The 57,671-nt window shown below is 64.9% G+C and carries 47 protein-coding genes and 1 pseudogene; 34 read left to right on the plus strand and 14 right to left on the minus strand.

Annotated features, from left to right (window positions below; genetic code table 11):
- Nucleotides 1–187: transposase (locus F7R02_RS09865; RefSeq protein WP_151210039.1), on the minus strand; the 187-nt coding region annotated here is incomplete at its 3' end.
- 348 nt (nt 188–535) lie between these two features.
- Here F7R02_RS09865 and F7R02_RS09875 point away from each other — a divergent pair.
- Both F7R02_RS09875 and hpaM read left to right on the plus strand, forming a co-directional pair.
- Complete coding sequence (locus F7R02_RS09875; RefSeq protein ID WP_078589809.1) at nt 536–2,674, plus strand: TonB-dependent siderophore receptor; 2,139 nt, start codon at nt 536–538, stop codon at nt 2,672–2,674.
- 445 nt (nt 2,675–3,119) lie between these two features.
- On the plus strand, nt 3,120–4,172 hold the full coding sequence (hpaM, locus tag F7R02_RS09880) for a type III secretion-associated outer membrane-bound protein HpaM (RefSeq protein ID WP_005911745.1): 1,053 nt from the start codon (nt 3,120–3,122) through the stop codon (nt 4,170–4,172).
- Nucleotides 4,173–4,239: 67 nt separating this feature from the next.
- Here the strand turns inward: hpaM and asnB are convergent, their stop codons facing one another.
- From asnB to map, 6 genes are all read right to left on the minus strand, one after another.
- Nucleotides 4,240–5,934, minus strand: coding sequence for an asparagine synthase B (gene asnB, locus F7R02_RS09885; RefSeq protein ID WP_078589810.1), 1,695 nt, complete (start codon nt 5,932–5,934; stop codon nt 4,240–4,242).
- Between the two features lie 293 nt (nt 5,935–6,227).
- On the minus strand, nt 6,228–7,358 hold the full coding sequence (gene dapE, locus F7R02_RS09890) for a succinyl-diaminopimelate desuccinylase (RefSeq protein ID WP_078589811.1): 1,131 nt from the start codon (nt 7,356–7,358) through the stop codon (nt 6,228–6,230).
- Nucleotides 7,359–7,604: 246 nt separating this feature from the next.
- Nucleotides 7,605–7,961, minus strand: coding sequence for an arsenate reductase (locus tag F7R02_RS09895; protein ID WP_078589812.1), 357 nt, complete (start codon nt 7,959–7,961; stop codon nt 7,605–7,607).
- A 189-nt stretch (nt 7,962–8,150) separates the two neighbouring features.
- Complete coding sequence (dapD, locus tag F7R02_RS09900) at nt 8,151–9,350, minus strand: 2,3,4,5-tetrahydropyridine-2,6-dicarboxylate N-succinyltransferase (RefSeq protein WP_139370925.1); 1,200 nt, start codon at nt 9,348–9,350, stop codon at nt 8,151–8,153.
- Nucleotides 9,351–9,370: 20 nt separating this feature from the next.
- Entirely contained in the window at nt 9,371–11,980 is a 2,610-nt protein-coding gene (locus F7R02_RS09905) for a [protein-PII] uridylyltransferase (protein WP_078589813.1), read from the minus strand.
- Nucleotides 11,977–12,753 carry a type I methionyl aminopeptidase gene (gene map / locus F7R02_RS09910; protein ID WP_008576697.1) on the minus strand — a complete coding sequence of 259 codons (777 nt, stop codon included), beginning with the start codon at nt 12,751–12,753 and terminating at the stop codon, nt 11,977–11,979. Before map ends, F7R02_RS09905 begins: the two co-directional genes overlap by 4 nt.
- A 317-nt stretch (nt 12,754–13,070) precedes the next feature.
- Here map and F7R02_RS09915 point away from each other — a divergent pair, with 317 nt between their 5' ends.
- From F7R02_RS09915 to bamA, 16 genes are all read left to right on the plus strand, one after another.
- Nucleotides 13,071–13,595, plus strand: coding sequence for a Csu type fimbrial protein (locus F7R02_RS09915; RefSeq protein WP_005911736.1), 525 nt, complete (start codon nt 13,071–13,073; stop codon nt 13,593–13,595).
- 8 nt (nt 13,596–13,603) lie between these two features.
- On the plus strand, nt 13,604–14,374 hold the full coding sequence (locus F7R02_RS09920) for a fimbrial biogenesis chaperone (protein WP_139370926.1): 771 nt from the start codon (nt 13,604–13,606) through the stop codon (nt 14,372–14,374).
- 16 nt (nt 14,375–14,390) lie between these two features.
- A complete protein-coding gene (locus tag F7R02_RS09925; RefSeq protein ID WP_078589814.1) occupies nt 14,391–16,742 on the plus strand; it encodes a fimbria/pilus outer membrane usher protein in 2,352 nt (783 codons plus the stop codon).
- On the plus strand, nt 16,739–17,773 hold the full coding sequence (locus F7R02_RS09930; protein ID WP_033484160.1) for a Csu type fimbrial protein: 1,035 nt from the start codon (nt 16,739–16,741) through the stop codon (nt 17,771–17,773). Before F7R02_RS09925 ends, F7R02_RS09930 begins: the two co-directional genes overlap by 4 nt.
- Before the next feature lie 48 nt (nt 17,774–17,821).
- Nucleotides 17,822–18,154 carry a hypothetical protein gene (locus F7R02_RS09935; protein WP_016849735.1) on the plus strand — a complete coding sequence of 111 codons (333 nt, stop codon included), beginning with the start codon at nt 17,822–17,824 and terminating at the stop codon, nt 18,152–18,154.
- A 2-nt stretch (nt 18,155–18,156) separates the two neighbouring features.
- The gene (locus tag F7R02_RS09940) at nt 18,157–18,876 is read left to right on the plus strand and encodes a fimbrial biogenesis chaperone (protein ID WP_078589815.1); all 720 of its coding nucleotides are present in this window, start codon (nt 18,157–18,159) and stop codon (nt 18,874–18,876) included.
- A gap of 381 nt (nt 18,877–19,257) precedes the next feature.
- Nucleotides 19,258–20,055, plus strand: coding sequence for a 30S ribosomal protein S2 (gene rpsB, locus F7R02_RS09945; protein WP_005911732.1), 798 nt, complete (start codon nt 19,258–19,260; stop codon nt 20,053–20,055).
- 169 nt (nt 20,056–20,224) lie between these two features.
- Nucleotides 20,225–21,103, plus strand: a complete 879-nt coding sequence (gene tsf / locus F7R02_RS09950; protein WP_003485364.1) for a translation elongation factor Ts — start codon at nt 20,225–20,227, stop codon at nt 21,101–21,103.
- Between the two features lie 270 nt (nt 21,104–21,373).
- Entirely contained in the window at nt 21,374–22,897 is a 1,524-nt protein-coding gene (locus F7R02_RS09955; protein WP_078589816.1) for a sensor domain-containing diguanylate cyclase, read from the plus strand.
- Between the two features lie 106 nt (nt 22,898–23,003).
- Entirely contained in the window at nt 23,004–23,726 is a 723-nt protein-coding gene (gene pyrH, locus F7R02_RS09960; protein ID WP_033484157.1) for a UMP kinase, read from the plus strand.
- Between the two features lie 184 nt (nt 23,727–23,910).
- A complete protein-coding gene (gene frr, locus F7R02_RS09965; RefSeq protein WP_005921623.1) occupies nt 23,911–24,468 on the plus strand; it encodes a ribosome recycling factor in 558 nt (185 codons plus the stop codon).
- Nucleotides 24,469–24,485: 17 nt separating this feature from the next.
- Nucleotides 24,486–25,244 (plus strand): polyprenyl diphosphate synthase, encoded by a 759-nt coding sequence (gene uppS, locus F7R02_RS09970; RefSeq protein ID WP_016849736.1) that lies wholly within the window; start codon nt 24,486–24,488, stop codon nt 25,242–25,244.
- Nucleotides 25,241–26,068: a phosphatidate cytidylyltransferase gene (locus F7R02_RS09975; RefSeq protein ID WP_003485370.1), complete on the plus strand. Its 828-nt coding sequence runs from the start codon at nt 25,241–25,243 to the stop codon at nt 26,066–26,068. Before uppS ends, F7R02_RS09975 begins: the two co-directional genes overlap by 4 nt.
- A 2-nt stretch (nt 26,069–26,070) precedes the next feature.
- Nucleotides 26,071–27,261 carry a 1-deoxy-D-xylulose-5-phosphate reductoisomerase gene (locus F7R02_RS09980; RefSeq protein ID WP_078589817.1) on the plus strand — a complete coding sequence of 397 codons (1,191 nt, stop codon included), beginning with the start codon at nt 26,071–26,073 and terminating at the stop codon, nt 27,259–27,261.
- 26 nt (nt 27,262–27,287) lie between these two features.
- Nucleotides 27,288–28,634, plus strand: a complete 1,347-nt coding sequence (gene rseP, locus F7R02_RS09985; RefSeq protein WP_078589818.1) for an RIP metalloprotease RseP — start codon at nt 27,288–27,290, stop codon at nt 28,632–28,634.
- Nucleotides 28,635–28,717: 83 nt separating this feature from the next.
- Nucleotides 28,718–31,084: an outer membrane protein assembly factor BamA gene (bamA, locus tag F7R02_RS09990; RefSeq protein WP_003485373.1), complete on the plus strand. Its 2,367-nt coding sequence runs from the start codon at nt 28,718–28,720 to the stop codon at nt 31,082–31,084.
- Nucleotides 31,085–31,160: 76 nt separating this feature from the next.
- Here the strand turns inward: bamA and F7R02_RS09995 are convergent, their stop codons facing one another.
- Nucleotides 31,161–31,352: a hypothetical protein gene (locus F7R02_RS09995; protein WP_005911715.1), complete on the minus strand. Its 192-nt coding sequence runs from the start codon at nt 31,350–31,352 to the stop codon at nt 31,161–31,163.
- A 128-nt stretch (nt 31,353–31,480) separates the two neighbouring features.
- Here F7R02_RS09995 and lpxD point away from each other — a divergent pair, with 128 nt between their 5' ends.
- From lpxD to F7R02_RS10040, 9 genes are all read left to right on the plus strand, one after another.
- Complete coding sequence (gene lpxD / locus F7R02_RS10000) at nt 31,481–32,494, plus strand: UDP-3-O-(3-hydroxymyristoyl)glucosamine N-acyltransferase (RefSeq protein ID WP_078589819.1); 1,014 nt, start codon at nt 31,481–31,483, stop codon at nt 32,492–32,494.
- The gene (gene fabZ / locus F7R02_RS10005; protein WP_078589820.1) at nt 32,491–32,949 is read left to right on the plus strand and encodes a 3-hydroxyacyl-ACP dehydratase FabZ; all 459 of its coding nucleotides are present in this window, start codon (nt 32,491–32,493) and stop codon (nt 32,947–32,949) included. The genes lpxD and fabZ overlap by 4 nt, the downstream gene beginning before the upstream one ends.
- A 25-nt stretch (nt 32,950–32,974) precedes the next feature.
- Complete coding sequence (gene lpxA / locus F7R02_RS10010) at nt 32,975–33,766, plus strand: acyl-ACP--UDP-N-acetylglucosamine O-acyltransferase (protein WP_003485381.1); 792 nt, start codon at nt 32,975–32,977, stop codon at nt 33,764–33,766.
- Nucleotides 33,767–33,795: 29 nt separating this feature from the next.
- Nucleotides 33,796–35,082, plus strand: coding sequence for a lipid-A-disaccharide synthase (gene lpxB, locus F7R02_RS10015; protein WP_139370927.1), 1,287 nt, complete (start codon nt 33,796–33,798; stop codon nt 35,080–35,082).
- The gene (gene rnhB, locus F7R02_RS10020; protein ID WP_151210085.1) at nt 35,079–35,813 is read left to right on the plus strand and encodes a ribonuclease HII; all 735 of its coding nucleotides are present in this window, start codon (nt 35,079–35,081) and stop codon (nt 35,811–35,813) included. Before lpxB ends, rnhB begins: the two co-directional genes overlap by 4 nt.
- A 262-nt stretch (nt 35,814–36,075) precedes the next feature.
- Entirely contained in the window at nt 36,076–39,666 is a 3,591-nt protein-coding gene (dnaE, locus tag F7R02_RS10025; RefSeq protein ID WP_078590677.1) for a DNA polymerase III subunit alpha, read from the plus strand.
- Between the two features lie 159 nt (nt 39,667–39,825).
- Complete coding sequence (locus F7R02_RS10030) at nt 39,826–40,785, plus strand: acetyl-CoA carboxylase carboxyltransferase subunit alpha (RefSeq protein ID WP_078590675.1); 960 nt, start codon at nt 39,826–39,828, stop codon at nt 40,783–40,785.
- A gap of 57 nt (nt 40,786–40,842) precedes the next feature.
- Nucleotides 40,843–41,598: a tetratricopeptide repeat protein gene (locus tag F7R02_RS10035; RefSeq protein WP_016849943.1), complete on the plus strand. Its 756-nt coding sequence runs from the start codon at nt 40,843–40,845 to the stop codon at nt 41,596–41,598.
- 41 nt (nt 41,599–41,639) lie between these two features.
- Nucleotides 41,640–42,140, plus strand: coding sequence for a hypothetical protein (locus tag F7R02_RS10040; RefSeq protein ID WP_078585611.1), 501 nt, complete (start codon nt 41,640–41,642; stop codon nt 42,138–42,140).
- 206 nt (nt 42,141–42,346) lie between these two features.
- Here the strand turns inward: F7R02_RS10040 and F7R02_RS10045 are convergent, their stop codons facing one another.
- Entirely contained in the window at nt 42,347–42,793 is a 447-nt protein-coding gene (locus tag F7R02_RS10045; protein WP_003485394.1) for a CopD family protein, read from the minus strand.
- A gap of 74 nt (nt 42,794–42,867) precedes the next feature.
- Between F7R02_RS10045 and F7R02_RS10050 the strand changes: the two genes are divergently transcribed.
- Both F7R02_RS10050 and F7R02_RS10055 read left to right on the plus strand, forming a co-directional pair.
- Entirely contained in the window at nt 42,868–43,470 is a 603-nt protein-coding gene (locus F7R02_RS10050; protein WP_011050894.1) for a methyltransferase, read from the plus strand.
- A 300-nt stretch (nt 43,471–43,770) separates the two neighbouring features.
- Nucleotides 43,771–45,114, plus strand: a complete 1,344-nt coding sequence (locus tag F7R02_RS10055; protein ID WP_015472356.1) for a polyhydroxyalkanoate depolymerase — start codon at nt 43,771–43,773, stop codon at nt 45,112–45,114.
- Between the two features lie 124 nt (nt 45,115–45,238).
- Here F7R02_RS10055 and F7R02_RS10060 read toward each other — a convergent pair whose 3' ends face one another.
- Nucleotides 45,239–46,156 carry a sensor domain-containing protein gene (locus tag F7R02_RS10060; RefSeq protein WP_078590673.1) on the minus strand — a complete coding sequence of 306 codons (918 nt, stop codon included), beginning with the start codon at nt 46,154–46,156 and terminating at the stop codon, nt 45,239–45,241.
- Nucleotides 46,153–46,515, minus strand: a complete 363-nt coding sequence (locus tag F7R02_RS10065; RefSeq protein ID WP_003485401.1) for a PadR family transcriptional regulator — start codon at nt 46,513–46,515, stop codon at nt 46,153–46,155. Before F7R02_RS10065 ends, F7R02_RS10060 begins: the two co-directional genes overlap by 4 nt.
- Before the next feature lie 379 nt (nt 46,516–46,894).
- Between F7R02_RS10065 and F7R02_RS10070 the strand changes: the two genes are divergently transcribed.
- Complete coding sequence (locus F7R02_RS10070) at nt 46,895–48,448, plus strand: alginate export family protein (RefSeq protein ID WP_033482492.1); 1,554 nt, start codon at nt 46,895–46,897, stop codon at nt 48,446–48,448.
- A 440-nt stretch (nt 48,449–48,888) separates the two neighbouring features.
- Here F7R02_RS10070 and F7R02_RS10075 read toward each other — a convergent pair whose 3' ends face one another.
- Nucleotides 48,889–50,265, minus strand: coding sequence for a hypothetical protein (locus F7R02_RS10075; RefSeq protein ID WP_078590671.1), 1,377 nt, complete (start codon nt 50,263–50,265; stop codon nt 48,889–48,891).
- Between the two features lie 420 nt (nt 50,266–50,685).
- Between F7R02_RS10075 and F7R02_RS10080 the strand changes: the two genes are divergently transcribed.
- The 3 genes from F7R02_RS10080 to F7R02_RS10090 all read left to right on the plus strand — a co-directional run bounded on the left by F7R02_RS10080 (nt 50,686) and on the right by F7R02_RS10090 (nt 54,365).
- On the plus strand, nt 50,686–51,360 hold the full coding sequence (locus F7R02_RS10080; RefSeq protein WP_011050890.1) for a DUF502 domain-containing protein: 675 nt from the start codon (nt 50,686–50,688) through the stop codon (nt 51,358–51,360).
- Between the two features lie 4 nt (nt 51,361–51,364).
- Entirely contained in the window at nt 51,365–52,141 is a 777-nt protein-coding gene (locus F7R02_RS10085) for a queuosine precursor transporter (RefSeq protein WP_078590669.1), read from the plus strand.
- A 274-nt stretch (nt 52,142–52,415) separates the two neighbouring features.
- Entirely contained in the window at nt 52,416–54,365 is a 1,950-nt protein-coding gene (locus F7R02_RS10090; RefSeq protein WP_078590667.1) for a DUF885 domain-containing protein, read from the plus strand.
- Between the two features lie 188 nt (nt 54,366–54,553).
- Here the strand turns inward: F7R02_RS10090 and mmuM are convergent, their stop codons facing one another.
- Complete coding sequence (mmuM, locus tag F7R02_RS10095; RefSeq protein WP_005911685.1) at nt 54,554–55,519, minus strand: homocysteine S-methyltransferase; 966 nt, start codon at nt 55,517–55,519, stop codon at nt 54,554–54,556.
- On the minus strand, nt 55,516–56,913 hold the full coding sequence (gene mmuP, locus F7R02_RS10100; RefSeq protein WP_078590665.1) for an S-methylmethionine permease: 1,398 nt from the start codon (nt 56,911–56,913) through the stop codon (nt 55,516–55,518). Before mmuP ends, mmuM begins: the two co-directional genes overlap by 4 nt.
- A 352-nt stretch (nt 56,914–57,265) precedes the next feature.
- Here mmuP and gloA2 point away from each other — a divergent pair.
- A pseudogene (gene gloA2, locus F7R02_RS10105) lies at nt 57,266–57,655 on the plus strand (SMU1112c/YaeR family gloxylase I-like metalloprotein).
- Nucleotides 57,656–57,671 lie beyond the last annotated feature (16 nt).

Raw genomic sequence — 57,671 nt, forward strand, 5'->3', positions numbered from 1 at the left:
AACGGTTCATGCGTGTGTAGACCGTATGCCAGTTGCCAAAGCGCTTGGGTAGGCCGCGCCATTTGCAGCCATGCTCGGCAACGTAAAGGATGGCGTTGACCACTTGCAGGTTGGTCATGCTGACATTGCCGCGCTGCGCCGGCAGGCAGTGTTCGATCAGAGAAAATTGTGCTGGCGTGATCTCCATGCCCAATAGTTTAATCGCTCGGGCCATTAGTGTTAACAGGCCCTAGTGCGCAATGTGACCCTTCGCGCGCGCCCATCAGGCTTCGCACCCGCCTTCATCCGCCCTTCGGGCGCCCTGCTCCCCAATGAAGGGGACGATGTCCCGGCGGGGGAAGGAAAGCTGTGCACGCATGCCTTCTGCATTTTGGGCGTTCTGCATCTTTCGCATCTCGGATGTATGGATCCGCACACGTGCGCGCGTGCGCGTGCATCCTCCACCAAGCATGGCGCCCGGCACCTCGGCGACTTCCATGATCAAGCAAACACATCATGCTAAGATGCATTTGATAACCATTCCCATTAGTGACCAATGCGCCCCACGCTTCTTGTCACCGCGCTCGCCGCTGCGCTCGCTCTGCACACCCTGCCCGCCTTCGCTCAACACACCAACACGCCAGCCGTGACCGAGCTGGATGGCGTGGATGTCATCGGCCGTGCGCAGACGCTCTACAAGTCCGAAGACGCCGCTGTTGCCACGCGCACCGATACCCCGCTGGCGCTGGTGCCGCAATCGGTGCAGGTGCTGCCGCGCGAGTTGATCGACGACCAGGCCGCACGGCAGATCACCGATCTGTATCGCAGCATCAGCGGCATCAGTTTCTTCAGCTATGCCGGTGTGACCTTGCGCGGTTTCCGCCAGGAAAACGTGCTGTACGACGGTCTGCGCGGCGACCCGTATGCCGGGTTCTCGGTGCCGCAGCTGTTCAACATCGAACGCGTGGAAGTGCTCAAGGGTCCAGCCGGAGCGCTGTACGGCGGTGGCGAACCCGGGGGTGTGATCAACTATGTCACGCGCAAGCCCGGTCATCAGGCGGCGCGCCGCATCGAACTGCAGCTGGGCAATCAATCCTTCGGTGCAGCCTCGTTCGAGGCCACCGGCCCTGCGCGCGAAGATGGCCGCATCCGTTACCGCATCGGCGCCTATGTCGATGGCGAAGACGGGTTTCGTTGGAATACCGACAGCCAGAGCAAGATCGGCGATGCGTCGGTGGCCTTCGATCTCGGCGACACCGGCGAACTCACCCTGCAATATACCGACATCACCCAGAACCTGGGCGGCAACCGACTGCGCGGCGTGCCGGTCGATAACGACGGCAACTTCCTCACCGACCGGCGCTGGAACCACAACGAACCTACCGATTTCCTGGACATGCGTGCCAAGGTGGCGCTTGCGCAGTATCGGTTTGCACCGTCCAGCGCGTGGGAGGTGGACATGGCGCTGCGCTGGTTCAAGAACCGAGAGCATCAGATCTATCACGAGCCGATGGGTCTGATCGACCGCGATCGCGACGGCACCGCCGAATGGATGACCCGGCAGCTGCGCAATCAATACCGCGACAACGATGCGATCTCCAGCAACGTCAACGCAATATTCCGCACCAGTACCGGGGCGATCGAGCACAAGCTGCTGATGGGCGCGGACTACTACCGGCTGGACGCGGATTTCCGCGCGCTAACCGCCAACACCGCAGACACCGGACGCGTGCGCGGCCCGGTGCCTGGCATCGATTTGTTCAACCCGGTATACGGCCGCAGCGGCTTCTACGATTACGGTTTGGGTGCCCTGCCCTGGCGCGCCACCAGCACGCGCAGTCAACGCTACGGCGCATATCTGCAGGACGAACTCACGCTGACGCCGCGCTGGTATGCAATGGCGGGGCTACGCTGGGACGGCTTCAAGGACGACAACCTGCTGAGTGGTTCGCGCGTCACCGGCAACGATGTCAGTTGGCGCGTCGGCAGCACCGTGGTGTTACGCGATGGCATCAATGCCTACGCAAGCTATGCCAGCGGTTTCCTGCCGCAGGACGCGGCCAATCAGGACAGCAGCGTGGGCGGACCGTTCGCACCGGAACGCAGCACGCAATGGGAATTGGGCCTGAAGACTGCGCTCAACAATGGCGGACTCACCCTCAACATGGCGTTGTATCGCATCGAGCGCAGCAACATCGTGCAGGCGAACGGACGCGTCGTCGAGGGTGTCAATCAACTCTCTGCGCTTGGCTTGGTGCGCAGCGAAGGGCTCGAAGTCGACCTGCTGGCCGACCTGACCGAGCGCTGGGTGCTCAATCTCACGTATGCCTACAACGATGCACGTGTGCTCGATGCAGGCACCAATGGCATCACCAATGCCTCTGGCGATCGCTTCGCCAATGCACCGCGCAACACCTTCGGCCTGTGGACGCGCTACGACCTGCCGATATGGCGCTCGGCGATCGCCTTCGGTGCCGACTACGTGGGCGAACGCGTCAGCCTGGATGGCCAACGCGTCAAACCGTATGCCATTTACGACATCAGCTGGCAGACGCAGTGGGACGCGTGGAAACTGCAGATCAACGTCAAGAACCTGTTCGACAAGGTCTATGCGGCGAGCGGGTTCAATACGCGCGCCGGACACTTCCCCGGCGAGCCGCGTCGCATTTACGCGCAGCTGGCTTACAGCTTCTGACGAGCGCGCAGCGAATATGTGGCGCGCCACCAGCCAGCTGCGATGGCAACGCAAACAGCGCATCGCGCCTGCGGTTGCCACCCGCTCAAACACGTGTTTCTTTCTGTTGGAAGGACAGAGCGCGCCTGGCCCGCTCTACCGATTGCAGGTGCAAAACAGCTGTAAACAAGCGCAAGTCGTGGCTTGAAACTGCGCCCCCGTGCAGTGCAAGGCAAATCGGGCGCTGACTGCACGGCGTTTCGCTTGCAATGTGATGCAGGTCAGCGAAGCGACCTCTCGCAATGGGCAAAACAGCCTCGACTGCAGCAACGTAATGAACCTGCGCCGAATCGCGCGGCTGCGCATGGGCTGGAACTTAACGTCCGGTGGGACACACTAGAGTCCGTCGCGAATGTGGAGTCTTGCTCCGCACATCGCCCTCCTCCCCCCACTGACCGGAATCCGCATGCCTTTGCTTGCCCGCTCCGTTTCCGCCCTGTTGCCACTGATGTTTGCCACTGCCTGCTCGGCCGCGCCGCCAGCCAAATCCGGCCCGCCGGATGCGCCAGTGGCTGCATGCACCGCCAAGGTACGTCCTGGCCAGGACCTGCAGAAAGCCATCGACAAACTGCCGCAAAGCGACAAGCCCACGGTACTTTGCCTGGAGAAAGGCGAGTTCCCGCTCAATGGCTTGGTATCGATCCATCGCGGCAACTTTACCCTGCGCGGCCAGGGCCCCAGCACCATCGTGCGCATGGCCGACGGCGTGCAGCAGCCGGTGCTGGTGGTCGGCGATTACGAAAACCAGCAGCCCACCGGTGTGATCCGCAACGTCAGCATCGAAGACATGCAGATCGTAGCGAGCACAGGCGATAAGGAGTTCATGCCCGAGCGCCCCTACCTGAGCAACAGCGCGGTGGTGGTGCGGTCTGGACAAGGCATCCGGCTTGCAGGCCTGCAGGTCAACAAGTGCCGCAGCGCGTGCCTGCTGAGCGAGTACGACACCCGCGAGATCACCATCGAAAACAACGATGTGTCGGGCGCAATCTGGGACGGCGTCTCGTTCAACCGCACCGCCAAGGTCACGATGGTCAACAACTATATCCACGACAACGTGGCCGCCGGCCTGACCACCGAACACCTGGAAGACAGCGAGATACGCAACAACCGTTTCGAACGCAACGGCAGCCAGGGTATCTATCTCTCCGATGCGCGGCGCAATCGCTTCAGCAACAATCAATTCGATGGCAACAAGGTGGCCGGCGTGTTTTTGGCCTGCGCGATTCGTTATCGCACACCGGAAATTTTGTGCTGGGACAACAGCATGAGCCAGGACAACGTCTTCGAGAACAACCGTTTCGCCAACACGCCGTTTACCTACACCATCGGCGTTGACCGCGCGGCCAACTGCACGTCGGCCGACTTCAAGCCGAACCTTTGGCGCAATAACCAGGCCGACATGGCGGGTGTGGATATCGATCCGCAGCGCTATGGGTACTGCGTGCGGCACGAGCAATAAGACGCGCCAGTCAACGCAGCGGCCGGCCGTGCAGCGATGCATGCCGGCCGCTGCAGTGACTGCAGCCTTACGAAGCCAGCGCCTGCGCGTGCACTCCTGTAATCGCGCGGCCCGATGGGTCGGCCATCGCGGCAAAACTCGCATCCCAGGCAATCGCCGTTGGCGACGAGCAGGCGATCGACTTGCCGCCCGGCACGGTTTCCGCCGCCGCCTGGCCAGGGAAAAACTGCTCGAACAAGCTGCGATAGAAATACGCCTCCTTGGTCTGCGGCGGGTTGACCGGGTAGCGTCGGTCGGCGGCGGCGAGTTCGCGGTCGCTGACCTGCGACTGCGCATGCGCCTTCAGCCCGTCGATCCAGCCGTAACCCACGCCGTCGCTGAACTGCTCTTTCTGACGCCACAGGATGGATTCGGGCAGGTAGCCGGCAAATGCCTCGCGCAGTACGCCCTTCTCCATGCGCGTCGCCCCGCTGCTGGTCTTGTCGACCATCTTGAACCTGGCATCCATGCGCATCGCCACATCCAGGAATTCACGGTCCAGGAACGGCACACGTGGCTCTACGCCCCAGGCCATCATCGACTTGTTCGCGCGCAGGCAATCGTAGTTGTTGAGCGCGTCGAGCTTGCGTACCAGCTCTTCGTGGAATTCGCGCGCATTCGGTGCCTTATGGAAATACAGGTAGCCGCCGAAGATCTCATCGCTGCCTTCGCCGGAAAGCACCATCTTGACGCCCATCGCCTTGATCCGCCGCGCCAGCAAGAACATCGGTGTGGAGGCGCGAATGGTGGTGACGTCATAGGTTTCGATGTGGCGAATGACGTCGGGCAATGCATCCAGGCCTTCGTCGAAGGTGTATTCGAAACCGTGATGCACCGTGCCGAGCGCTGCGGCGGCCACTTCGGCCGCGGCCAAATCTGGCGAGCCCTTCAAGCCGATCGCGAACGAATGCAGGCGCGGCCACCAGGCTTCGGTGGTGTCGTTTTCTTCGATGCGGTGACGGGCGTAGCGCGCGGCGACGGCCGCAACCAGCGAAGAATCCAGTCCACCGGACAGCAATACACCGTACGGCACATCGGTCATGAGCTGACGGTGCACGGCGCGCTCGAAGGCTTCGCGCAATTCCTGCAGTTGCACCTGTACACCTTCCACCGCGCCGTATTGGCGCCAGGCGCGTTCGTAGTAACGGTTCAGTGCGCCGGTGGCGCTGTCGTACCAGTGGCCCGGCGGAAACTGCGCCGCATCGGCACAGTCGTCCACCAGCGATTTCAGTTCCGACGCCACACGCAAACGGCCTTCGCGATCATGCCCCCAGTACAGCGGCACCACACCGATCGGGTCGCGCGCGATGATGACGCGCCCTTCCGTCTTGTCCCACAGCGCGAATGCAAAGATGCCGTTGAGGCGGTTGAGATACGAAGCCGGCGTATCTTCGCGATACAGCGCATTGATCACCTCGCAATCGGAGCCGGTCTGGAACGCGTACGGCTGCAGCAGCTCCGCCTTGAGTTCGCGATGGTTGTAGATCTCGCCATTGACCGCCAGCGCGAGCTGCCCGTCTTCGGAGAGCAATGGTTGCGAGCCGCCGGCCGGATCGACAATGGCCAGGCGCTCGTGCACCAGGATGGCGCCAGTATCGACGTAGACGCCGCTCCAGTCGGGCCCGCGGTGACGCTGCCGCTGCGAGCATTCCAGCGCCTGCCGGCGCAGCGCCTGCAGGTCGTCACCGGGTTGCAGGCCGAAAATACCGAAGATGGAACACATGGAAACACTCCTGAAGAACTGCGTGGATTGGCGGCCGGTAAGAGCGTGCTGCACGGATCGACACCCATAAAAAAAACCCGCATCGGCCGATGCGGGTTTTTCTGGTTCCTGGGCGTTTGGTGGACGTCGCCTAGTCGCAGACCCGCATCGGCCGCGCACGATTATTCGCGCGCAGAGTGTTGCGGTTGGCGTTATTGAGATTGGCGAGGCGAATGACCATGTCGCCGACGCTAACGGTTCGGCTGCACCGACGCAACTGTTTCAGTGGCAACAACGGCGTCTGCGTGGCCCGCTCACCCGACCAGCAGGCGCTCGATCAACTTGCGATACAGCGCCGGTAGCGCTTGCAGGTCGGCCACGCGCACATGCTCGTCGACCTGGTGGATGCTGGCATTGACCGGGCCCACCTCGATGCACTGCGCGCCCAATGGCGCGATGAAGCGCGCATCGGAGGTGCCGCCTCCGGTGCTTTCTTCCGGCGGCGCGCCGGCGAACTCGCCCAACACCTCACGTGCAACGCTGCGCAACCGCCCTTCCGGGGTGTAGAACGGCTCGCCGCTGCGGTGCCAGCGCAGCGCGTAGTCCAGCGCGTGCCGATCGAGCAGCGCAGTGATTTCGGCCTCCAGGCGCGGCGCGTCCCAGTGCGGGGTATAGCGCAGGTTGAAGGCCACCTGCAGCTCGCCAGGAATCACGTTATTGGCGCCGGTGCCGGCATGGATGTTGGAGAGTTGCAGGCTGGTGGGCGGAAAGCTTTCGAAGCCGTCGTCCCACTGCCGCGCCACCAGTTCGGCCAGCGCAGGCGCTGCCAGGTGGATCGGGTTGCGCGCCTTGTGCGGATACGCCACATGCCCCTGCACACCCTTGACGGTCAACGTACCGGACAGGCTGCCGCGACGGCCGACGCGCAACAGATCGCCCAGGCGCTCGGTGGACGACGGTTCGCCGGTGATGCACCAGTCGATCGTTTGCCCGCGTTCGCGAAACACCTCGGCAACCCGGCGCACGCCATCGATGGCATCGCCCTCTTCGTCCGAGGTCAGCAACACCGCCAGCGTGCCGGTATGGGATGGATGCGCAGCGACGAATTGCTCTGCGGCGACGACGAATGCGGCGGCGCTGCCTTTCATGTCCGCCGCACCACGCCCATACAGCACGCCGTCGCGGATCTGCGGATCGAACGGGTCGCTGGTCCACGCCTCGCGCGGGCCCGGCGGCACCACATCGGTATGCCCGAGCAACACCAGCACCGGCGCACCGCTGCCATGGGTTGCCCACAGATTCTCGACCTCGCCCAGGCGCAAGTGCTCGCAGCTGAAGCCGGCTGCGCGCAGGCGCTGCGCAATCGCGGCCTGACAACCGGCATCCGCCGGCGTTATCGAGGCACGTGCAATGAGGTCACAGGTCAACTCCAGCACATCGCTCATGAAACGTCACCGCAATAGAGCCGCATCTGCGGCGTTGATGGAGGGCTTGCGTCTGCATCGATCGGCGTATTTTGGTCGCGGTTGCAGCGGTGGCAGCTAACCGGTTTGCAGGCAATCATCGCGTCATTGCCTGCGCGACGTCGAACGGCTTGCCCAGCGGATGAGCGCGCGATCAACATGCGAGACGTAACGCGTCGCGACGATAGCGGCAACACGGTCCGCGGCACCGTCGGAAACCGCAGTCGCTTAGCCAATGCCGAATAGCTTCTTGAAGCCGTTATCGGAAAAGCCCTGATGCAGGGCGCCATCGTCGGTGACGACAAGCGGCCGCCGGATCAGCTGCGGGTACTCGCGCAGCAACAGCTTCCATTCGGCTGCACTGCCCGCCGCCTTGCGGTTGTCCGGCAACTGCCGCCACGTGGTCGAGGACTTGTTGATCAACACATCGAATCCACCGACCTGCTCCGCCCACTCCGCCAGGGTCTGCGGCTCCGGCTTGTGATCGCGATAGTCGACAAACGTATACGCCACACCAAAACGATCCAGCCACTTGGTGGCTTTCTTGCAGGTATCGCAGTTTTTGAATCCGTAGAGCGTGGTCATGCGAAATATCCCCAAGGGCGGTGCAGAGCCCCTCGCTTATCGAAAGGGGTTGCGATGGAACTGCGCGCGAAGCGACCGGTAAGCGACTTGCAAGCGCGTTGGGACGCGCGTGTCATTGCAGCAACCGAGCGCGCCAAAGGCGCATCCTTGGCCGGCGCTGCGCGGCAGCTGTTGCGGATGCGAAATGGATTAATCCGCCAGACCGCGCAACAGTTCGTTGACGCTGGTCTTGCTGCGCGTCTTGGCATCCACCTGCTTGACGATCACCGCGCAATACAGCGAGTGCGAGCCGTCCTTGGAGGGCAACTGCCCGGACACCACCACGCTGTACGGCGGCACATAGCCGTAAGAAATCTCGCCGGTGGCGCGGTTGTAGATGCGTGTGCTCTGGCCGATGAACACGCCCATGCCGATCACGCTGTGGTGCCCGATGACCACGCCTTCCACCACCTCCGAGCGCGCACCGATGAAGCAGTGATCTTCGATGATGGTGGGACTGGCCTGCAGCGGTTCGAGTACGCCGCCGATGCCGGCGCCGCCGGACAAATGGCAGTGCTTGCCGATCTGCGCGCACGACCCCACGGTAGCCCAGGTATCGACCATGGTGCCTTCGCCGACATAGGCACCGATGTTGGTGAAACTCGGCATCAGCACCACGTCCTTGCCGAAGTAACTGCCGCGACGCGCCACCGCACCCGGCACGACGCGCACGCCGGCCTTGCGGAATTCGGCTTCATGGAAGCCGGCAAAGCGCGATTCCACCTTGTCCCAGAACGGCGCTGGCTGGGCGTCGATCACTGCCATCTCGTTGACGCGGAAATACAGCAGCACCGCTTTTTTCAGCCACTCGTTGACGGTCCAGCCGCCCTGCCCGTCCGGCTCGGCGACGCGGAACTGCCCGCTTTCCAGTCCGTCGATCACGCGGGTGACAATGGCACGGGTGGAACCGTCGATCTCGTCCATGGTCAGCGTGGCGCGCCGTTCGAATGCGCTTTCGATGCCCAGTTTGAGTTCGTCGCTGCCGACCTGCGCGGCGGCGCTGTGCACGGCCTGCTCGGCAATCGGCAGCTTCTTTGCCGCAGCGGCCTTCTTTGCGGCCGGTGCAGCAACCACCTTGGTCGGCTGCCTGGCCACGCGCGGTGCAGCGGAAGTCGCGGTCTTGCCGCCAGTCTTCTTTGCAACGGTTTTCTGGCTTGCTGCATCAGATGCAGCAGTCTTTTTGCCCACAGCGCCCGCTGCCGCGCCCTGCTTGCCGACGCCAACACCTGGCTCGGAGTCGGCAGCAGCCGGCACCTTGGCAGCCTTGCCGCTCGGAGCATTCGCGCGCTTGGACGCTGCGTTGGTGGTGGTCGCGCTCTGCTTGGGCGCGGTTTTCTTGCTGGTGGCCATGGGGTCTCCGGAGTTGCTAGCTAGACAGGGTCAAGGCAGGCGCACAACGCATCGCGCAGCGCCTGCCGGGCGGATTCGGACAACGGGCGATCATGCTCGTCGGTGATCTGGAACTGGTCTTCGGCACGCTCGCCGAAAGTGGCGATACGCGCGTCGTGCACGCGCAGGTGCTGCATGCGCAACACGTGCGCGACATCGGCGAGCAGGCCGGGGCGGTCGGGTGCGACCAGGCTGATGCGGGTGCGGCGGCCGCCGGCGCTTTCGCTGAACTCCACCCGCGGTGCGAAGCGGAAATGCCGCAACTGGCGCGGCACTGCACGGCGCGCCGGGCGCACCTTCTGCAGATCGCCGGCCAGTACCTGGCGCAACGTTGCCGCCAGCCGCTGCGGGTCGCCGTCGGCATAGGTCTCCTGCGGCAACACTTCGAACACGTCGAAGATCGCATCGTGTGGCGCGTCCAGTACACGTGCGCGATGGATGCCGTAGCCCTTGCGATCGAGCGTAGCCACAATGGCCGCAAACAGCCCGTCGCGGTCCGGCGAATACACGAACAGTTCCAGCGCGTCGTTATCCGGCACCGCGCGACGCGCCTTAACCAGGGTCTGGCCGATCTCCACTTCGATCAGCGAGACCGCCTGCCACGCCAATTGCTCGGGACGGAAGCGCAGGAAATTCTCGTCCGGCATGCCGGCGAATTGCCGGTCGATGGTGACATCGTCATGCCCTTGCGCCTGCATCAAGGTGCGCGCCGATTCGCGCGCTTCGCGTAGCCGTTCTTCGCGCGGCGGCGGGTGTTCCAGGCCCTCGCGCAACGCGCGACGCGCAGCGAAATACAGATCCGCCAACAGCCGATCTTTCCACGCGTTCCACAACTTGGGACTGGTGCCGGCGATATCGGCACAGGTGAGCAGGTACAGATAGTCCAGACGCTCGCGGGTGCCGACCAAGGTCGCGAAACGATGGATCACCTCCGGGTCGGAAATGTCCTGTTTCTGCGCGGTGACCGACATGCGCAAATGCTGCTCCACCAGCCAGGTCACCAGCTCGGTATCGCCCTCGCTCAAGCGATGCGCCAGGCAGAACGCGCGCGCATCCACCGCGCCCAGTTCCGAATGATCGCCGCCGCGGCCCTTGGCGATGTCGTGGAACAAGCCCGCCAGCAACAGCAGTTCCGGCTTGCGCAGACGCGGCCAGACTTCATGCGCGATCGAGAAACGTTCATCGGCACGGCCTGCGGCAAACAGCGCAATGTTCCGCAACACCATCAAGGTGTGCTGGTCCACCGTGTAGACATGGAACAGGTCGAACTGCATGCGTCCGGAAACGCTGGCGAATGCCGGAATCCACTGGCCCAGCACGCCCAGCCGCGCCATGCGATTGAGCGTCTCCACCGCACGCGGGCCGCGCAGCAACGCCATGAAGCGTTCCCGGGCGATCGCATCGGCAACCTCGTATGCCGGCAGGTCGCGCAGGACCTCGGCCAGCGCGCGCGCGGTCAGCGAATGCAGTCCGCGCACCTCGCGATGCGCGGCCCATTGCGCAAACAGCGCGAACACCTGCAGCACATCGCCGTCCGGCCAGCTCTCGGTGTCGGCAGCCAGATAGCCGCGGCGCAGGCTGAAGCCGCCGCCCAGCGGCTCCGGCGTCGCTTCGCCATCGAACTGTTCTTCGAAGCGCTGCAACAAGCGGTCGCTGATGCGGCGGATCAACGCAGCGCTGCGATAAAAGCGCTGCATCATTTTTTCCACGCCCAGGCTTTCCGGGTCGTCGGCGAACCCCAACCGTTCGGCCAGGGTCTTTTGATAATCGAACCGCAGGCGCTCTTCCGGCCGGTTGGCCACGATGTGCAGACCGAAACGCAGACGGGCAAGCTCTTCGCGCTCGCGACGCAACGCGGCGGCTTCGTCGAAGCCGACATGGCCCAGCCCGACCAAGGCCTCAAGGTCCTTGACCCCGAACGCGCGCAAGGCCATCCAGCCCAGCGTCTGCAGATCGCGCAGACCGCCGGGGCCGTCCTTGATATCAGGTTCGAGATTATCGGCGGTGTCGCCGAAGCGCTGATGGCGCGCCAGCAATTCCTCGCGCTTGGCCTGGAAGAAATCGCGCGGCGGCCACACCTGCGGCGGCGCGATCGCCGTGGCCAGCGCAGCGCGCGCCTGGGCGTCGGCCACCAGCGCGCGCGATTCGATCAAGGCAGTGAGCACGGTCTGGTCGGCCGCCGCAGCGGTGCACTGCGCCGGCGAGCGCACCGCGTGACTGATCGGCAGGCCCACATCCCAGAGCAGCGCAAACAGGCGCGCCAGGGCCTGCTCGTGCTGCTGTTGCGCGGCGGTGTCGCCCAGCACCAGCACATCCACATCCGAGCGCGGAAACAATTCGCCACGTCCATAGCCGCCGACCGCATGCAGCGACAAGCCGCTATCGGCCGGAATACAGCGCATCCAGGCATTGCGCATCAATTGGTCGACCGCGCGTGCGCGCAACGCGACCAGGCGCTCGATCGGCTCACCCTGATCGAAGCGTTTGCACAGGCGCATGTCCGCATGCACCAGCAGCGGACGGGCCTGCGCGGCCCAGTCCGCGTCGCCGGCGACGCCCGGGTCGGGTCGCTCCGCCGGCGTGTCCGTCATACCGGCGCGGGCGAATTGGCCGACAGCGTCAACACATCCACGCCGTCTTCGGTGACCGCAACCATGTGTTCCCACTGCGCAGACAGCTTGCGGTCCTTGGTGACCACGGTCCAGCCGTCGGGCAGCGTCTTATGGTGATAGGTGCCTTCGTTGATCATCGGCTCGATGGTGAAGGTCATGCCCGGCTTGAGCACCAACCCTTCGCCCGGGCGGCCGTAATGCATCACCTGCGGCTCGTCGTGATACACCTTGCCGATGCCGTGGCCGCAGTAATCGCGTACCACGCTGAAGCGCTCGGCTTCGGCGAACTTCTGGATCGCATGGCCCACATCGCCCAGCGTGGCACCCGGCTTGACCGCCCGGATACCGCGCCACATCGCTTCATACGTCGTTTCGACCAAGCGCTTGGCCATCACCGACGGAGTGCCGACGTAGTACATGCGGCTGGTGTCGCCGTGCCAGCCGTCCTTGATGACGGTGACGTCGATATTGACGATGTCACCGTCCTTCAACACCTTGGCCGCACTCGGGATGCCGTGACAGATCACGTTGTTGACCGAGGTGCACACGCTCTTGGGGAAGCCGCGATAGCCGACATTGGCGGGAATGGTGCCCTGCACGTTGACGATGTGGTCGTGGCAGATGCGGTCCAGCTCGGCAGTGGTCACGCCCGGCTTCACGTGCGGTGCCACCACATCGAGCACCTCGGCGGCCAAGCGGCCGGCGACGCGCATCAGTTCAATTTCTTCTTTGGTTTTCAGATTGACGCTCATGGCCGCGATTATCGCCGATCCGGGCTGAATCTGAACGACCCGCGCCTGCGTTTTTTATGAGACGCCGTGGGTCGCCTCAAGCGGACCGCACCGCAAAAAACCGGCGCGGCCTCCCATTCATGCGTGACGCAGTGCACTCAGCGTCAAAATTTGCCTTAACGAAGCCATCCGTAAGACATCGCACTTTTACGATTAAAACGAATTAAGACAACTAGATAGCGCGTGAATTCGGCGTTATGTTTGGCACAGCTGATGCATTGCAGGGAAGGCGACGACTCGTCGCGTCATCAATGACCAGAACGGTCAAGGAAATGTCCATGCGTACTGTCCGCCCTGTCCTGCTGTCGCTCGGCCTGCTCTCGACCATTGGCATGGCGAGCGCGGCAGACACCACCACATTCAACGTCAAGATCGCGGTCACCAAGGCCTGCACGATCACCGCTGCGTCCGCCACGGACGTCGACTTCGGCTCGGTGCTCTCGACCTCGACCGCCAATGCGGACGCCAACGGCAGCGTGACCGCCCAGTGCACCGCGCTGACGCCGTACAACATCGCATTGAGCGCGGGCAGCAATGCCGGCACCGCCAACGACGTCACCACCCGCCGCATGAAAAATACCGACGCGCTGGTGACCACCAACAACTACATCGCCTATCAGCTCTACCAGGATCTGGGCCGCAGCACGGTCTGGGGCAGCACCACCGGCACCAACACGCTCAGCCGCACCGCCACCGGCCTGAATCAGGTCTACCCGGTCTACGGTCGCGTGACCAACCCGTCGGCCAACAACCCCGCGACCGGTAGTTACCAGGACACGATCACTGCCACGATCGTCTATTGAGTCCGCGTATGCCTGTGCATCACCGCCCGTTGTCACGTTTACCGGTCTGGCTGACGGCGGCCGGGCTGGCGACGGCGCTGGTCATGGCCAACGGCGGCTTGCCGAGGCCGGCGCATGCCGCCAGCCTGCAGTTGGCCCCTACATCGCTGAGCCTGAGCGCCCAGCAGACCGCCGACGGCCTGTGGCTGAGCAACAGCGGCAGCACGCCGGTCCAGGTGCAGACCCGCGCCTATCGCTGGACCCAGCGCGATGGGCAGGATCAGCTCGACCCCACCCAGGATCTGCTGGTCAGCCCGCCGATGCGCACCCTGGCCGCTGGCGAACGCCAGTTGATCCGGGTCATCCGCGCCGGGCCTGCCCCGAGCGGGCAGGAGCAGTGTTACCGCATCATCGTCGACGAGCTGCCCAGCGCCGATGCCGACCGCAAAGGCATGCAGTTCGTGCTGCGTTATTCGGTGCCGATCTTCCTGCTGCCGCCCGGCAATACCGAACCGTCGCCGGCCCTGAGCGCGCAGGTGGTCGCCGGCAGCGATGGCAAGGCGCAGATCCAGATCAGCAACACCGGCACCGGCCATGCGCAGGTCGCCGACCTGCGGCACCAGGTCGATGGCGCAACCAAGACCGCATTGAACGGCTTGGTCGGTTATGTACTGCCCGGGCAGACCATGCGTTGGTCGCTGGGTGCGCCGCTGGCGCAGTTCGGCCGCGGCACCATCATCGCAAGGATCAATGGTGAGGCTGACGAACGTACTTTGTTGGCCGCGCCGACGGCGCCTTGATGCGGCGCGACTGGCGATGACGCTGCTTGCGACCGCCAGCTGCCTGGGCAGCGCCGCAGCCGGCGATCTGGCCGATGTGGCGTCGCTTCCCGATCCGCCGCCGCCCAGCGCCACGCCACAGCCGCAAACACTCTATCTGGACGTGACCTTGAACCAGGCCGACCGCGGCTTGGCGCCGTTCGAATTGGTCGACGGGCGGCTGCGCGGCTCGGTGGAAACCCTGCGCAAACTCGGCTTCATCCTGGCCAACCGCGTCCCTGGCGAATTGGTCGATCTGGACCGCCTGCCCGACGTGGAAGTGCGCTACGACGCCGCGCTGCAGCGGCTCGCGCTGCAGGCGCCGCTGGCGCAGCTGTCGTTGTCCACCACGGTGCTGAAAGCCGAAGAATTGGCTCCGCCCAGCGCCAGCGCATCGCCAGGCATGCTGCTCAATTACGACCTGTATGCCACCCGCAACGCCGGCGTCAGCAGCGCGTCGCTGGCCACCGAAGTGCGCGCCTTCGGCATCGGGCGCGGCATGGTCGATACCACTGCGGTCTTTCTGGCCTACGACCGCCCACAGGACAAACGCTGGCGCAGCGAAGCGGTGCGCCTGGATAGTGCCTGGCAGATGGATTTCCCGGATAGCGCCACCAGCCTGAGCGTGGGCGATTTCTATAGCGGCTTTGTCGACTGGAGCCGCTCGATCCGCCTGGGCGGCGTGCAGATCGGCCGCAATTACGCCTTGCAACCATATCGGGTACTGACGCCCACGCCGAGCTTTCTCGGCGAAGCGGCGGTGCCTTCCACCGTTGAGCTGTATGTGGACGGCATGCGCCAGTACAGCGGCCAGGTGCCGGCCGGCCCGTTTCAGCTGGCCGCGCAACCGGGCATCAGCGGCACGGGCCAGGCGCAGATCGTGGTGACCGATGCGTTCGGCCGCGTGCGTCGGCTGGATTTTGCGTTCTATGGCACACCGCAGTTGCTGGCGCGCGGCATTTCCGAATGGTCGGCCGGCATCGGCCATCTGCGCCGCGACTACGGCGTGCGCTCGTTTTCCTATGACCAACGTCGTGTGGCCAGCGCCACCTTTCGCGAAGGCCTGCGCGACGACTTCACGATCGAAGCGCATGCCGAAACTGGCGGTGGCGTGATCAATGCAGGCGCAGGCGGCGTGTGGTTGCTTGGCGTGGGCGGTGTATTCAACGCCGCCTACGCGCACAGCCGGATGGACGCGTTGCGTGGCGGCCAGTACGTGCTGGGCTACGCCTGGAACAACCGGCGTTTCAACGTCAATCTGGGCAGCCAGCGCACCCATGGCGATTACCGCGACCTGGGCGCGTTGCAAGGCGCCCTGCCAGCGCGCGTCAGCGACCGCGCAGCACTCGGCGTCAACGTCGACCCGATCGGTTCGCTCGGCACCAGCTATGTGCGGCTGAGCTATCCGCAGGGCGATACCTCGCGCTATGCGAGCGTGTTCTGGTCGCGCAGCTTCGGGCGCAACTGGGCGGCCAATTTATCGGGCAATCAGAATCTGGATGTCCCCAGCGATCGCAGCCTGTACCTGTCGCTGTCGACCACCTTCGGCGAAGTGCGTCAGGCCAGCGCATCGATGCAGCGCAACGGCGACCGCACCGGCGTGGCGGCCGATGTCAGCCAGCCGCTGCCTGGCGATGGCGATCTGGGCGGCATCGGCTGGCGCCTGCAAGGACGTGCCGGCGACGATGCCAGCGGCGGGCTGGCCGAACTGGGCTGGTTGAACCGGGTCGGCCGTTACAACCTCGGCGCAGCAACCCAGGACGGCGACAGCTTCGGCTATGCCAGCGCCAGCGGCAGCCTGGTGTGGATGAACGGCCGCACCTTCGCCGCGCGCGATATCCAGGACGCGTTCGCGGTGGTCACCACCGACGGCCAGCCCGGCATTCCGGTGCGGCTGGAAAACCGCTTGATCGGGGTCACCGACGCGCGCGGCACCCTGCTGGTCACGCCACTGCAATCCTGGCAGCGCAACCAGCTCTCCATCGACACCTTGAGCCTGCCGGCGGACCTGCGCGTGGACCGGGTCGACACCACGGTGACACCGCGCCAGCAATCCGGTGTGGCGGTGCGCTTCGGCATCACCCGCGTGCGCGCCGCCATCATCGTGCTGCACGATGCGCACGGCGCGCCGTTGCCCGTCGGCAGCATGGTGCAGCGCGACGGCAGCACCGACCGCGTGGTGGTCGGCTACGACGGCGAAACCTATCTGGACAACCTGCAACGCGACAACCGCATCCTGGTCGACCTGCCCCAGGGCCGTTGCGTTGCGCAGTTCGCGTATCCCGCCGACCCGGGCGGCATCCCGCGAGTGGGCCCGCTGCAGTGCATCCCTGAGCAGACCACGCCATGAGCATGTCCACGTGTTGGCGCCTGATGCTCGCGCTGACGATCGCGATGTTGTGGCTTGGGCCCAGCGAGCGGGCGCACGCGGACACCACCTGCACCGTCACCCTCGGCACGCCGTTGGCATTCGGCAACGTGGCGGCCAACGGCACCACCGATGCAGTGGCAACACTCAATGTCTCCTGCGCGACGGCCGCGCTCAGCGTGCTGGGCTATGCACAAGTCAGCCTCTGCCTGGACCTTGGCCCCGGCAGTGCCAGCAGCGGCGTGTATGCCCCGCGCCGCATGCTCAACTCCACCAGCGACAGCCTGGATTTCCAGATCTACAGCGAGGCAACACGCACGCAGATCTGGGGCGCCACCGGGTCGGCCGCTCCCTCGCCGCGGACATTGACACTGTCCTACACCGTCCCGGTGATCACCGGCGGCTCGCAGACCGCCACCATCACCGTGTATGGGCGGATTCCGGCCAACCAGATCCTTTCGGTCGGCAACCACACCAGCAGCTTTGGCGGCGCCGACACCGTGCTGCGCTACTCCTACAACGAAAGCATCACCGGGATGCCCTCGCTGCCGAGCAGTTGTACCGCTGGCGGCACCGGCTCCAAGACTGCCAGCAACGCCTTCCCGTTCACCGCCTCGGCCACTGTGCCGGCTCGCTGCAATGCCTACGTCACCACCGATCTGGACTTCGGCAGCATCGCCGGCAGCATCGACACCGCCATCGATCGCTCCTCCACCATCAGCCTGGCCTGCACCAACCGCACCGCCTGGAATATCGGGCTGGACAATGGCAGCAATGCCAGCGGCAGCGTGCGGCGCATGCGTCACGCCAGCAGCGCCAATTACATCGACTACGAGCTCTACAGCAATACCGGGCGCAGCAATCGGTGGGGCACCGTCATCGGGGTGGACACGCTGTCCGGCACCGGCAATGGCACCACCCAGACCGTCACGGTGTATGGACGCGCGCCGGCCCCACAACTGCCGATTGCCGGCGCCTACACAGACACGGTGACCGTCTCCATCACTTACTGACAGTTAATAAAGTTCGTATCGGGGGCGTCGCTATTTCTTACGTCTCCAATGCAAACGATTGCCTCCATGACGCAGGTCACCCTCCTGAAGCGACTGACCCTGGTTGCTCTGACTGGCGTCGCGACCTCTACCGTGGCGAACGCGGCCACTGCGCGGGGACCGGAGAACTCCACCCTGCACATCGGCCTGCGCCTGCTCAGCGGTTGCGAACTGCGTACCGCGCCGCCGCGCGCCAGTTGCTCCAGGGGCACGCCGATGGCGATCGCCGAGCCGCCCAGCAGCAATGAGGCACCCGCTGTCACCAGCACCGGCCAGGACGCCAGCGCACTTGCCGGGCCGATGCCCGCAGGCAGCGCGCGCATCACCACCATCGCGTTCTGAGCATGGCCACTGCCCGTTACCTTCGCGATCTGTTGGCCCTGGTCCTGGGCGGTATGGCAGGAAGCGGCGCCGCCAGTGCTGCCGAGATCGCCATCGCGCCGACCACCGCGCATATCCCGGCCGACAGCGATCAGGTAACGGTCTGGCTTTACAACCAGGCCGCCCAGCCATGGCGTGCCGACGCCAAGCTCTACCGCTGGCGCCAGGACGGTGAGCGCGAACTCCTCGAGCCGGCCACCGGCGCCACCGTCAGCCCGGCGCATTTCGAAATACCATCGCAGGGCCGGCAACTGCTGCGCGTGATCCGCCTCGGCCCCAGCCCCACGCAGGCCGAAGACAGCTACCGGCTCGTCGTGACCCAGCACGCGATCGGCAACGAGACCGACCTGCTGCGTTATTCCACCCCCGTGTTTGCACAGCCCAGCCAGGCCCGCGCAGCGCAACCGGCGCTGCATGCCAGCCTGGCCGGGCACGGCAGCCAGCGCGCGTTGCGCATCTACAATTCCGGCCCCAGCCATGCGCGCCTGGCCGACCTGGCCTATATCGATGCCGGCGGTACCCGCCGCAACATCCGCAACGACCTGGCCGGCTACGTCCTCCCCGGCCAGACCCGCCAATGGAACCTGCCCGCCAACCTGCCCGCAGGCAGCGGCCGCTTCGTGGCGCGTATCAACAGCGATATCGAAAGCACGCTGGCCTTGGAGCCGGGAGTGGGGAATTGAGAATTGGGAATGGGTCAAGCGGATTGCGCTAGCTGATCGTGGGCTCGTGAACGCCCAAGCGCACCAGGCTCTGCGATTCCCGATTCCCGATTCCCGCCAATTGCATCACGTTGACTCGCCGGCTATACTCCGCCGGCTGTTTTGCGTCTCTTGCGCATTGCGTCGTCCACGTCGGACGTCACCGACGAATTCACACCTGCTGCCGCCATCCGCGCCGGGGTGCCCTCACAAGGGGTTCGTCGCGGAGGCAACAGGGAAGCCCAACCCCGGAATTACGTGCGTTTGACTGCGAACCTCTCGCAAGAATCCGCACATCCATGTGCGGACTCTTCAAAAAGTCAGGGCCGCGCACGGCGATTCCGCTCTTACGGAGTTACTGCAATGCCCCAAGTCACCATGCGCCAGATGCTGGAAGCCGGCGTCCATTTCGGCCATCAGACCCGCTACTGGAACCCCAAGATGGCGCCGTACATCTTCGGCGCGCGCGGCAAGATCCACATCATCAACCTCGAGAAGACCGTTCCGCTCTTCAACGACGCGATGAACTTCCTCTCCTCGGTTGCGCAGAAGCGCGGCACCGTGCTGTTCCTGGGCACCAAGCGCAGCGCGCGCGAGTCCATCAAGGAAGAAGCCGAGCGTTGCAACATGCCGTTCATGACCCAGCGCTGGCTGGGCGGCACGCTGACCAACTTCCGTACCGTCAAGCAGTCGGTCGCCCGCCTGAAGGAGCTGGAAGCGGCAGAGACCGACGGCACCTTCGACAAGCTGGTCAAGCATGAAGTGCTGGGCCTGCGTCGCGAGCGCGAGAAGCTGGACGCCTCGCTGGGCGGCATCAAGGAAATGAACCGTCTGCCCGACGCGATCTTCGTGATCGATATCGGCCATGAAGACATCGCCATCAAGGAAGCCAAGAAGCTCGGCATTCCGGTGATCGCCGTGGTCGACACCAACTACGATCCGGCCCTGGTCGACTACGCCATCCCGGGCAACGACGACGCCATCCGCGCCGTGCAGCTGTACGCACGCGCCGCTGCCGATGCCGTGCTGGAAGGCAAGGCTGCTGCGCCGAACTCGGCGTCGGTGCGCGAAGAAGAGTTCTCGGCCGACGCCGCCGACGAAGGCAAGGGCCGTCGCGCTCCGGCCAAGAAGGGCGACAAGAAGGCTGACGCCGCCGAGTAATCGGCGTGCAATGCGGCCGCACCATGCTGTGCGGCCGCAGCCCCGACGGCGCCCTCGCGCTCCGTCGTTGAGGCTACTGCATACATCTACGGGGGCGGCGGCATGCTGCACCGTCTCCTACTGGCGGAATCACTTCCGCCGCACGCATTCGTCCATATGAGGTAATTCCATGGAAATCACTGCTTCCCTGGTCAAGGAACTGCGCGAGCGCACCGGCGCCGGCATGATGGAGTGCAAGAAGGCACTCGTCGAAAACGCAGGCGACATCGACGCCGCGGCCGAGTGGCTGCGCAAGTCGGGCCTGGCCAAGGCCGACAAGAAGGCCGACCGCGTTGCCGCCGAAGGTCGCATCGCCACCGCCCAGGCCGGCGGCAAGGCCGTGCTGGTCGAAGTCAACTCCGAGACCGACTTCGTCGCCAAGGACGAGAACTTCCTGGCCTTCACCGAGGTTGTGGCCAATGCCGCACTGAACTCGGACGCTGCCGATGCCGAAGCGCTCAAGAGCGTCAAGCTCGACAGCGGCGAGACCATCGAAGAGCGTCGCGCTGCGGTGATCGCCAAGGTCGGCGAAAACCTGCAGGTGCGTCGCCTGGTCCGTATCGACAGCGCCAACAACGTCGCGGCCTATGTGCACGGCGGCCGTATCGGCGTGCTGGTCGAACTGAAGGGTGGCGACATCGAGCTGGCGCGCGGCATCGCCATGCACATCGCGGCGATGAACCCGCCGCACGTCAAGGCGTCCGACGTTCCGGCCGAATTCGTTGCCAAGGAAAAGGAAATCGAACTGGCCAAGATGTCCGAAAAGGACAAGGCCAAGCCGGCCGAGATCCTGGAAAAGATCATCAGCGGCAAGATCAGCAAGATCGTCAACGAAGTAACGCTGTACGGCCAGCCGTATGTGCTCAACACCGACCAGACCGTCGAGCAGGCAGTCAAGGCCGCCGGCGCCGAAGTGATCGGCTTCCAGCGCCTGGCCGTTGGCGAAGGCATCGAGAAGGTGGTGGAAGACTACGCCGCCGAAGTGATGAAGCAGGCCGGCCTGGCCTGATCTTCCCCGCTCGAAGGAAAGCCGCGGCATGCCGCGGCTTTTTTTTGCCTGTCGATCGCGCATCCGCACACCGGCGCGAACCTGAAGCGAACGCATCCGGCACAGCGGCCTCAACTCTACAGATGTCATCGGCATTGCCGTTACCCCAAGATGCCGACCAGGCTTTTCGCGTTCCATCACGCATGTCTTGTGGCGCGGCGATGGCGGAGCATGGCGCGCCCCACTCAACGACCGCAGCTGTATGCTTGTGGCCACTGTTGGCAATGACTCATGCAACCAGATCTCCAGGCCGCCCTGCACTACTGCCGCAACCTGCCCTCGCCGCCTGGCGTTGCGCTGCGCATCATCGAACTTGCGCAGGATCCGGACATGGACATGACCACCACGGCCAAGGTCATCGGCATGGACATGGCATTGAGCGCACGCATGCTGCGGGTGGCCAATTCGCCGCTCTACGCCAGTCGCCGCCGCATCGACAATCTCGGCCAGGCACTGACCATGCTCGGCCTCAACGCGACCTTGAGCCTGGCACTGGGCTTTTCGATGGTGCACGGCGTTCGCAGCACCTTCATCGCCCACCCCTTGCATGAGCGCATCTGGCGACGCGCCGGCCTATGCGCGCTGGCCAGTCGCATCCTCGGCCAGGCCTACGGCATCCGCAAGCCCGAAGAATTGATGCTGGCCGGCCTGCTGCAGGACATCGGCAAGTTGGCCCTGCTGCAAGGTGCGCCGGATCTATACGGGCCGCTGCTGGAACAGGCCGCCGACAACACCGCGCTGCTGGATGCCGAACGCGAACAGCTGGGCGCCACGCATGCCGAAGTCGGCGCCTGGCTGGCGCATCAGTGGCAGCTGCCGCCGTATCTGCAGAATGCGATTGCGCAGAGCGAAGAAGAGCCTGCAGGCCTGGAACCGTTCATGGCCTGCGTGGCGCTATCCGGGCGCCTGGCCGATATCTGGCTCTCGGCCAGTGCGGTCGCCGCAACCGAACATGCGCAGCAGCAGGCCCAGGACGTGCTGGAGCTGGATGCCGAACGCTTCGAAAAAGTGATCGAACGCATCGCCGAATCGCTACCGGAACTGGAAGCCCTGTTCGACATCCGCGTGCCGCAGCCCGAGCACATCCAGATGATCTTCGAGCAGGCGCGTGAACTGGCGATGCTGCGTAGCCTGCGCGAATTGCAGGACGTGGCCGAAGCGCGCCGGCATGCCGACGAATCGGAAAACCGCATGCGTCATCTGGCCGAACAGGCCAGCCGCGATGCGTTGACCGGGGTATTCAATCGGCATCAGCTCGGTACCGCGCTGACGCATGAGTTCGAACTGGCCTCGCGGCAGGGCTGGCCGCTGTCGATCGCCTTCATCGACCTGGACGACTTCAAGCGCGTCAACGATGCGCACGGACATCTGGTCGGCGATGAAGTGTTGCGCAATTTCGCGCAAACGCTGCAACGCATGGTGCGCACCAGCGACCTGGTGGCGCGCTACGGCGGCGAAGAATTCCTGGTGATCCTGCCCAATACACCTGCCGATGCGGCCCTGATGGTGATCGAACGCATCCTGGCCGAAACCGCGCGCACGCCGATGGCGCAACTGCAGGGCGGCCCACTGCATATCACCTTCTCTGCGGGTCTTGCCACGCACGGCGGTGCCGAGCGCCAGTTCGACAGCATCGACCATCTGTTGCAGGCCGCCGACAGCACGCTGTATCGCTCCAAGCATCGCGGCCGCAACCGCGTCACCGCTTACGATGCGACCGACGTACCAACGCCGCCGAACCCGCGCGCGCATTGAGCAACCGGTCACGCCACTGCCAACAAAGGAATTTTTACCACGCCAGGTGACAGGCTTCCGCTAGAATTGCCGGCGTTTGCCGATCCCCCACCCCCGAGGTTTCCCCATGTCCGAACTTTCCTATCGCCGCATTCTTCTCAAACTTTCCGGGGAGGCGCTGATGGGAGACGGGGATTACGGCATCGACCCCAAAGTCATCAATCGTCTGGCGCATGAGGTGATCGAAGCCCAGCAGGCCGGCGCGCAGGTGGCGCTGGTGATCGGCGGTGGCAACATCTTCCGCGGCGCCGGCCTGGCTGCCAGCGGCATGGACCGCGTCACCGGCGATCACATGGGCATGCTGGCCACGGTGATCAATGCATTGGCGATGCAGGATGCGCTGGAAAAGCTCGGCGCCAAGGTGCGCGTGATGAGCGCGATTAAGATCAACGACGTCTGCGAAGACTTCATCCGTCGCCGCGCGATCCGTCACCTGGAAAAGGGTCGCATCGCGATCTTCGCCGCCGGCACCGGCAACCCGTTCTTCACCACTGACTCGGGCGCAGCGCTGCGCGCGATCGAGATCGGTGCCGACCTGCTGCTCAAGGCGACCAAGGTCGACGGCGTGTACGACAAGGATCCGAAGAAGCACATCGATGCGGTGCGCTACGACAGCCTGACCTACGACCAGGTGATCCTGCAGGGCCTGGAAGTGATGGATACCGCCGCCTTCGCACTGGCGCGCGACAGTGACCTGCCGCTGCGCATCTTCGGCATGAGCGAACCGGGCGTGCTGCTGCGCATCCTGCATGGCGAGCAGATCGGCACGTTGGTGCAGGGCCGCAGCTGAGGCTGGGAATCGGGATTGGGGAATCGGGAATCGTTGAGCGCAGTGCTGACGCCTGCGTTGATGCCTGTTTGTCGAGCGCCTCCAGCGGCAAGTGAACCGCTGCGCGGGTGTTGACGGCCCGCGAGTCGTGAAACCTCAGTCCCGGCTATAATCTCCGGATTCAGCTCCACACGGATTCCCGGCGATGCTCACCCAGATCAAACAAGACGCGCAGACGCGCATGACCAAGAGCATCGATGCTCTGCGCCATTCCCTCACCACCATCCGCACCGGCCGTGCCTCGCCGGCGCTGCTGGACGGCATCAAGGTCAAGGCCTACGGCGCCGACACGCCCCTGAATCAGGTTGCCAGCATCAGCGTGTCCGAAGGCCGCTCGCTGGTCATCAGCCTGTTCGACAAGGGCATGATCAAGGACGTGGAAAAAGCCATTTACGCCTCGGATCTGGGTCTGACCCCGACCGTGGTCGGCACCGTGATCCGCCTGAACCTGCCGCCGCTGACCGAGGAGCGCCGCAAGGAGCTCAGCAAGTCCGTGCATGGCGAGGGCGAAGACAGCAAGGTGGCCATCCGCAACATCCGCCGCGACGCCAACCAGCAGGTCAAGGATCTGCTCAAGGACAAGGCCGTCACCGAAGACGAAGCCCGCAGCGCCGAGGACGATATCCAGAAGCTCACCGACAAGGCCATCAAGGACGTGGATGAGGTCGTCAAGGGCAAGGAACAGGAATTGATGACGGTCTGATCGTGGCGTCGCCTGCCATGCATCCAGTCCCCTCTGCTGCTGTGCCGCGCCACATTGCCATCATCATGGATGGCAATGGGCGTTGGGCGCAGCGTCGGCGTCGTCCACGCGTCATCGGTCACCGTGCCGGCGCGCGCGCGGTCAATCGCACGATCGATTTCTGCCTGGAAAAAGGCGTCTCGGCGCTGACCCTGTTCGCGTTCTCCAGTGAAAACTGGGGCCGTCCGCAGGATGAGGTCGACGCGCTGATGAAGCTGTTCCTGCATGCGCTCGACCGCGAGGTGGAAGAACTGCAGCGACGTGGCGTGCAGGTGCGCTTCATCGGCGACCGCAGCCGCTTTGCCGCACCCTTGCGCGACCGCATGGCCGGCGCCGAGCGCAGCACCGCAGCGAACTCGCGGCTGGTGCTGAGCATCGCAGCCAGTTACGGCGGCCGCCAGGATATCGCCTCGGCTGCCCGCGCATTGGCCGAAGACGTCGCCGCCGGCCGCCTGCAGCCAGAGCAGATCGACGAAGCGCTGCTGTCCAGCCGGGTCGCCCTGGCCGACCTGCCCGCGCCGGACCTATTCATCCGCACCGGTGGCGACACCCGCATCAGCAACTTCCTGTTGTGGCAGCTGGCTTACACCGAGCTGTGGTTCACCGAAACCCTGTGGCCGGAGTTCGATGCCGGCGTGCTGCAGCAAGCGCTGGACGACTATGCCGGGCGTGAACGTCGCTTCGGCCTGACCAGCGCACAGATCGCCGACAAGGCGACGGAGAGCTCCTCCGCATGACCAAGACTCGCGTGATTGCCGCGCTGATCATGGCGCCGCTCGCGATTTGCGCGATCGTGCTGCTGCCCACCCAATGGCTGGCAGCGCTGGCGGCGGTCCTGTTCCTGACCGGTCTGTGGGAGTGGCTCAAGCTCTCCGGCATCGACGACAGCCTGCCGCGCACCGTGCTGCTGATGCTCAATCTGCTGCTGATGGTGCTGATGGTGTGGGCCTCGGCCGGCTCCATGGTGCTGTTCCAGATTGCGTCGCTGGTGGGCGTGGCGTGGTGGCTGTTGGCGCTGCTGTGGCTGCGTTTTTTCACCTTCGGCGCCGATCATGGCAACGGCCAGGCGCGCGCACTCAAGCTGGCCGCCGGCACCCTGGCAGTGCTGCCGGCGTGGGCGGCGCTGGTGCTGCTGCACGCCAGCCCGGACAAGGGCAACCTGTGGTTGCTGACCGCGCTGACCATGGTGTGGGCGGCTGACTCCGGCGCCTATTTCGCCGGCCGCGCGTTCGGCAAGCACAAGCTGGCGCCGCGGGTCAGCCCCAACAAGACCATCGAAGGGTTGCTCGGAGGCCTGCTCGCCGGCATTGCGGTTGCCTGCGCGTTCGGCTGGCTGGCCGGGCTGACGCTGGCACATGTGCCGCAGCTGGTGCTGGTCTCCGCACTGGCAGTGCTGGCATCGGTGCTGGGCGACCTGTTCGAAAGCCTGCTCAAGCGCCACGCCGGCGCCAAGGACTCGGGCACGCTGATTCCGGGCCATGGCGGCGTACTGGACCGCATCGATGGCGTGCTCGCTGCCCTGCCGGTGTTCGCACTCGGCAAGGAAATTCTCGGATTCTAGGCATGGCTGGCTCCTCTCCCCGTCAGGTCGCCGTGTTCGGCGCCACCGGCTCGATCGGCACATCGGCGCTGGACGTGATCGCCCGCCACCCCGAGCGGCTGCGTGCCAGCGTGCTGTCGGCCGGCAGCAAGGTCGATGAGCTGCTGGCGCTGTGCGCGACCCACCGGCCTGCGCATGCACTGATTGCCGATGCGACGCTGTACCCGGCGCTGCGCGATGGCCTGCGCGCACTGGGCCTTGCGACCCAGGCGCACGCCGGTGCCGAGGCGCTGGACGCACTGGCGAGCAGCGATGCGTGCGACACCGTGGTGGCCGCGATCGTGGGTGCGGCCGGGCTGCCGTCTACGCTGGCGGCGGCGCGCGCCGGCAAGCGTCTGCTGCTGGCCAACAAGGAATCCCTGGTCCTGGCCGGCGAGCTGCTGACCCGCACCGCAGCCGCCGCCGGCGCTGAAATCATCCCGATCGACAGCGAACACAGCGCCATCTTCCAGTGCCTGCGCTCTTGCGACGCCAGCCGCGGCGTACGCCGGGTCATCCTGACTGCTTCCGGTGGCCCGTTCCGCAGCCGCGATCGCGCGGCGCTGGCGGCGGTCACGCCCGCGCAAGCAGTGGCGCATCCCAAGTGGTCGATGGGTCCGAAGATCTCGGTGGATTCGGCGACCCTGATGAACAAGGGCCTGGAAGTCATCGAGGCGCATCACCTGTTTGGACTGCCGGGCGAGCAGATCGATGTGCTGGTGCATCCGCAGAGCCTGGTGCATTCCCTGGTGGAATTCGTCGACGGCTCCACCCTTGCCCAGCTTGGCCTGCCGGACATGCGCACCACCCTGGCGGTCGGCCTGGCGTGGCCGGAGCGGGTCGAATCCGGCGTCGGCGGGCTGGATCTGCTCAGCCAGGGCCGGCTGGATTTCGAGGCCCCCGACACCGCCGCATTCCCATGTCTGCGCCTGGCCTGGGACGCGTTACGGGCCGGCGGCACCGCCCCGGCGATCCTGAACGCGGCCAATGAAGTGGCTGTTTCAGCGTTTCTTCAGGGCCAGGTGGGTTTCCTAGCGATCCCTGCGTTGGTCGAACACACGCTGACAACGCTCCAGCGGCACAATGCCGATTCCCTCGACACCCTGCTATTTGCCGATGCGCAAGCCCGGCAAATCACTGAACGCGCCCTCGCCCACCACGCCCTTCATGCCTGATCGTTCCACGCACGCGAGTTGCACCCATGGGTGATTTCATCGGTTCGGTCTGGTGGATGATCGTCAGCCTGGGCGTGTTGGTGACCTTTCACGAATTCGGGCATTTCTGGGTCGCGCGGCGCTGCGGCGTCAAGGTGCTGCGCTTTTCGGTGGGCTTCGGCAAACCGTTGTGGATGCGCCGCGACCGCCACGGCACCGAGTTCGTGGTTGCCGCGATTCCGCTGGGCGGCTACGTCAAAATGCTCGACGAGCGCGAAGGCGACGTGCATCCGGCCGAGCAGGACCAAGCTTTCAATCGCAAGACCGTGTGGCAGCGCATCGCGATCGTCGCGGCGGGCCCCGTCGCCAATCTGTTGCTGTGCATGGCGATGCTGTGGGCGATGTTCGTGGTAGGCAAGCAGGATTATTCGGCAACCGTCGGCCGCGCCGATGGCCTGGCCGCCGAAGCCGGGCTGACGCCAGGCGAGCGCATCGTACGCATCGACGGCCGCAGCGTGAGCAGCTGGAGCGACGCCAGCATGCAGCTCACCACTGCGGCAATGGACAGGCGCGATGTCCGCGTCCTGACTGCCTCTGACACTGCGAGCAGCAGCGAACACACCTTGCGCTTGTCGCAGTTGCCGGTCGGTTTCGACGAACGCCGCGTGGCCGCCCTGGCCGGCATCGGCTGGCAATTCATGCTGCAGCCACCGGTGATCGCCGAAGTGGTGAAGGGCTCGGTGGCCGATGGCCTGCTCAAGCCGGGCGACCGCATCGTGGCCATCGACGGCCAGCCGATCCGCTCGGCCGAAGACATCATTCCGCAGGTGCAGGCGTTGGGCGCCCACGGCGGGCCGGGCATGATCGAGGTGGCGCGCGGCGAAGACCGGCTGGCGCTGGAAATCGCCCCACGCAAGTCGCCACATGGCCAATGGATGATCGGCGTGCGTCCGGCCGCCGCTCCGGCTCCGGAATACGACAGCCGCCAGCAGTACGGGCTGTTCGCCGCCGTGCCGGCCGCGATCCGCGAAACCGGCCGGATGACCGCCGATTCGCTGGGCATGATGAAGCGCATGCTGACCGGCCAGGCCTCGGTCAAGAACATCTCCGGCCCGGTCACCATTGCGCGCGCTGCCAATGCCTCGGCCGAACGCGGGCTCGACTGGTTCCTGTATTTTCTTGGGCTGCTGTCGCTGAGCCTTGCGATCATCAACCTGATGCCCATCCCGATCTTGGACGGTGGGCATCTGCTGTATTACCTTATCGAGTTGATCAAGGGCAGCCCGATCAGCGAACGGGCCATGATTGCCGGACAATACGTCGGCCTGGCGGTCCTGGCCGGGTTGATGGGACTGGCGTTCTACAACGACATCCTCGGCCTGGTTCCACGATGAAGCTGCTCCACTCTTTCCGCCTGTTGTCGTCGTCATACGCCGGCATCCAGCAACACCCGAATACGACTCCAACCGGATGTGACATGACGCGTCTTCCCACTCGCCGCCTGCTTGCCCTCGCTCTTGCCGCCGGCCTCAGCCTGCCGGCCGTTGCTCTGGCCGTCGAGCCGTTCGTTGCCAGCGACATTCGCGTCGACGGCCTGCAGCGCATCGCCTCCGGCACCGTCTTCACCTATCTGCCGGTGAACCGCGGCGACACCGTGGACGATGCAAAGGTGGCCGACGCGATCCGGGCGCTCTACCGCACCGGCTTCTTCGAGGACGTGCAGCTGGACCGCCAGGGCAACATCCTGGTGATCACGGTCAAGGAGCGCCCGGCGATCAACAAGCTCACCGTGACCGGCAACAAGGACATCAAGTCCGAGGAACTGCTCAAGGGCCTGGGTGACATCGGCCTGTCCGAGGGCGGCACCTTCGATCGCCTGAGCCTGGACCGCGTGACCCAGGAACTGACCCGCCAGTACAACAACCGCGGCAAGTACAACGTGGAAATCACCCCGACGGTGAGCCCGCTGGACCGTAACCGCGTCGACGTGGCCATCGCGATCAAGGAAGGCAAGGCGGCCAAGATCCGCCATGTCAACCTGATCGGTACGGAAAAGTTCGCCAACGAGGACATCCTGGACAACTGGGAATCCAAGGAGCACAACTGGGCCTCGTGGTACCGCCGCGACGATCAGTACTCCAAGGAAAAGATGTCCGGCGACCTGGAAAAGCTCAACTCCTGGTACCTGGACCGCGGCTATGTCGACTTCAGCATCGACTCCACCCAGGTCTCGATCAGCCCCGACAAGCGCGATATGTTCATCAGCGCCGGCGTCACCGAGGGTGAGCAGTACAAGATTTCCGAAATCAAGGTCACCGGCGACACCGTGCTGCCGCAGGCCGACATCGAGCGCCTGGTGATCCCCAAGGCCGGTGACATCTTCTCGCGTGCGCTGCTGGAGTACACCTCCGATGCGATCACCAACACGCTGAGCAACGTCGGTTACGCGTTCGCCAAGGTCAACCCGATCCCGACGCCGAATCGCGAGGACCGCACCGTGGCAGTGAACCTGCAGGTGGTACCCGGACCGCGCGTGACCGTGCGCCGCATCCTCTACAAGGGCAACAGCCGCACCTCCGACGAAGTGTTGCGCCGCGAAATGCGTCAGTTCGAGAACACCTGGTACTCGCAGGCGGCGATCGACCGTTCCAAGATCCGTCTGCAGCGGTTGGGCTACTTCGAAAGCGTGGATGTGGAAACGCCCGCGGTGCCCGGCAGCAACGACCAGGTCGACGTGGTCTACAACGTCAAGGAGACCACCTCCGGCAGCTTCGTGTTCGGCCTGGGTTACTCGCAGAGCTTCGGTGTGACCACCTCGGTGCAGTTGTCGCAGAACAACTTCCTGGGCGGTGGTAACCGCGTGGCAGTGGAAGCCTCGCGCAGCAGCTATCAGCAGCGCTACGCGTTCTCCTACACCAACCCGTTCTTTACCGACGACGGCGTGTCGCTGGGCTACAACCTGTCCTGGCGTGCACTGGATTATTCGGACTTCAACACCGCGCAATTCAACAGCAAGAACGGTTCGGCGCAGGTGGTGTTCGGTGTGCCGATCACCGAAAACGACACCGTCTCGGCGATGGTGGGTATCGACAGCAACCAGATCACCACTTTCGCGGGCACCACACCGCAGGCGATCATCGACTACATCAATGCGATCGGCACGCGCACCTTCCATGCCTGGCGCACCGAGCTGGGCTGGGCACGCGACACCCGCAACGACTTCTTCATGCCGACCCGCGGCATGTACCAGCGTGTGGGTCTGGAGACCACCCTGCCCGGCTCCACGGTCGAGTACTACAAGCTCAACTACCAGATCTCCAACTACTGGCCGATCATTCCGGCGCTGGTGTTGAACACGCGCTTCGAACTGGGCTACGGCGACAGTTACGGGAAGGACAGCACCCGCGTGCTGACCAACCCGGATGGCAGCACCCGCACGGTCACCGCCACCGGCCTGCCGTTCTACGAGAACTTCTACGCCGGCGGCACCAATTCGGTCCGTGGCTTCGAAGACAACACCCTGGGCCCGCGTTCGGAAGCGATCAATGGCTATACCCGCGGCCAGCCGCTGGGCGGGTCGTTCAAGACGGTGGGCTCGGTGGAAATGTATTTCCCAAAGCTGTTCGACAGCCCGTCGGCGCGCGTTTCGGCATTCGTCGACTTCGGCAACGTGTACAACGGCGTGGACAACTTCAAGGCCAACGAGTTGCGCGCCTCCACCGGTGTGGCGCTGTTGTGGCGCGCGCCGGTCGGCCCCATTTCGATCAGCTATGCATTCCCGCTGAAGAAGGAAGACAACGACGAGATCGAGCGTCTGCAGTTCACCTTCGGCGGCCAGTTCTAAGATTGGCACGCGAAACAATGGCGGCCCGGACGCCCGGGCCGCCATTGTTGTTTGAACATCCTGGTAGGAAACAGCGTTAGAAGTAGTTGTTCCAGACATTGCCCAGGCAGGTGGCGGTGGCGCCCCAATCGGATGCGTCCACGCACTGCACTTGCTGGTCCCAGAAGCTCAGAGCGTTGGTGCGCTGCTGTGCGAAATCGTCGGCCGATGCACTGGTGACTGCGCCCAGCAGGATCACGCTACCGAAAATGGAGAGAACAGTTTTCATATGTTTCTTCCTGGGTTCGCCGCATCGTTGCGGCCCGGCAAGCAATACGCTCGATTGTTTAGCCAACTCTTGACGACGTTTTCGAGCTGTTAAACCAGCCACTTATCGTTTACGCGAGGTTTACCCTGATGCGATTGACCGCCAGTGCGATTGCCGAACAATTCGGGTTGACCGTCGTCGGTGACGGCACCACCGAAGTCAGCGGCGTCGCCACCCTGGCCCATGCAGGCGCAGGCCAGCTGAGCTTCCTGTCCAACCCGCGCTATCGTCCGCAACTGGCCGACACCCAGGCCGCTGTCGTGGTGCTGCGTGCCGACGATGCCGACGCCGCCAAAGGCACCGCGCTGGTCGCCAAGGACCCGTATACCGCGTTCGCCAAGATCGCCGCGCTGTTCGATGTGGCACCGGTGCGCGAACCGGGCATCCATGCCTCTGCGGTGATCGACCCGACCGCCCAGGTCTCGGCCACCGCGCATGTCGGTCCGTTCGTCAGCATCGGCGCGCGTAGTCGCGTGGGCGATGGCTGCGTGATCGGTACCGGCAGCATCATTGGCGAGGACTGCGTGGTGGACGCCGGCAGCGAGCTGCTTGCCCGCGTCACCCTGGTCACCCGCGTGCGGCTGGGCAAGCGCGTGCGCATCCACCCTGGTGCGGTGATCGGCGCCGATGGCTTCGGCCTGGCCATGGATGCCGGGCACTGGATCAAGGTGCCGCAGCTCGGCGGTGTGGTCATCGGCGACGACTGCGAAATCGGCGCCAACACCTGCATCGACCGCGGCGCGCTGGAAGACACCGTGCTGGAAGAAGACGTGCGCGTGGACAACCTGGTGCAGATCGCGCACAACTGCCGGATCGGCGCGCACAGTGCGATTGCTGGCTGCACCGGCATTGCCGGTAGCGCCAAGATCGGCCGTTACTGCCTGCTGGGTGGGCATGTCGGCGTGTTCGGCCACCTGGAGATCTGCGACAAGGTGGTGATCACCGGCAAGTCTGTCGTGCGTAATTCCATCCATGAGCCGGGCGAGTATTCGTCCGGCACCCCTCTCACCGACAATCGCACGTGGCGCAAAAACGCCGCGCGCTTCAAGCAGCTTGATGTGCTCGCTAGGCGCATCCTGGCTGTGGGCAAGGAGAAAGAATGAGCCACCACGTTTACGAACTGCCGATCGACGTCAGTCAGATCCAGACGCTGCTCCCGCACCGTTACCCGTTTCTGCTGGTCGACCGCATCCTCGAACTCGATCTTGAAACCAAGTGGATCGTGGCGCAGAAGAACGTCAGCATCAACGAGCCGTTCTTCCAGGGCCATTTTCCGAACCGTCCGGTCATGCCTGGCGTGCTGATCATCGAGGCGCTGGCGCAGGTCGGCGGCGTAATGACCCAGCTCGGCCTGGGCCGCGATGCCTTGTCGCAGCTGTTCTATATGGTCAAGGTGGACAAGGCCCGCTTCAACAAGCAGGTGGTGCCGGGCGACGTGTTGATCATGGAAGTGCAGATGAAGCGCCTGATCCGCAATGTGGGATGCTTCTACGGCGAAGCCAAGGTCGATGGCGAAGTGGTGGCCAGTGCCGAGTTGATGTGCGCCGGCGCCAGGTAATCACCCGCTTTCGGAGTAAGACACGATGCGCGATTCAACACCTTTGATTCATCCGACGGCGGTCATCGATCCATCGGCAACGCTGGCGGACGACGTCCGCGTCGGCGCCTTCTCGCTGATCGGCGCCGATGTGCAGATCGGGGCGGGCACCGAGGTGGGGCCCCATTGCTCGATCCACGGCCCGACCCGGATCGGTCGCAACAACCGCTTCATCGGCCATGCCGCGATCGGCGGCGAACCGCAGGACAAGAAGTACGCCGGCGAACGGACCGAATTGGTGATCGGCGACGGCAACGTGATCCGCGAATTCGTCACCATCAATCGCGGCACCGGCGGCGGTGGCGGCATCACCGTGGTCGGCAACGACAACTGGATGCTGGCCTATACGCACGTGGCGCACGACTGCCATGTGGGCAACCACTGCGTGTTCTCCAACAACACCACGCTGGCCGGCCACGTCACCGTCGGCGACTACGTGATCATCAGCGGTTTTGCCGGCGCACATCAGTTCTGCCGTATCGGCGCGCACGCCTTCCTGGGCATGGGCGCGCTGACCAACGGCGACGTCCCGCCGTTCACCATGGTAGGCAGCGAATCGCTGGGACGTCCGCGCGGCATCAATAGCGAAGGGCTCAAGCGCCGCGGTTTCGACGCCGAACGCATCACCGCGATCAAGCGCGCCTACCGCACGCTGTACGTGGCCGGCCTGCCGCTGGCAGATGCCAAGCTGCAGCTGGCCGAACAGGCCAAGAGCAGCGACGATGTGCGCGGGATGCTCGAGTTCATCGAAGCAGCAGAACGGCCCTTGTTGCGATGAAGGGAATTGGGAATCGGGAGTCGGGAATCGTGGACGGCCAGCGCAACGGCGCGTCGGTCGGCAGCGTTACGACTGCGCTACCGATTCCCGATTCCCCGTTCCCGATTCCCGGTGCGCGCAAGCGCGCACCTCGCATCGCGCTGATCGCCGGCGAGGCCTCTGGCGACATTCTCGGCGCGGGGCTGATCGAGCAATTGCGGTTGCGCTATCCGAATGCCGAATTCGTGGGCATCGGTGGCGATGCGATGCGTGGCGTCGGTTGCCAGACCTGGTTCGATGCCAGCGAGCTGGCGGTGATGGGCCTGACCGAGGTGCTGCGGCATTTGCCGCGCCTGCTCAAGCTGCGCAGCGCGTTCCGCGAGCGGGTGCTGGCGTGGAAGCCGGACGTGTTCATCGGCATCGACGCGCCGGATTTCAATCTGCCGGTGGAACGCTGGCTCAAGCAGCGCGGGATCAAGACCGTGCACTACGTCAGCCCGTCGGTGTGGGCGTGGCGCGAGAAGCGTGCCGAAAAAATCGGCGTCAGCGCCGATCTGGTGCTGTGCCTGTTTCCGATGGAGCCGCCGATCTATGCCAAGCATGGCGTGGACGCCCGCTTTGTCGGCCACCCGATGGCCGACGATATCGCCTACCAGGCCGACCGCGCAGCGGCGCGCGCAACGCTGGGCCTCTCCGCCTCCAGCACCGTCCTGGCAGTGTTGCCAGGCAGCCGGCGCGGCGAAATCAGCCGGCTCGGCGACACCTTTTTCCAGGCGGCCTGGCTGGTGTCCGAGCACCTGCCCAATCTGCACGTGCTGGTACCGGCCGCTAATCCGGGCTGCAAGCAACTGCTGGCCGAGCAGCTGTCACGCTCGTCGCTGCCGGTGATGCGCTCGCATCTGCTCGACGGCCAGGCGCGCACCGCCATGCTGGCCGCCGACGTGGTGCTGCTGGCCTCCGGCACCGCCACGCTGGAAGCGATGCTGGTCAAGCGCCCGATGGTGGTGGGCTACAAGGTCGCTCCGCTCACCTACCGTATCGTCAAGCTGCTGGGCCTGCTCAAGGTCAACCGCTACGCCCTGCCCAATATCCTGGCCAATGACGACCTGGCGCCGGAACTGATGCAGGACGACTGCACCCCCGAGCGACTGTGCGTGGCACTGCTGGACTGGTTCAAACACCCCGACAAGGTCGCCGCCCTGCAGCCGCGCTACCTGGCCCTGCATGCGCAGTTGCGCCGCGATGCGTCGGCGCGGGCAGCGGATGCGGTGGCTGGGCTGCTGTCGCAGCGCGAATCGGGAATGGAGAATCGGGAATCGGCAGGAGCCGGCGCATGAGGCGCTCTACCTCCAATGGCGCGGTTGTCGTTCCGGCGACGCAGGACGGGCTTTTCCACGATTCCCCATTCCCCATTCCCGATTCCCGCCTGATCGCCGGTGTCGACGAAGCTGGCCGCGGCCCACTGGCCGGGCCGGTGGCCGTGGCCGCCGTGGTGTTCGACCCCGGCAAGCCGCGCATCAATGGGCTGGACGATTCCAAGCAGCTCACGGCCGAGCGGCGCGAGCAGCTGTATGCGCGCATCGTCGACCAGGCGCTGGCGTGGTCGGTGGTGTTGATCGACAGCGAAGAGATCGACCGCATCAATATCTACCAGGCGACCATGCTCGGCATGCGGCGCGCAGTGGAAGGCGTGGCGCATGTGGCCGGGTTCGCGCGTATCGACGGCAACCGCGTGCCCAAGGGGCTGCCCTGCCCGGCCGAGGCATTGATCGGTGGCGACGCGTTGGACCGCGCCATCATGGCCGCCTCGATCGTGGCCAAGGTGACACGCGACCGGCTGATGCACGAACTGCACACGCGCCACCCGGAATATCGCTTCGATCAGCACAAGGGTTACAGCACGCCGGTGCATCTGGCCGCGTTGCAAACCCACGGGCCATGCCCGCACCATCGGCGCAGTTTTGCGCCGGTGCGTCTGGCGCTGCAAGGCCGTGAAGGCCTGGAACCGGATCCCGGGACTCGGGACCTGGAGCAGTTGCAGGTCGGGCAACTGGTTGCGCCGCTGTAAGAGACGCCAGGGTCGGCATCGGCGTGTCCGGCTGCGCGTCGGAGCCTGAACAGCCGCACATCGCGTGCCGTGCGCAGTAGCTCCAGGCACACATCATTCCACTCGTCTCGGCCCTGCAGTCCTCCGATGCCTGTGCAGCGCCGGCCCAGCACGCGATTGACCGCCCTTCCGGGTCCCCGGTCCCGTGTCCCGCCCCCCGCTGTCAAGCCTTGTTCGCCCCCGCCCCCGCCGGTACCCTGACCGCGCATTATTCCGGTCCCGCATGTCCACTTCCCGCTTCGTCCATCTGCACGTCCACACCGAGTTCTCGCTGGCGGATTCCACCATCCGTGTGCCCGAGAAACCGGATCAGGCTGACCCGAAAAAAGCCAAGCAGGCCAACCTGCTGAGCCGGGCAGTCGAACTCGACATGCCCGCGCTGGCAGTCACCGACCTCAACAACCTGTTCGCGCTGGTCAAGTTCTACAAGGCCGCCGAAGGCGTCGGGATCAAGCCGATCGCCGGCGCCGACGTGATGATCGCCACGCCGGACATGACGCCGTGGCGCATGACCCTGCTGTGCCGCGACCGTGAAGGCTACCTGAGCCTGTCGCGGCTGCTCACCCGCGCCTGGATGGAAGGCCACCGCCCCGAAGGCGGCGTGGCGATCCATCCGGAATGGCTGCAGGCCGGGCACGCCAACCTGTTTGCGCTGGCCGGCCGCGACAGCCTGGCCGGGCGCCTGTTCAACGAGGGCCGCGCGGATCTGGCCGAGCAACAGCTGGCCGACTGGCAGCGCGTGTTCGGCGATGGCCTGCACCTGGAGCTCACCCGTACCGGCCGCGATGGCGAGGAACGCTTCAACCAGTTCGCGCTGCACGCCGCGGGCGTGCGCGGGCTGCCGGTGGTGGCGAGCAACGATGTGCGTTTTCTATACGCCAGCGACTTCAATGCGCACGAAGCGCGCGTCTGCATTTCCTCCGGCCGCGTGCTGGACGATCCCAAGCGCCCGCGCGACTACAGCGACCAGCAGTACATGAAGTCCAGCGAGGAGATGGCGGCGCTGTTCGCCGACATCCCCGACGCCATCGACAACACCCACGCGCTGGCGCAGCGCTGCAACATCGAGATGCGCCTGGGCACCTACTTCCTGCCCGCCTACCCGGTGCCGGAAGACGAAACGCTGGACACCTGGATCCGCAGCCAGTCGCGACAGGGTCTGGCCGCACGCCTGGAAAAGAACCCGATCGCGCCGGGCAAGACCCGCCAGGACTATGTGGACCGGCTCGAATTCGAGCTGGACACCATCATCAAGATGGGCTTTCCCGGCTACTTCCTGATCGTGGCCGACTTTATCCAGTGGGGCAAAAACCAGGGCATTCCGATCGGCCCGGGCCGCGGTTCCGGTGCCGGCTCGCTGGTGGCCTGGGCGCTGCAGATCACCGACCTGGACCCACTGCCGTACAACCTGCTGTTCGAGCGCTTCCTGAATCCAGAGCGCGTGTCGATGCCCGACTTCGATATCGACTTCTGCATGGACCGGCGCGACGAAGTCATCGACTACGTGGCGCGCAAGTACGGCCGAGAACGCGTCAGCCAGATCATCACCTACGGCACCATGGCCGCCAAGGCGGTGGTGCGCGATGCCGGCCGCGTGCTGGGCTTTTCGTATGGGTTGGTCGACAGCGTGGCCAAGCTGATCCCCAACATCCTGGGCATCACGCTCAAGGACGCGATGGGCGAAGGCAAGGACTCGGAGATGGCCTCGCCGGATCTGATCCAGCGCTACCAGGTCGAAGACGACGTGCGCGACCTGATGGATCTGGCGCGCCAGCTCGAAGACCTCACCCGCAACGCCGGCAAGCACGCCGGCGGCGTGGTGATCGCGCCCGATCCGCTTTCCGAGTTCTGCCCGCTGTTCGCCGAACACGACGAAGACGGCCGCGGCAAGAACCCGGTGACCCAGTTCGACAAGGACGACGTCGAGGCGGTGGGCCTGGTGAAGTTCGACTTCCTCGGCCTACGCACGCTGACCATCATCGATTGGGCGGTCAAGGCGATCAACGTGCGCCATGCGCGCGCCGGCATCGACCCGGTCGACATCACCGCCATTCCGCTCGACGACGTGCCCACCTACAAGGGCGTGTTCGCCTCGGGCAATACCGGTGCGGTGTTCCAGTTCGAATCCTCGGGCATGCGCCGCCTGCTCAAGGACGCGCGCCCGGACCGCTTCGAAGACCTGATCGCGCTGGTGTCGCTGTACCGTCCTGGCCCGATGGACCTGATCCCGGACTTCAACGCGCGCAAGCACGGCCAGCAGGAGATCGTCTACCCCGATCCGCGCACCGAAGTCATCCTGAAAGACACCTACGGCATCATGGTGTATCAGGAGCAGGTGATGCAGATGGCGCAGATCGTCGGCGATTATTCGCTGGGCGGCGCCGACCTGCTGCGTCGCGCGATGGGCAAGAAGGTGCCGGCCGAAATGGCCAAGCACCGCGAGATCTTCCGCGAAGGTGCGGCCAAGGGCGGCGTGAGCGCAGCCAAGGCCGACGAAATCTTCGACCTGATGGAGAAGTTCGCCGGCTACGGCTTCAACAAGTCGCACGCCGCCGCCTACGCGCTGGTCAGCTACCAGACCGCGTGGCTGAAACGGCATTACCCGGCCGAATTCATGGCCGCCACGCTGTCCTCGGACATGGACAACACCGACAAGGTGGTGGGCTTTCTGGATGAGGTGCGCAACCTCGGCCTCACCGTCAAACCGCCGCGCGTCAACGAGTCGGCGTACATGTTCGAGGCCGCCAGCCCGGACACCATCCAATACGGCCTGGGCGCGATCAAGGGCGTCGGCCAGGGCGCCTGCGAGGCAATCGTCGAAGAACGCCAGCGCGGCGGTCCCTACACCACGCTGCTGGATTTCTGCACGCGCGTGGGCACCGCAAAGCTCAACCGGCGCACGCTGGAAGCGATGATCAATGCCGGCGCCATGGATGGCCTGGGCAAGAACCGTGCCTCGCTGATGCTGCAGTTGCCGGAGGTAATGAAGGCCACCGAGCAGATGGCGCGTGAGCGCGCCTCCGGGCAGAACTCGCTGTTCGGCGGGCCGGACCCGAGCGCACCGGCAATGCGCCTGGACCTGCCCGAAAGCAAGGAATGGCCGTTGGGCCAGCTGCTCACCGGCGAGCGCGAAACGCTGGGCTTCTACCTCAGCGGCCACCCGTTCGACCCGCACCGCGACGAAGTCCGCGAGCTGGTCGGTTGCGACCTGGGTGCGCTGGAAAAGATCCTGGCCTCGCAACAGCGTGGTGGCGGTGGGGGCGGCGGCGATGGCGAAAAACGCGCCTGGCGCCCGGAGGTCAGCGCCATTCTTGCCGGCCAGGTCGTCGGCGTGCGCCGCAAGGGCGACAGCCAGGTGTTCGTGCAGCTCGAAGACGGCCGCGGCCGGGTCGAATGCAGCGCGTTCTCCGACGCGATGGCCGAGTTCGGCCACCTGCTCACCCGCGACCGCATCCTGATCGTCAAGGGCGGCCTGCGCGAGGACGAATTCAACGGCGGCTACAGCCTGCGCATCCGCCAGTGCTGGGACTACGAGCAGATCTGTGCCGACCACGCGCAGCGGCTGTCGCTGCGCCTGGACCTGCGCGAGAAGCAGGCCTTCAAGCGCATCGACGCCCTGCTGGCCAAGCACCGCCCCGGCAAGACGCCCCTGCGCCTGGACCTGCTGCTGCGCGCGCCCAGCGGCGGTGTGGCCGGCATGCTCGACCTCAACGGCAACCACTCGGTGCGGATCGACCAGCAGCTGATGGACAGCCTGCGCGCAGACCCTGCGGTGCGGACGGTGAAGATCAAGTACAGCCCTCCGTGGGCGTGAGAATGGGGAATCGGGAATGGGGAATCGCAAAAGCGCGGCGGCCGGATACCTTGCTCTGATTCCCGATTCTCCATTCCCGATTCCGCTCCCAACGCCCCCGTACGGGCCGAAGGCAGCGCTTCAGCTACACTCCCCGCCTTACGTTGACGACGCCATTGCATGAATCCTAACTACCTCGACTTCGAGCAACCCATCGCCGATCTGGAAGCAAAGATCCAGGAACTGCGCAAGGCCAGTACCGGGCCTGTGGTCAACGTGGAGACCGAAGTGCGTGCGCTGCGCGACAAGCTGCGCGTGCGCACCGCGCAGATCTTCCGCGATCTGTCGGCCTGGCAGGTCTCGCAGCTGGCGCGTCATCCGCAGCGCCCGTACACGCTGGACTACATCAACACCATCTGCGACGAATTCCAGGAACTGGCCGGCGACCGCGCCTACGCCGACGACAAGGCCATCGTCGGTGGCCTGGGCCGTATCGACGGCCGCCCGATGGTGATCATCGGGCACCAGAAGGGCCGCGATACCAAGACCAAGGTGGCACGCAACTTCGGCATGCCGCGCCCGGAGGGCTACCGCAAGGCCTTGCGCCTGATGAAGCTGGCCGAACGCTTCCGCCTGCCGCTGCTGACCTTCATCGACACGCCCGGCGCGTATCCGGGCATCGGTGCCGAGGAGCGCGGCCAGTCCGAGGCGATCGCGCGCAACCTGCTGGAAATGGCCGAGCTGAAAATCCCGGTGATCTGCACCGTGATCGGCGAAGGCGGCTCCGGCGGCGCGTTGGCGATCGGCGTGGGCGACCGCACCCTGATGCTGGAATACGGCACCTATTCGGTGATTTCGCCGGAAGGCTGCGCCTCGATCCTGTGGAAGGACGCGGCCAAGGCCAAGGACGCCGCCGAACAGCTCGGTCTGACCGCCAAGCGCCTGAAAGGCCTGGGCCTGGTCGACAAGGTGATCCGTGAACCCACCGGCGGTGCGCATCGCAATCCCGAACAGATGGGCAAGCGCCTGAAAGCGGTACTGCTCAACGAGCTGGACGCGCTGGAAAAGATTCCAGTGGATACGTTGCTGCAGCAGCGCTACGAGCGGCTGCGCAGCTATGGTGCCTACGAAGGGCATTGATTCGCACGAAGGCCGGCCGCGCCAAGTGCGCGGCCATGGAAAGGACGCCACACCTGCATGTCTCCGCTCCTGCTGATCTCACTGCTGCTGCAAGCCGCCTGCTGCGTCCACGTCGTGCGCAGCGGGCGGCCCTTGTACTGGATCTTCCTGCTACTGGCGTTTTCCCTGCTGGCGGTGCTGGTCTATGTGTGCGTGGCGGTCATCCCGGATCTGCGCAACCACCCCAACGCACGCCGCAGCCTCAAGCGCGTGCGCAGTACCCTGGACCCGCAGCGCGAACAGCGCGACGCCTCGCGCCGGCTGGATGTGGCCGACACTCCGGAAAATCGCCGCCAGCTCGCAGAGACGTTGCTGGCGCGCGGCGATTACGCCCAGGCCGCCGAGCATTACCAGGGGGCCTTGCGTGGGCTCTATCGCGACGATCCGCACCTGATGCTCGGCCTGGCCAAGGCGCAGTTCGGGCTGGGCCAACCGCAGCAGACGCGGCAGACCCTGGATGCCTTGATCGCAGCCAACCCCAGCTTCCGCTCGCATGACGGGCACCTGCTGTATGCACGCGCGGTCGAAGGCAGTGGCGACACCGACGCTGCGCTGCACGAGTACGACACGCTGGCCCAAGGCTATCCGGGCGAAGAAGCACGCGTGCGCTATGCACAACTGCTGCAGCGCATCGCACGCAATGACCAGGCCAGGGCGGTGTACGACCAGGTGCTGCGTCACGCCGCCGCCTCGCCCAAGCATTACCAGCGCGAGCAACGCGCCTGGGTCGACCTGGCGCGCAAGGGCCTGCGCGAACTGGATACCGGCGCCTGAGAGCAGCCAACAAGGCGCCCGCGCAGCTGCAGGCCACATGCATTGAATCGTTCGGCAACAAATCGCTTGGCAACCTGATCAAGGCCATCACCGTGCAAAGGAAGCCCGAAATCGAGGCAGTTCTGAGAGCCGAGATCGATCATCTACTGGAGCAATCCACTCAGCGGTTTCGCAGCGGCGCCCTGGCCGAATCGCTCGCCCTGGGATTACAGGCCTGGGCGCTGATCCCCGAACCCAAAGCGAACTGGGACTATTACCCGCAAAGCCTGTCTGCAAGTTTCGTCAAGGATTACGCCGACCTGCACGATCAGGAAAACGTGCATCGATGGCTCGAGGTGATGGCGCTGATGTACGACGACCCAGACCACACCGACCATCTTGTGCTGATGACCGAAGGCGAAGCGATGCTGCAGCTCGGAGATGAGGCACGCGCCTGTGCTGCCTTCGGCAAAATTTACGCGCTATACGGTAAGAAGGGATTTGCCGGACACCAGAAACGGTATCTGGAGATGCTGCGCAAGCAACACCCGACAGGTGCATAAGCTCACATTCGCTCCAGCGCAGCCTCCAGGATTCATCAACCCTTGCCCGGCGCGCACATCTCGACGTCACTGGCCGTCCCAACGATAAGGCACCGCAGGCATTCGCGGCGGGATACCGGAAGGCCCCGCATTTTTTTCAGCAGTGGCAGCTCTGTCACCTGCGCGCCGAAACCGTCAGGCGTGCGCAGGTGCGGTGCGCAATGCGCTCAGAACGGCTTGGCCAGCACCAGCCAGATCACGCCGACCAGCAGGATCACCGGCACTTCGTTGAACCAGCGCAATGCCCGACCGCTGGGCACTGCACGCCCCTGTTCGGCGCCTTTGACCCAGCGGCCGGCCACGATGTAATGCGCCAGGATCAACGCAACCGCGAACAGCTTGGCGTGCAGCCAGCCGCCAGCGACCATCGTCGGGAAATCCGGAATGACCCGGTAGCCCTGCCATAGCACCGCGCCCAGCAGCAGCGCCAGACCAAGCATGCTGTGGCCGAATTTGTAGAGTCGCCGCCCCATCAACACCAGGCGCGCGCGCACCGCGGTGTCGCTGCCGGCTTCGGCGATGTTGACCAGAATGCGCGGCAGATAGAACACCGCGGCCATCCAGGCGATCACGAACAACAGATGGAAGGTCTTGATCCACAAATACAGGGTCATGCGCTGGCTCCGCTGGCTCGCGTAGGATGGCCCGCATTTTCACCTATCCGCGCACGCGAAAGCAGCCGACGTCCATGCAGCAGTCCGACCCCAAACACTACGACGCCCACTATTTCCGCCGCTGGTATCGCGATGCCGGCCTTGCCGACCCCGCACGCCTGCGACGCAAGGTCGCACTCGCCGTGACCCAGGCCGAGTACTACCTGGAACGGCCGATCCGCAGCGTGCTCGACGTCGGCTGCGGCGAAGCCGCGTGGCGCGCGCCGTTGCTGGCGTTGCGGCCGAAGCTGAGTTATCTGGGTTTCGACAGCAGCGCCTATGCGGTGCAGCGCTATGGCCGCAGCCGCCAGATCCACCCCGCCCGCTTCGGCGATTTCGCCTGGCTGCGCCCGTGCGCGCCGGTGGACTTGCTGATCTGCTCGGACGTACTGCATTACGTGCCCACCCGCGAATTCAATCAGGGCCTGCCCGGATTGGCCGAGATGTGCGCAGGCGTGGCGTTCCTGGAAGCCTTCGCCGAAGAAGATGCGTTCGAGGGCGATCACGACGGCTTCCAGGCGCGACCGGCGCGCTGGTATCGCAAACGCTTCGCCAGCGTGGGCTTCGCTGCGCTGGGGTCGCACTGCTGGCTGTCGCCGCAGCTGGCTGACCAGGCATCGGCGCTGGAGCGCGGCTGACCGGGAGGTGGTTGCCAACGAGCATCGCATCCGGTCACCGCGTCGCCTGGACAGAAGAACGGTTGGGTGGCTCCACCTCCATTGCTGGGTCGAGGGACGTCGCCCAGCGTCTTCACCCCCGCTCCGGGCCGCTGCCCACATGAGCTGCGCTGGCGTTCCAGAGGCACGCATCCGAAGTGGGCAAATCCTGTCGTCGCGCCTGGCAGGCGAGCCGGTTTCTCGTTTAGAGACGGCGGCCACCACGCCGTGACAGCTCAACTGTTCGCAGCCCCATTAAGGTGCAAATGCGCCAAAACCGGTATGCTGCGCGGCAGCAAAACCGCACGGATGGGTGGAATGCTTTATCAACTGCATGAGCTGACCCGCAATCTGCTAGCCCCCTGGGTGCATCAGGCCCAGGCGAACGCCAAGATGTTTTCCGACCCGGACAGCCTGTGGGCATCGCTCCCGGGCGCCGAGCGCATGGCCGCCAGCAACGAGCTGTTCCACCGTCTGGGCAAGGAATACGAAAAGCCGGCCTGGGCGCTCGACGATGTCGAGGTCGATGGTCATTCGCTGCCGATCATCGAACGCGAAGTGCTGAGCAAGCCGTTTTGCCGGTTGCTGCGCTTCAAGCGTTTCAGCGACCACGTCGAACTGATCGGCAAGATGAAGGAGCAGCCCGCCGTGCTCGTGGTTGCGCCGTTGTCCGGCCACCACGCCACGTTGCTGCGCGACACCGTGCGCACCCTGCTGCGCAACCACAAGGTCTATGTGACCGATTGGGTGGATGCGCGCATGGTGCCGCTGGAAGCCGGCGCGTTCCGGCTCGAGGATTACATCACCTACATCCAGGAGTTCATCCGCCATATCGGCGCCGAACGCCTGCATGTGGTGAGCGTGTGCCAGCCCACCGTGCCGGTGCTGGCGGCCGTGTCGCTGATGGCCAGCAACGACGAGCCCACGCCGCGCTCGCTGGTGATGATGGGCGGGCCGATCGATGCGCGTCGTAGCCCCACCCAGGTCAATAACCTGGCCACGGAAAACGGCATCGAGTGGTTCCAGAACAACCTGATCCACACCGTGCCGTTCCCGTATCCGGGCCATGGCCGGCAGGTGTATCCGGGCTTTCTGCAACACGCCGGCTTCCTGTCGATGAACCCGAACCGGCATGTGATGTCGCACTGGGATTTCTACACCGATCTGGTCAAGGGCGATCTGCAGGATGCGCAGGCGCATCGGCAGTTCTACGACGAATACAACGCTGTGCTCGACATGCCGGCCGAGTATTACCTGGACACCATTCGCGTGGTGTTTCAGGAGTTTCTGCTGCCGCAGGGCAAGTGGAAAGTGGACGGCCAGCTGGTCAAGCCATCGGCGATCCGCAAGACCGCGTTGCTGAGCATCGAAGGCGAACTTGACGACATCGCCGGCCTCGGCCAGACCGAGGCGGTGCACGATCTGTGCACCGGCATCGACGCGGCGCACCGTCGTCATCTGGTCGTTGAAGGCGCCGGTCACTACGGCATTTTCAGCGGCCGCCGCTGGCGCGAGGTGGTGTATCCGCAGGTCCGCGAATTCATCGCGCGCTACGATGCGGATCCGGTCGGCAGCCGCGACCTGGCCACCGTGACCCCGATCCGCAAACGCGGCAAACGCGCCTGAGTTACCCAAGAAAATCCCCGGCAATGCCGGGGATTTTCATCTCGGTCTGCCTGCAGCCGCCAGAGCGGTCATGCCAGCGAGCAAGCACCACCACCCTGCGCATACCGACATCTCGGAAGGCGCATCACGCCGCCGCCTCTCCGCCCTTGACCAGCAGCTGCTTGGCGAACATGCCGTGCAACGTGCCGAACGCGCGCGCCAGATGCAGCGTAACGAACAACAACAGCACGCCCACCACGCACAACGGCAGCGTCAGCCAGGCGCTGGTGATGTCCACCCCATCCCAGGTCAGCACTGCGACGTTGTCGAACAACACCGCGATCGGTGAAGCGGCCAGGCCCAACGACAGCGACAGCAGCGTGCAAAACACGGTGAAATAGAGAATGCCCAGCGGCAGCATCAGCAGGAAGTACAGCATCGTGCTCCAGGTACGCGCGTCGGTGAACATCGCGCCGATGCGCTGCAGCCAACCGCCCTGCAGGCCCGGGTGTTGCGGGCGACGCGGCATGCGCACGCCAAGCAGCGTTTCGACCACGCGGCCCTCCACCAGCGACAACACCCGCACCGAGCCGAAGAACAACACCAGCAGCGGCACGCCGATGATCAGGATCAACATCCCCACCGACAGGCTGGCGCCGGTCACGACCCAGGTGAAATAGAACACCCCGGTAAGCAGCGACAGCAACATGTAGAACAATGCGCCATAGGTGCGCGGGTCGGCGGCCACGCCGAAGAACGTGCCGATCCACGATGCCCGCTTCGGTGGCACCGGGGGGCGCAGCGCGCGTGCCACGGTCACTTCGGTTTCGCGGTAGATCTCCGCCACTTCCTCCGGCGCACCGTAGCTGCTGGCCACGCCGGCAATGACCTCGGCCTCGCTCTTGCCTTTCTGTTCTGCCAGCTCGGAACGCAGATAGTCTTCGGCGTCGTAAAGCGCGTCCTGGATCATTGCCGGATCTGCCCCGGCCAGCGCCTGGCGCAGCTGCAGCAGGTAATCGCCAATGGTGGTCGGCAACGGACGTGCCTGTGCAATCTTGTTCATGAGTGGTTCCCCTCCAGCACTGAATCAACAGAATCTCGGGTGGCACGCCAGGCGGCGGTCCAGTCGCGCAGGCAGTCACGCCCGCTCTCGGTGATGCGGTAATACCGCCGCGGCGGCCCGGAGGCCGAGGGCTCGACATGGCTCTCTAGCAATCCGGCCCCTTCCAGATTGCGCAGCACCGGGTACAGGGCGCTTTGCTTGCCGCTGAGCACGCCTTCCAGACGCTCGAGCCGCTTGGCGATGAGGTAGCCGTACAGCGGTGCATCGGCCTGCGCCAGGACGGCCAGCAAGGCCAGCGACACCGTGCCCGCGCTCAGTTCCTTCTGAAATTTGCGTAGGTGGACATCCGCCTCGCTCATCGGCCATCTCCGCTAGGTTGAAGATGATGCTATGTAGAACCTAGCTATAGTGAATGTGCCGGTAGTCATGGACGGGCATTGGGGAGTCGGGATTGGGGATTCGCGATTCGCGAAAGCAAAAACAAAGGCGTGGTCGCGAGCTTGCTTGAGTCATTGTCAGCATCGCAGCGAGCTCCACCGCAGGACGCAGCGCCGCCGTTGCGAATCCCCAATGCCGAGTCCCGACTCCCCGCCCACTAGCGCCCGCCTGCGTCAACCCAGTGCGTTCATGAGCTTAGAACCTTTGGGTTACTGCCTTTCTGGCACGGCTTTACTACAGTCGGTATCCCCCCTGCCGATACCTTTCGCCTAGGGGTTTTCACTTTCGACGGGGAACACGATGCAAATGACACGCTTGGCGCAGCCGGCCATGGCTGATACTTCCTTTGGTGCCACGCGGCGCCTGTGCCTTGCGATCGGGTTGGCGTTGCCGGGCCTTGCCCTGGCGCAGGTGCAGCCGGCGCCGACCAATGCCGAGCAGGCCGTCGCCGAGCCGGCGAAAGCGCCGGTCACCGTTGCACCGGCAACCGCCAAGGGCTATCCGCTCGAAGCGCAGGGGTGGGGCGCCAAACAAGGCGGCAACATGTGGCAGGTGCGCTGGGCCGAAGACTGGTCGTACCTGAAGGATCCGTCCAAGCGCAAGAGTCCGTTCGATCCGCTCAAGTACATCCCGCTCAACGACGACGGCGATGTGTATGTGTCGCTCAGCAACGAGTTGCGCGTGCGCAGCAATACCATCACCAATCCGGGCCTGATTCCCGGCAGCCACTCGCAGCAGCAGTATCTGCTGCGCGCCTTCTTCGGTGCGGACTTCCATGTGGGCGAGCACTTCCGTCTGTACACGGAATTGGCGCATGGCAGCCTGGACGGGCGCAACGAGGGGACCAAGACCGGCACACAGGAAAACAACGCGATCCTGCAGCAGGTGTTCTTCGACGTGAAAGGCCGTATCGGCAGCGCCGACACCGGCCTGCGCGTCGGACGTCAGGTGTTCGTCGATGGCCCGACCACGCTGATGGCGCTGCGCGACAACACCGATATCTTCGTGACCTTCAACGGCGCGCGCGCCTGGGCAGTCGGCGACAGGACGCGTGTTGACCTGTTCGATTTCAATTTCAACATCGATGGCACCGAAGGCCTCGGCGATGATCGCATCGACCGCTCGCGGCACTTTCGCGGCGTGGTCGGTGGCTACCGCCTGGCGACGGCCAAACCGATGTACCTGGAGCCGTTCTTCTATCAGTTCCGCAACGACAACCAGGTGTGGGGCCGTCAGACCGCAGAAGAAAACCGCAATTACTACGGTCTGCGCCTGTGGGGCAACGTGGGCAAGCTGCGCACCGATTCGTTCGTGACCGTGCAGCGCGGCAGCTTCGGCGGACGCGACCTGCGCGCCTACATGGCCAGTACCTCCAACGCCTGGTCGCTGAGCGAATCGGGCTGGAAGCCGCGCCTGGGCTTCCATAGCGAAATCGCTTCCGGTGGCGGCGGCACCTCCGGCACCGGCACGCTGCGCAACAACAACTTCTTGTACGGCAACACGATCTACTTCAGCTGGGCCACGTTCTTCGGCCCGGTGAACCTGGTCACTGCCGCACCGACGTTGACGTTCTCGCCGACCTCCAAGCTCACCGTGAACCTGGAGTGGGAAACGCTGTGGCGCCAGACCACCAGCGATGCGATCTACAACAACCAGGCGCGCGCCTACGCACGCACTCAGAACACCGGCGAGCGCCGCATCGGCACCATGCCGCGCATCAACGCCACCTGGAACATCGACCCGAACTGGTCGGTGACCTTCCGCGCCGAACATCTGATGGCCGGGCCGGCGTTGGAGAAGGCCGGCTACGGCGATTCGACCTTCGTGATGGGCTGGTTGAACTTCCGCTTCTGAACACAGCGGTTGGGTGCGCTGTCCATCTCCAACATACAGTGGCGCCATCACGTGCCGCGTCCCGCAAGGACGCGGCATGTCGTTTTTACGTGCAGCATGCCGATGACAGCGAACAAGGCCGCATGCGTCATGCGGCGGGAGACAGCGACGCGCGCAGTGCATCACGGCCTTGAGTCGTCCTGACCTCCGGCCGCTTCAGTCAGCCAACCCACCCCTGCGCAGATGCCAGGCAGGCATGGCCGTTGGTTCGCATCGGCCATGCCACGCACGGTGATGCATGCGCGCCTCCAAGCTCACCTGGCGACTGCTCGCCCGGCGTTGACGGCTGTCCGCCAGTGGTCGTCAGGCAGCTGCTGCGGATACCAGCAGTGCGCATGCAAGCGTAGACCGCCTGCACCAGTCTTGCGACCTGTGCCTGGCAGTGCAGAAGGCGGCTTGTTTTATCGAGCCGATGAGGCTGCCTGTGTGGCCGCGATCGCACTGCCTGGCACGGGCCAGCGATCATTGCCTGCCCCGCCCTCCGGTCGTGCGTACTGCCGAAGCGTCAGGCTCTCGCCGTCGTTTCCGGCGCCTAGCGGGCGCACCTGTCCACGCAACGCAGGCGGTAGCGCGGCGATCCGCTGCGTCAGCGGCATTGTCTGCGCAGGATGATCGCGCAACCACTGCAGCGCAGACAGCGCGCGCAATGCAGCGGCGGTGTCCTGCATCTTGCGCTGATAGTTGGCGTAGTCCGGATGCGACACGCTTGCCAGCAAACACCCGGTTGCATTGGCGATGCAGGCCACCGATGCGGTCTGCGGCAACGGGATCAGCGTCTGCGGAACCGGCTGATCTTGCGCCAGCAAGGTCCGCACCGGCGCGATGCAGGCCCAGGTAAAGGTGGGCGCCAGCAAGGCCTCGGTGCGTTCGTAGTCCAGCAACCGTAGCGGGAACCGGTCTTGCCAGGACGATTGGCTGCCTCGCGTCAACGCATCCTCCTGCAGCATCGAAAACACCATCCGCGATTCACCGTGCAACGCGTGACACAGCGCGATCTCATCCACCGGCAGCGGCGCAAATGCAGCGGCGCATTGCGCGGGCAAGGGATGCTGCGCCGGCAATTCGGCCAGCATGTCGGCAAACAGGTGCGCATTGCCGCGCAGCATCGCCGCGCCAATCATCGTGATCGCCAGATTGTCGCTACTGCGCATCAGGACACGGGCAACCTGCGCATCTGTGCAGACCCCGGACAAGGCCTGGGTGGTGCGCCCCTGGACAAACTCCAAGGCGCTGGCCGTCATCGACAAGGACATGCGCGGCAGTTCGGGAAGCGGCGTATCGACACGTGCACGGAACGGGCTGCGGTAGTCGGCGTGTTGCGCCAACGCCCGCATCCGCGCCAGCATCGGTGCCTGTGCGGCCAACGCAGCGGCATAGGCCTGCGGTCGTTCGCGCACGCGCTGCAAGCATCCGCCAGCGCTGGCCATGCACAGCGCAGGCGCGCCGGACGGCCAACCCGGCAGGCGCCGATAGCCTGCAGCGGCGCTTTGGAATGCCGCATGCTCCGGCAGCCGATTGAATCGCTCCACGTCCTGGGCCAGCACTGCCTCGCGCTGCGCCTCCGGAATCGCGTACGACAGCGACCACAGCGCCCCGAACATGTTGCTCCCGCGCAACGGTGGAAGCGGCTGGCGCAGCTGCGCCAACGCCTGACGCTGCGATTCGGGAATCGGCCAATACCTGGAGATCGCATAGAGCGTCAGCGCTGCTGCGATCAGGATGCAGACACCGAGCAAGGCGGCTTTGAGGAATTTGGCGAGCACGTGCGAACGATCCATCCCAGGGAGCTGCGCATCTTAGTGCCATCGGCACAGGCCCGCGACGGGCACAGACGCATTGCGTTCTTTTGGGCTGCGCACCATCGGCAGCCGTGTGTTTGGCGACCTGCGTGACACTGGGCAACCACACCACGCGCTGGCAATGGGCGACGGTCTCATCAAGTCGTTGAAAGGATCCGGGCGCTGCAGACCTCGCCCCCTCCGCTCTGCGCGCCATGCTTTCCCAATGGAAGAAGGGCTGCACGGGTCGCCCGCTGCCGCTCGGCTGCGGGTACCGCCACGCCTGTGTCGATATAGGTACCGGAATAACGGGATTGCGCAGGCTTGAGGCACGCGAAACACTTTTGCCAATCGCGAATGCCTGCTGCCAAACGCCGGCCCCAGCTCCACCGAGCGTGGCCGAATGCCTACACTATGCCGATGTCCGAATCCCCTACTCCGCACGTCCGCCCTTCCCTGCAACGGGTCTTTCTGACCGGGTTGCTCACCTTGCTACCGGTCTGGTTGACCTGGGTGGTGGTGAAGTTCGTTTTCTCGCTGCTTTCGGGCATCAGCAGCCCGTGGGTGGTGCCGTTGTCCGAACGCATCGCTGCCTCGTTCCCCGATTATCTGGGCTGGTTCAAGGCGCTGTGGGTGCAGAACACCATCGCCCTGATCGCCACGGTAGCGGTCATCCTGTTCGTCGGGATCCTGAGCCGGCGCGTGATCGGCCAGCGCTTGCTGCGCTGGTTCGAGGCCATCATGCGGCGCATTCCACTGGCCAGCGTGGTCTACGACAGCGCGCGCAAGCTGCTGGACATTTTGCAGACCCAGCCCGGCAGCACCCAGCGCGTGGTGCTGATCGATTTCCCGCATCGCGACATGAAATCGGTGGGCCTGGTCACCCGCGTGATCAAGGAACAGGGCACCGGCCGCGAGCTGGCCGCAGTCTACGTGCCCACCACGCCCAACCCCACCTCCGGCTACCTGGAAATCGTGCCGGTGGAGCTGCTCACGCCTACCGACTGGAGCGTGGATCAGGCGATGAGCTTCATCATTTCCGGTGGCGCCGTGGCGCCCGAATCGGTTCCCTTCACCCGAACTGCGGATCGCTGACACCATGAACTATGTGCGCACCCTCGATGATCGTGCGGTCCGCCTGTTCATTGCACTGGCGGCCTTCTTCTGCGTCAACGCGGCGCTGGCCGAGTTCATTGGCGTCAAGATCTTCGCGCTGGAAGACACGCTCGGCATTGCGCCACTGAACTGGAATCTGTTCGGCCAGCGCGGCTCGCTCAGCTTCACCGCCGGCACCTTGCTGTGGCCGATCGTGTTCATCATGACCGACACCGTCAACGAGTTCTTCGGCAGCCGCGGGGTGCGTTTCATCTCGTGGGTGGCGGTGGTGCTGATCGGCTACGGCTTCGTGTTCGCATTCGCGGCCATCGCGCTGGCGCCGGCCGGCTGGTGGGTCACTGCGGCGCAAAACCAGGGCGTGCCCGATTACCAGGCGGCATTTGCGGCAGTGTTCGGGCAAGGGCTGTGGACCATCGGCGGCTCGCTGGTGGCATTCCTGTTCAGCCAGTTGATCGATGTCTCGGTGTTTCACCGCATCCGCCGCGTCACTGGCGAAAAACACGTGTGGCTGCGCGCCACCGGCTCCACTGCGGTCTCGCAGGTGGTGGACAGCTTCGTGGTGATCTATATCGCCTTCGTGCTCGGCCCGCAGCATTGGTCGATCGACCAGTTCCTGGCAGTGAGCACGCTCAACTACATCTACAAGATGGGCTTTGCGGTCTTGCTGATCCCGCTGCTGTATCTGGCACGCCGCGGCATTACTGCGTACCTGGGCGCCGAGCGTGCCGAGCAGCTGCGCGAAGAAGCCGCTGCCGACTGAGCCGGGCTGTCTCCCAGCCAGGGTCGTCGCGCCGCAATGGGGTGCGGCGGCAACACCTTGCCAACAGTGGTCCGCATCGCGGCGCTGCGCGCCAGCCCACCGAACTGTGAGTTGCACGCCGCCTTGCTGGCCATGTCGCAGCGCACCACATCGCGCGGGCGCAGCACCGCGCCCATGCGCCGCATGAATTGCCGATAGGCGGTAGGCCGCCAATGGGTGGCCGTAACCGTGCGGATCGGGCAAGCTCCCCGCTCGCTTGTTTCCGGAGCCGGTAATGCCCCTCAGCTTTTCCCGCCTGCTGTCCCTGGCCATGGCCGCCCTCGTGAGCCTGTCGCTGGCGGCGCCGGCCGATGCGGCCAAGAAGAAGACCGCCAAGGCACAGACCACGCAAACGCGCGCGAAGGCGAGCAAAGGCAAGAAGACCGCCAAGCCGGCAGCCAAAAGCACCAAGGGCAAGGGCAAGGGCAAGGGCAGCAAGGCTGCCAAGGTGAGGCCACGCGCGGTTGCCGCGCCGGTGGTGCTGACCAAGGCGCAACAGCTCAACCTGCTGTACGACCAGTACTGGGACGCCTCGCTCAAGCTCAACCCGCTGCAGGCCACCTTCCAGGGCGAGAGCCGCTACAACGACCAGTTGCCGAACTTCCTGTCGCCGGCGTTCCGCCAGCAGTCGCACGATTTCACCGTGCTGTGGCTGGGCAAGGCCGAGGCGCTGGGGCCCGATGGGCTGAGCGGACAGGATCTGCTCAGTTACCAGATCTTCGTACGCGATGCGCGCAGCGCGCTGGCCGCCGAGCAGTTCCCCAGCTGGATGCTGCCGATCAACCAGTTCTACAACATCGCCAGCATCGCGGTGGTGCTGGGCTCGGGTACCGGCGCGCAGCCGTTCAAGACGGTCAAGGATTACGACAACTGGTCGCGGCGAGCGCTAGGCATTCCCGACCTGTTCGAGCAGGCCATCGCCAACATGCGTGCGGGCATGCAGGCCGGCGTGGTGCAGCCCAAGGTGCTGATGCAGAAGGTGTTGCCGCAACTGGATGCGATCATCGCGCGCAATGCCGAAGACAGCCTGTTCTGGGGTCCGGTGCGCAACCTGCCCGCCGACATGCCCGAGGCCGACAAGCAGCGCATCACCGCCGAGTACAAGCGCATGATCGAAGTGCGCATCATGCCGGCCTACCGCGCCTTGCGTGGCTTCATCGCCACCGAATACCTGCCCGCCTGCCGCGACAGCGATGGGCTGGCGGCATTGCCGAACGGCGCGGCGTGGTACGCCTATGATGTGCGCCAGAGCACCACCACGGACCTGACCCCGGAGCAGGTGCATCAGATCGGCCTGGATGAGGTCGCTCGCCTGCAGGGCGACATCCAGACCTTGGCCAAGCAGGTCAAATTCCGCGGCAACCTGCCCAAGTTCTACAAGTTCATGCAGACCGACCGTCGCTTCAGCTTCCGCAGCGACGCCGAGTTGCTGAGCACGTATCGCAGCCTGCAGGGCCGCGTGCAGCTGGCAGCGCCGCGGCTGTTCAACACCCAGGGCATGCCGGCGCTGGAAGTGCGTGCGGTGGAACCGCAGCGTGCGCAATCGGCGGCCAGCGGCTCGTACATGCGCCCCAGCGGCAACGGCAGCACGCCGGGCATCTTCTACGTCAACACCTCGGACCTGCCGTCGCGCAAGACCTGGGAGGCCGGAAGCCTGTACCTGCACGAAGCGGTGCCCGGCCACCACTACCAGCTGGGCTTGCAGCAGCAGTTGACCGACCTGCCCAAGTTTCGCCGCCTGGGCGGCGAAACGGCCTACATCGAAGGCTGGGGTCTGTATGCCGAATCGCTTGGCCGCGAGCTAGGGCTGTATGACGACCCGTACAACTACTACGGCTATCTGCAGAACGCGTTGTGGCGCTCGATTCGCCTGGTCACCGATACCGGCCTGCACAGCAAGGGCTGGACGCGTACCCAGGCCATCGACTACATGGTGGACAACTCCGCCATGAGCCGCGCCGATGCCGAAGCCGAGGTAGACCGCTACATGGCCATTCCCGGCCAGGCACTGGCCTACAAGGTGGGCGAGATGAAGATTGCGCAATTGCGCGAGCAGGCGCAGCGCGAGCTGGGTCCGCGCTTCGATGTCCGCGCCTTCCACACCGAAGTGCTCAAGGACGGCTCGGTGCCGCTGGATATCTTGCAGGACAAGATCCAGCGCTGGATCGCCACGCAGAAGGGCTGACGCGCGCCGTTGCGATGATTGGACGCTGCTGACCCGTCACTGCGGGTTGGCCTTGGGATTGGCGCAGGTTGAGGCTTGGAGTGCTTGGCAAAGCCCGGCTTCGGCTCGCCCTTTGCATGCTGCGGTGGCAATCCCAACGATGCCGGCCGGGTGTGACACGCGGGGTGAGCGCGCGTTCGTCAGCCGGGTCACTCCGCCGCACGCGCGGCCGCCAGCGCGGCGATATCGCGCGGTGCGGTGCGGCAGCAGCCACCGATCAAGCGCGCGCCAGCCGCCAGCCAGTGCGCATGCTGGTCGGCCAGTGTGAGCGCAGCCCCGCGACCGGCATGCCAGCGCTTGTCGCTGGCGTCGTAGTGCTCGCCCGAGTTCGGGTATACCACCAGCGGCAGCGCGGTCAGCGCCGACAGGCTGTGCAATGCAGCGGTCGCCTGATCCAGCGCAATGCAGTTGATGCCCACCGCGATCACCTGCGCACAGGCATCCAGCGCCGGCACCACCTGCGCCAGCGGCGTGCCGTCGCTCAGATGTGCCGCATCGCGCAAGGTGAAGGAAAACCAGGCATGCAGCTGCGGAAATTCGTGTCGCAGCAACTGCCGCAGGGCCACGATTTCGCTGGCCGATGGCAGCGTCTCGCAGGCCAGCAGATCCACGCCAGCCTCAGCCAGCGCCGCGATGCGCGGACGATGAAAGTCCATCAACTGCTCGATCGGCAGCACGTAGTCGCCACGATATTCCGAGCCATCGGCCAGATACGCGCCATACGGTCCCACCGAGCCTGCCACCCACAAAGGCGCGGCATGCGGGTGCAGCGTCAGATGATCGGCACGCGCCTGCATCGCCAGCGCTACGCTGCGAGCGATCAACGCCTGCGCTTGCGCAACATCCAATCCACGTGCGGCAAATCCCAGCGGCGTGGCCTGATAACTGGCGGTGATCGCGCATTGCGCACCGGCAGCGAAGTAATCGCGATGCACCTGATAGATCAGCTCCGGCTGCTCCATCAGCACGCGCGCCGACCACAGCGCATCGTTGAGATCGCAGCCGCGCTGCTCCAGCTCGGTGGCCAGCGCGCCATCCAGCACCACATACCCGTCGTGTTGCAGGGCCTGGCTGAAAGGCGCATTGGCGCGCGGCTGGCGCGGAAGAATCGTCATGCGTGCAGTCTCCGGGCCGCAAGCCATTGGGTAAGTGCGTAGGCGCCATAGCACAGCGCGACGAACGGAATACCGCACCACAACGCAATGCGCTGCTGCGGATCGAATGCCAACCCGATGCAGGCGAGCAGACACAGCGAAAAGCCCAGAATTGGGGTCCACGGGTACCACGGCGCGCGATACGCCAGCGTTTCCAGCGCAGCGCCATCGCGCAGCCATTGGCGACGGAAGCGGTAATGCGCGGCGCAAATGCTCAGCCACACCACCACGACGGCGAAGCCCGAGACTGCCGAAATCGCAACAAACACCGTTTCGGGCGCATACACGCCGGTGAGCAGCGCCAGCAAGCCGCCCAGCATGCTCAGCGACACGGCACGCAACGGGATGCCGCGGCCGGTCAAGCGCGCCAGGCCGCTCGGCAACGTGCCTTCATTGGCCAACGACCACAGCATGCGCGCGGCCGCATACAGCCCGGAATTGGCCGCCGACAGGATCGCGGTGAGGATCACCGCATTCAAGATGTCGGCTGCATATGGAATGCCCAACAGCTCGAAGGCGCGCACGAACGGGCTGGTTTCCACGGCCGCTCGTCTGGCAGGCAGCAGCGCCGCCAGCACCAGCACCGTGCCGACGAACAGCACCACCAGCCGCACCAGCGTTGTGCGGATCGCCAGCGGAATGGCGCGTGTCGGCTGCGCGGTTTCGCCGGCCGCCACACCGATCAACTCGGTACCGGAAAACGCGAAGTTCACCGCCACCATGGTCATCAGGATCGGCAGCGTACCGTGCGCGAACCAGCCATCGGCGCGCAGATGGCGCAGCCCGGGTGCAGGCGAACCATCGGCCAATGGCAGCACACCGATCACCGCCGCACCCCCCAGCACGATGAACACCAGGATGGTGATCACCTTGATCAACGAAAACCAGAACTCGCCTTCGGCAAACCAGCGCGCCGAAACTGTATTCAGGCCGAAGATCAGCGCGCAGAACAGCAGACACCACGGCCACGCCAGGCTGTGCGGAAACCAGTACTGCATGCAGAACGCTGCGGCCGTCAGGCTCGAACCCAATGCCACCGTCCAGGTCAACCAATACAACCACGCCACCACATAGCCGGTCGCCGGGCCGAGGTAGCGCGCGGCATACACATGAAACGCACCGGTTTGCGGCATCGCCACCGCCAGCTCGCCCAGGCATTGCATCACCAGGTACACCACCAGTGCGCCGATCAGATACGCCAGTACCGTGCCCAGCGCGCCGGTGCTGGCAATGATGTACCCAGTGTTGAAGAACAGGCCGGTGCCGATCACCCCGCCCAGCGACAGCATCACCAGATGGCGCACCTGCATGCTGCGCTGGAACTGCGGTGCGGTGGCGGACGACGGCTCGGGCATGGGGGCGAATGGTCGGGGGACTCCATCCTGCCACGTGCACGCAGACGGGCACAGCCGCGCGCAGTCGAGTTGTGATGCAGGACCTACCGCTCACTGGCGCGCGGGTATGCTGCTGATCGGTTTCTGCTCGCCCCCTTCCCATGCCCCATCACCGCCTTACGGCTTTGCACACATCCGCGCGCCGCCTCGCCACCGCGGCCCTGCCTACGCGCAGGCCCAATCCAAACGGCGCGTCCCGCGCAAGCGATGCAGAGCTTGCTGCGCGTTCGATTGCCAGTGCGCCTACGCGCTGCGCATGGTCGAACACGTCGAGAGTGATCGCATCGCCAGAAACACTGCGTTGGAGCGCCGCATGATGCTCGCCGGAATCCACCATGTGGCGATTATCGCCGGCGACTACGCGCGTTCCAAACAGTTCTATTGCCAGATCCTGGGCCTGCGCGTGCTCGACGAGCACTACCGCGAGGCGCGCGATTCGTGAAAGCTGGATCTGGCGCTGCCCGATGGCGGACAGATCGAGTTGTTCTCGTTCCCCGCTGCCCCGGCACGCCCCAGCCGCCCGGAAGCGCAAGGGCTGCGCCACCTGGCGTTTCGCGTCGCAGATCTGGACAGCGCGGTCGCGCATCTCAACGCGCACGGCGTGGCCACCGAGGACATCCGCATCGACGAATACACCGGCCGCCGCTTCACCTTCTTCGCCGACCCGGATGAGTTGCCGCTGGAGTTGTACGAGGCCGCTTAGAACCGGCAGACCTCGC

It is taken from the genome of Xanthomonas cissicola (genome assembly GCF_008801575.1).
In the GTDB taxonomy this organism is placed as follows: Bacteria; Pseudomonadota; Gammaproteobacteria; order Xanthomonadales; family Xanthomonadaceae; genus Xanthomonas; species Xanthomonas cissicola.

Excerpts from the sequence above, each read along its gene's own strand:
- F7R02_RS09875 (WP_078589809.1), top strand. The coding sequence starts at position 536 with ATGCGCCCCACGCTTCTTGTCACCGCGCTCGCCGCTGCGCTCGCTCTG.
- hpaM (WP_005911745.1), top strand. The coding sequence starts at position 3,120 with ATGCCTTTGCTTGCCCGCTCCGTTTCCGCCCTGTTGCCACTGATGTTT.
- asnB (WP_078589810.1), bottom strand. The coding sequence starts at position 5,934 with ATGTGTTCCATCTTCGGTATTTTCGGCCTGCAACCCGGTGACGACCTG.
- dapE (WP_078589811.1), bottom strand. The coding sequence starts at position 7,358 with ATGAGCGATGTGCTGGAGTTGACCTGTGACCTCATTGCACGTGCCTCG.
- F7R02_RS09895 (WP_078589812.1), bottom strand. The coding sequence starts at position 7,961 with ATGACCACGCTCTACGGATTCAAAAACTGCGATACCTGCAAGAAAGCC.
- dapD (WP_139370925.1), bottom strand. The coding sequence starts at position 9,350 with ATGGCCACCAGCAAGAAAACCGCGCCCAAGCAGAGCGCGACCACCACC.
- F7R02_RS09905 (WP_078589813.1), bottom strand. The coding sequence starts at position 11,980 with ATGACGGACACGCCGGCGGAGCGACCCGACCCGGGCGTCGCCGGCGAC.
- map (WP_008576697.1), bottom strand. The coding sequence starts at position 12,753 with ATGAGCGTCAATCTGAAAACCAAAGAAGAAATTGAACTGATGCGCGTC.
- F7R02_RS09915 (WP_005911736.1), top strand. The coding sequence starts at position 13,071 with ATGCGTACTGTCCGCCCTGTCCTGCTGTCGCTCGGCCTGCTCTCGACC.
- F7R02_RS09920 (WP_139370926.1), top strand. The coding sequence starts at position 13,604 with ATGCCTGTGCATCACCGCCCGTTGTCACGTTTACCGGTCTGGCTGACG.
- F7R02_RS09925 (WP_078589814.1), top strand. The coding sequence starts at position 14,391 with ATGACGCTGCTTGCGACCGCCAGCTGCCTGGGCAGCGCCGCAGCCGGC.
- F7R02_RS09930 (WP_033484160.1), top strand. The coding sequence starts at position 16,739 with ATGAGCATGTCCACGTGTTGGCGCCTGATGCTCGCGCTGACGATCGCG.
- F7R02_RS09935 (WP_016849735.1), top strand. The coding sequence starts at position 17,822 with ATGCAAACGATTGCCTCCATGACGCAGGTCACCCTCCTGAAGCGACTG.
- F7R02_RS09940 (WP_078589815.1), top strand. The coding sequence starts at position 18,157 with ATGGCCACTGCCCGTTACCTTCGCGATCTGTTGGCCCTGGTCCTGGGC.
- rpsB (WP_005911732.1), top strand. The coding sequence starts at position 19,258 with ATGCCCCAAGTCACCATGCGCCAGATGCTGGAAGCCGGCGTCCATTTC.
- tsf (WP_003485364.1), top strand. The coding sequence starts at position 20,225 with ATGGAAATCACTGCTTCCCTGGTCAAGGAACTGCGCGAGCGCACCGGC.
- F7R02_RS09955 (WP_078589816.1), top strand. The coding sequence starts at position 21,374 with ATGCAACCAGATCTCCAGGCCGCCCTGCACTACTGCCGCAACCTGCCC.
- pyrH (WP_033484157.1), top strand. The coding sequence starts at position 23,004 with ATGTCCGAACTTTCCTATCGCCGCATTCTTCTCAAACTTTCCGGGGAG.
- frr (WP_005921623.1), top strand. The coding sequence starts at position 23,911 with ATGCTCACCCAGATCAAACAAGACGCGCAGACGCGCATGACCAAGAGC.
- uppS (WP_016849736.1), top strand. The coding sequence starts at position 24,486 with ATGCATCCAGTCCCCTCTGCTGCTGTGCCGCGCCACATTGCCATCATC.
- F7R02_RS09975 (WP_003485370.1), top strand. The coding sequence starts at position 25,241 with ATGACCAAGACTCGCGTGATTGCCGCGCTGATCATGGCGCCGCTCGCG.
- F7R02_RS09980 (WP_078589817.1), top strand. The coding sequence starts at position 26,071 with ATGGCTGGCTCCTCTCCCCGTCAGGTCGCCGTGTTCGGCGCCACCGGC.
- rseP (WP_078589818.1), top strand. The coding sequence starts at position 27,288 with ATGGGTGATTTCATCGGTTCGGTCTGGTGGATGATCGTCAGCCTGGGC.
- bamA (WP_003485373.1), top strand. The coding sequence starts at position 28,718 with ATGACGCGTCTTCCCACTCGCCGCCTGCTTGCCCTCGCTCTTGCCGCC.
- F7R02_RS09995 (WP_005911715.1), bottom strand. The coding sequence starts at position 31,352 with ATGAAAACTGTTCTCTCCATTTTCGGTAGCGTGATCCTGCTGGGCGCA.
- lpxD (WP_078589819.1), top strand. The coding sequence starts at position 31,481 with ATGCGATTGACCGCCAGTGCGATTGCCGAACAATTCGGGTTGACCGTC.
- fabZ (WP_078589820.1), top strand. The coding sequence starts at position 32,491 with ATGAGCCACCACGTTTACGAACTGCCGATCGACGTCAGTCAGATCCAG.
- lpxA (WP_003485381.1), top strand. The coding sequence starts at position 32,975 with ATGCGCGATTCAACACCTTTGATTCATCCGACGGCGGTCATCGATCCA.
- rnhB (WP_151210085.1), top strand. The coding sequence starts at position 35,079 with ATGAGGCGCTCTACCTCCAATGGCGCGGTTGTCGTTCCGGCGACGCAG.
- dnaE (WP_078590677.1), top strand. The coding sequence starts at position 36,076 with ATGTCCACTTCCCGCTTCGTCCATCTGCACGTCCACACCGAGTTCTCG.
- F7R02_RS10030 (WP_078590675.1), top strand. The coding sequence starts at position 39,826 with ATGAATCCTAACTACCTCGACTTCGAGCAACCCATCGCCGATCTGGAA.
- F7R02_RS10035 (WP_016849943.1), top strand. The coding sequence starts at position 40,843 with ATGTCTCCGCTCCTGCTGATCTCACTGCTGCTGCAAGCCGCCTGCTGC.
- F7R02_RS10045 (WP_003485394.1), bottom strand. The coding sequence starts at position 42,793 with ATGACCCTGTATTTGTGGATCAAGACCTTCCATCTGTTGTTCGTGATC.
- F7R02_RS10050 (WP_011050894.1), top strand. The coding sequence starts at position 42,868 with ATGCAGCAGTCCGACCCCAAACACTACGACGCCCACTATTTCCGCCGC.
- F7R02_RS10055 (WP_015472356.1), top strand. The coding sequence starts at position 43,771 with ATGCTGCGCGGCAGCAAAACCGCACGGATGGGTGGAATGCTTTATCAA.
- F7R02_RS10060 (WP_078590673.1), bottom strand. The coding sequence starts at position 46,156 with ATGAACAAGATTGCACAGGCACGTCCGTTGCCGACCACCATTGGCGAT.
- F7R02_RS10065 (WP_003485401.1), bottom strand. The coding sequence starts at position 46,515 with ATGAGCGAGGCGGATGTCCACCTACGCAAATTTCAGAAGGAACTGAGC.
- F7R02_RS10070 (WP_033482492.1), top strand. The coding sequence starts at position 46,895 with ATGCAAATGACACGCTTGGCGCAGCCGGCCATGGCTGATACTTCCTTT.
- F7R02_RS10075 (WP_078590671.1), bottom strand. The coding sequence starts at position 50,265 with ATGGATCGTTCGCACGTGCTCGCCAAATTCCTCAAAGCCGCCTTGCTC.
- F7R02_RS10080 (WP_011050890.1), top strand. The coding sequence starts at position 50,686 with ATGTCCGAATCCCCTACTCCGCACGTCCGCCCTTCCCTGCAACGGGTC.
- F7R02_RS10085 (WP_078590669.1), top strand. The coding sequence starts at position 51,365 with ATGAACTATGTGCGCACCCTCGATGATCGTGCGGTCCGCCTGTTCATT.
- F7R02_RS10090 (WP_078590667.1), top strand. The coding sequence starts at position 52,416 with ATGCCCCTCAGCTTTTCCCGCCTGCTGTCCCTGGCCATGGCCGCCCTC.
- mmuM (WP_005911685.1), bottom strand. The coding sequence starts at position 55,519 with ATGACGATTCTTCCGCGCCAGCCGCGCGCCAATGCGCCTTTCAGCCAG.
- mmuP (WP_078590665.1), bottom strand. The coding sequence starts at position 56,913 with ATGCCCGAGCCGTCGTCCGCCACCGCACCGCAGTTCCAGCGCAGCATG.